This window comes from Cohnella cellulosilytica, assembly GCF_042431195.1.
Classification (GTDB): domain Bacteria; phylum Bacillota; class Bacilli; order Paenibacillales; family Paenibacillaceae; genus Cohnella; species Cohnella cellulosilytica.
In genome coordinates, this window is sequence record NZ_JBHMDN010000073.1 from 173,015 (window position 1) to 230,685 (window position 57,671).

40 protein-coding genes, 1 other RNA gene and 1 other annotated feature (1 of these 42 cut by a window edge) are annotated in these 57,671 nt (G+C 58.4%); of the genes, 28 read left to right on the forward strand and 13 right to left on the reverse strand.

What is annotated here, in order from left to right; translation table 11 throughout:
• From ACFFT4_RS32050 to ACFFT4_RS32085, 8 genes are all read right to left on the reverse strand, one after another.
• Positions 1-365, reverse strand: the beginning of a protein-coding gene (locus tag ACFFT4_RS32050; RefSeq protein WP_378053367.1) for an enolase C-terminal domain-like protein. Its footprint begins 838 nt before the window's first position; only the first 365 of its 1,203 coding nucleotides appear in the window; its start codon is at positions 363-365; its stop codon lies off the left edge, out of view.
• 24 nt (positions 366-389) lie between these two features.
• Positions 390-1,232 carry a carbohydrate ABC transporter permease gene (locus ACFFT4_RS32055; protein ID WP_378053369.1) on the reverse strand — a complete coding sequence of 281 codons (843 nt, stop codon included), beginning with the start codon at positions 1,230-1,232 and terminating at the stop codon, positions 390-392.
• Positions 1,219-2,091, reverse strand: coding sequence for a carbohydrate ABC transporter permease (locus tag ACFFT4_RS32060; protein ID WP_378053371.1), 873 nt, complete (start codon positions 2,089-2,091; stop codon positions 1,219-1,221). The genes ACFFT4_RS32055 and ACFFT4_RS32060 overlap by 14 nt, the downstream gene beginning before the upstream one ends.
• Positions 2,092-2,162: 71 nt before the next feature.
• Positions 2,163-3,485: an ABC transporter substrate-binding protein gene (locus tag ACFFT4_RS32065; RefSeq protein WP_378053373.1), complete on the reverse strand. Its 1,323-nt coding sequence runs from the start codon at positions 3,483-3,485 to the stop codon at positions 2,163-2,165.
• 138 nt (positions 3,486-3,623) lie between these two features.
• A complete protein-coding gene (locus tag ACFFT4_RS32070; protein WP_378053375.1) occupies positions 3,624-4,373 on the reverse strand; it encodes a FadR/GntR family transcriptional regulator in 750 nt (249 codons plus the stop codon).
• Between the two features lie 380 nt (positions 4,374-4,753).
• Positions 4,754-5,590: a carbohydrate ABC transporter permease gene (locus tag ACFFT4_RS32075; RefSeq protein ID WP_378053377.1), complete on the reverse strand. Its 837-nt coding sequence runs from the start codon at positions 5,588-5,590 to the stop codon at positions 4,754-4,756.
• Positions 5,587-6,525 carry a carbohydrate ABC transporter permease gene (locus ACFFT4_RS32080; RefSeq protein WP_378053379.1) on the reverse strand — a complete coding sequence of 313 codons (939 nt, stop codon included), beginning with the start codon at positions 6,523-6,525 and terminating at the stop codon, positions 5,587-5,589. The genes ACFFT4_RS32075 and ACFFT4_RS32080 overlap by 4 nt, the downstream gene beginning before the upstream one ends.
• Positions 6,526-6,684: 159 nt before the next feature.
• On the reverse strand, positions 6,685-8,019 hold the full coding sequence (locus ACFFT4_RS32085) for an ABC transporter substrate-binding protein (RefSeq protein WP_378053381.1): 1,335 nt from the start codon (positions 8,017-8,019) through the stop codon (positions 6,685-6,687).
• A 273-nt stretch (positions 8,020-8,292) separates the two neighbouring features.
• On the opposite strand from ACFFT4_RS32085, the gene ACFFT4_RS32090 reads away from it, so the two are divergent.
• The gene (locus ACFFT4_RS32090; protein ID WP_378053383.1) at positions 8,293-10,614 is read left to right on the forward strand and encodes a helix-turn-helix domain-containing protein; all 2,322 of its coding nucleotides are present in this window, start codon (positions 8,293-8,295) and stop codon (positions 10,612-10,614) included.
• 14 nt (positions 10,615-10,628) lie between these two features.
• Here the strand turns inward: ACFFT4_RS32090 and ACFFT4_RS32095 are convergent, their stop codons facing one another.
• Positions 10,629-12,689, reverse strand: a complete 2,061-nt coding sequence (locus ACFFT4_RS32095) for a transglycosylase domain-containing protein (protein WP_378053385.1) — start codon at positions 12,687-12,689, stop codon at positions 10,629-10,631.
• Positions 12,690-12,924: 235 nt separating this feature from the next.
• Between ACFFT4_RS32095 and speE the strand changes: the two genes are divergently transcribed.
• The 9 genes from speE to ACFFT4_RS32140 all read left to right on the forward strand — a co-directional run bounded on the left by speE (position 12,925) and on the right by ACFFT4_RS32140 (position 30,935).
• The gene (speE, locus tag ACFFT4_RS32100; RefSeq protein WP_378053466.1) at positions 12,925-13,752 is read left to right on the forward strand and encodes a polyamine aminopropyltransferase; all 828 of its coding nucleotides are present in this window, start codon (positions 12,925-12,927) and stop codon (positions 13,750-13,752) included.
• A 19-nt stretch (positions 13,753-13,771) separates the two neighbouring features.
• Positions 13,772-14,644, forward strand: a complete 873-nt coding sequence (gene speB, locus ACFFT4_RS32105; protein WP_378053387.1) for an agmatinase — start codon at positions 13,772-13,774, stop codon at positions 14,642-14,644.
• 242 nt (positions 14,645-14,886) lie between these two features.
• Positions 14,887-17,112: a methyl-accepting chemotaxis protein gene (locus ACFFT4_RS32110; protein WP_378053389.1), complete on the forward strand. Its 2,226-nt coding sequence runs from the start codon at positions 14,887-14,889 to the stop codon at positions 17,110-17,112.
• A gap of 182 nt (positions 17,113-17,294) precedes the next feature.
• Positions 17,295-18,335, forward strand: a complete 1,041-nt coding sequence (locus ACFFT4_RS32115) for an ABC transporter permease (protein WP_378053392.1) — start codon at positions 17,295-17,297, stop codon at positions 18,333-18,335.
• A 10-nt stretch (positions 18,336-18,345) separates the two neighbouring features.
• Positions 18,346-19,212, forward strand: coding sequence for a carbohydrate ABC transporter permease (locus tag ACFFT4_RS32120; protein ID WP_378053394.1), 867 nt, complete (start codon positions 18,346-18,348; stop codon positions 19,210-19,212).
• Positions 19,213-19,315: 103 nt separating this feature from the next.
• The gene (locus ACFFT4_RS32125; RefSeq protein WP_378053396.1) at positions 19,316-20,911 is read left to right on the forward strand and encodes an extracellular solute-binding protein; all 1,596 of its coding nucleotides are present in this window, start codon (positions 19,316-19,318) and stop codon (positions 20,909-20,911) included.
• A 155-nt stretch (positions 20,912-21,066) separates the two neighbouring features.
• Positions 21,067-22,683, forward strand: coding sequence for a response regulator (locus ACFFT4_RS32130; protein WP_378053398.1), 1,617 nt, complete (start codon positions 21,067-21,069; stop codon positions 22,681-22,683).
• Positions 22,680-24,479 (forward strand): sensor histidine kinase, encoded by a 1,800-nt coding sequence (locus ACFFT4_RS32135; RefSeq protein WP_378053400.1) that lies wholly within the window; start codon positions 22,680-22,682, stop codon positions 24,477-24,479. Before ACFFT4_RS32130 ends, ACFFT4_RS32135 begins: the two co-directional genes overlap by 4 nt.
• 21 nt (positions 24,480-24,500) lie before the next feature.
• Positions 24,501-30,935 (forward strand): S-layer homology domain-containing protein, encoded by a 6,435-nt coding sequence (locus ACFFT4_RS32140; protein ID WP_378053402.1) that lies wholly within the window; start codon positions 24,501-24,503, stop codon positions 30,933-30,935.
• Between the two features lie 875 nt (positions 30,936-31,810).
• On the opposite strand, the gene ACFFT4_RS32145 is transcribed toward ACFFT4_RS32140, so the two are convergent.
• Positions 31,811-33,373, reverse strand: coding sequence for a response regulator transcription factor (locus ACFFT4_RS32145; protein ID WP_378053404.1), 1,563 nt, complete (start codon positions 33,371-33,373; stop codon positions 31,811-31,813).
• Positions 33,348-35,159 carry a cache domain-containing sensor histidine kinase gene (locus tag ACFFT4_RS32150; RefSeq protein ID WP_378053406.1) on the reverse strand — a complete coding sequence of 604 codons (1,812 nt, stop codon included), beginning with the start codon at positions 35,157-35,159 and terminating at the stop codon, positions 33,348-33,350. Before ACFFT4_RS32150 ends, ACFFT4_RS32145 begins: the two co-directional genes overlap by 26 nt.
• 247 nt (positions 35,160-35,406) lie before the next feature.
• Here ACFFT4_RS32150 and ACFFT4_RS32155 point away from each other — a divergent pair, with 247 nt between their 5' ends.
• From ACFFT4_RS32155 to ACFFT4_RS32180, 6 genes are read left to right on the forward strand one after another with little or no spacing between them, the layout of a single operon-like run.
• Entirely contained in the window at positions 35,407-36,402 is a 996-nt protein-coding gene (locus tag ACFFT4_RS32155; RefSeq protein ID WP_378053408.1) for a carbohydrate ABC transporter permease, read from the forward strand.
• Between the two features lie 25 nt (positions 36,403-36,427).
• The gene (locus ACFFT4_RS32160) at positions 36,428-37,273 is read left to right on the forward strand and encodes a carbohydrate ABC transporter permease (RefSeq protein ID WP_378053410.1); all 846 of its coding nucleotides are present in this window, start codon (positions 36,428-36,430) and stop codon (positions 37,271-37,273) included.
• 46 nt (positions 37,274-37,319) lie between these two features.
• On the forward strand, positions 37,320-38,681 hold the full coding sequence (locus tag ACFFT4_RS32165) for an ABC transporter substrate-binding protein (RefSeq protein ID WP_378053412.1): 1,362 nt from the start codon (positions 37,320-37,322) through the stop codon (positions 38,679-38,681).
• A gap of 28 nt (positions 38,682-38,709) precedes the next feature.
• A complete protein-coding gene (locus tag ACFFT4_RS32170) occupies positions 38,710-40,095 on the forward strand; it encodes an FAD-dependent oxidoreductase (RefSeq protein ID WP_378053414.1) in 1,386 nt (461 codons plus the stop codon).
• A gap of 1 nt (position 40,096) precedes the next feature.
• Positions 40,097-41,191 (forward strand): NAD(P)-dependent alcohol dehydrogenase, encoded by a 1,095-nt coding sequence (locus ACFFT4_RS32175; RefSeq protein ID WP_378053416.1) that lies wholly within the window; start codon positions 40,097-40,099, stop codon positions 41,189-41,191.
• A 20-nt stretch (positions 41,192-41,211) separates the two neighbouring features.
• Positions 41,212-42,228: a zinc-dependent alcohol dehydrogenase family protein gene (locus ACFFT4_RS32180; protein WP_378053418.1), complete on the forward strand. Its 1,017-nt coding sequence runs from the start codon at positions 41,212-41,214 to the stop codon at positions 42,226-42,228.
• A gap of 16 nt (positions 42,229-42,244) precedes the next feature.
• Here the strand turns inward: ACFFT4_RS32180 and argS (ACFFT4_RS32185) are convergent, their stop codons facing one another.
• Positions 42,245-43,945: an arginine--tRNA ligase gene (argS, locus tag ACFFT4_RS32185; protein WP_378053420.1), complete on the reverse strand. Its 1,701-nt coding sequence runs from the start codon at positions 43,943-43,945 to the stop codon at positions 42,245-42,247.
• Positions 43,946-44,004: 59 nt separating this feature from the next.
• Positions 44,005-44,227: a binding site (T-box leader), on the reverse strand.
• 143 nt (positions 44,228-44,370) lie between these two features.
• Between argS (ACFFT4_RS32185) and ACFFT4_RS32190 the strand changes: the two genes are divergently transcribed.
• Positions 44,371-44,787, forward strand: a complete 417-nt coding sequence (locus ACFFT4_RS32190) for a YwiB family protein (RefSeq protein WP_378053422.1) — start codon at positions 44,371-44,373, stop codon at positions 44,785-44,787.
• A 5-nt stretch (positions 44,788-44,792) separates the two neighbouring features.
• On the forward strand, positions 44,793-46,469 hold the full coding sequence (argS, locus tag ACFFT4_RS32195; RefSeq protein ID WP_378053424.1) for an arginine--tRNA ligase: 1,677 nt from the start codon (positions 44,793-44,795) through the stop codon (positions 46,467-46,469).
• Between the two features lie 3 nt (positions 46,470-46,472).
• Here argS (ACFFT4_RS32195) and ACFFT4_RS32200 read toward each other — a convergent pair whose 3' ends face one another.
• Complete coding sequence (locus ACFFT4_RS32200; RefSeq protein WP_378053426.1) at positions 46,473-47,615, reverse strand: S8 family peptidase; 1,143 nt, start codon at positions 47,613-47,615, stop codon at positions 46,473-46,475.
• Between the two features lie 434 nt (positions 47,616-48,049).
• Here ACFFT4_RS32200 and rpoE point away from each other — a divergent pair, with 434 nt between their 5' ends.
• The 10 genes from rpoE (at position 48,050) to ffs (ending at position 57,578) form a co-directional block, all read left to right on the forward strand.
• Positions 48,050-48,628 carry a DNA-directed RNA polymerase subunit delta gene (gene rpoE / locus ACFFT4_RS32205; RefSeq protein ID WP_378053428.1) on the forward strand — a complete coding sequence of 193 codons (579 nt, stop codon included), beginning with the start codon at positions 48,050-48,052 and terminating at the stop codon, positions 48,626-48,628.
• A 273-nt stretch (positions 48,629-48,901) separates the two neighbouring features.
• Complete coding sequence (gene pyrG, locus ACFFT4_RS32210; protein ID WP_378053430.1) at positions 48,902-50,506, forward strand: CTP synthase; 1,605 nt, start codon at positions 48,902-48,904, stop codon at positions 50,504-50,506.
• A gap of 280 nt (positions 50,507-50,786) precedes the next feature.
• The gene (locus ACFFT4_RS32215) at positions 50,787-51,182 is read left to right on the forward strand and encodes a response regulator (protein WP_378053432.1); all 396 of its coding nucleotides are present in this window, start codon (positions 50,787-50,789) and stop codon (positions 51,180-51,182) included.
• Between the two features lie 137 nt (positions 51,183-51,319).
• Complete coding sequence (gene fba / locus ACFFT4_RS32220; RefSeq protein WP_378053434.1) at positions 51,320-52,174, forward strand: class II fructose-1,6-bisphosphate aldolase; 855 nt, start codon at positions 51,320-51,322, stop codon at positions 52,172-52,174.
• Positions 52,175-52,294: 120 nt separating this feature from the next.
• Positions 52,295-53,545: a UDP-N-acetylglucosamine 1-carboxyvinyltransferase gene (murA, locus tag ACFFT4_RS32225; protein WP_378053436.1), complete on the forward strand. Its 1,251-nt coding sequence runs from the start codon at positions 52,295-52,297 to the stop codon at positions 53,543-53,545.
• A gap of 89 nt (positions 53,546-53,634) precedes the next feature.
• Positions 53,635-54,945: a transcription termination factor Rho gene (gene rho / locus ACFFT4_RS32230; protein WP_378053468.1), complete on the forward strand. Its 1,311-nt coding sequence runs from the start codon at positions 53,635-53,637 to the stop codon at positions 54,943-54,945.
• Positions 54,946-54,967: 22 nt separating this feature from the next.
• Positions 54,968-56,218: a radical SAM family protein gene (locus ACFFT4_RS32235; RefSeq protein WP_378053438.1), complete on the forward strand. Its 1,251-nt coding sequence runs from the start codon at positions 54,968-54,970 to the stop codon at positions 56,216-56,218.
• A gap of 171 nt (positions 56,219-56,389) precedes the next feature.
• On the forward strand, positions 56,390-56,587 hold the full coding sequence (gene rpmE, locus ACFFT4_RS32240) for a 50S ribosomal protein L31 (RefSeq protein ID WP_378053440.1): 198 nt from the start codon (positions 56,390-56,392) through the stop codon (positions 56,585-56,587).
• Positions 56,588-56,840: 253 nt separating this feature from the next.
• Positions 56,841-57,233, forward strand: coding sequence for a hypothetical protein (locus ACFFT4_RS32245; RefSeq protein WP_378053442.1), 393 nt, complete (start codon positions 56,841-56,843; stop codon positions 57,231-57,233).
• 79 nt (positions 57,234-57,312) lie between these two features.
• Positions 57,313-57,578, forward strand: an RNA gene (gene ffs, locus ACFFT4_RS32250) — signal recognition particle sRNA large type.
• Positions 57,579-57,671: the final 93 nt, after the last annotated feature.

The following is a 57,671-nucleotide window of genomic DNA, read 5'->3' on the forward strand; positions in this document are numbered from 1 at the left end:
GCGCCTTCCCGAACTTTGCCCCCGAACAGCTCGTACAAGGGCATGCCGGCCATTTTCCCCTTGATATCCCACAAAGCCATATCGACGCCCGACAGCGCGTTGTTCAGCACGGGGCCGTTGCGCCAGTAGCCGCTGACGATCGAGGAGTGCCAAATATCGTTGATGCTGTTCACGTCTTTGCCGACGAGCAGCGGCTTCATATATTGTTCGATCGCATTCTGCACCGTCAGGTAACGCTGGGTGAACGTGGCGCAGCCTACGCCGTAAATTTCGGGATCGGTGGTTTCGACTTTTACGACGACCAGATTGATGCCTTCGGGTGCCGTTAGAATGGTCTTGATGTTGCGAATCTTCAGGTTCTCCATATCCAACTTCCTATCTGTGTATTTTTACTGTTTGACGGCGCCTGCGGTCAGGCTGCTGATGAAGTATTTCTGCATAAAGAGGAACAGCACGATAAGCGGCAAGCTGGAAATGATGGAAGCGGCCATCATATCGTTCCATACGACCTTGTAGAAGCCGTTTAACTGGCCGATCCCGACGGGCAGCGTCTTCATCGTCTCCGTCGTGACGAGAATAAAGGCGAACATGTACTCGTTCCAGCCCATCAGGAACGAATAGATCGCCGTTGCCGCGATGCCGGGCAGGGACAGCGGCAGAATAATTTGCACGAACGTGCGGACTTGGCTGCAGCCGTCGATCATGGCCGCCTCGTCGAGCTCCTTCGGAATGCCCTGGAAGAAGCCGAGCATCATCCAGGTGCACATCGGAAGCGCAAACGCGATGTAGACGACGATCAAGCCCCAGTGCGAATCGATCAGCCCGAATGTCTTCAATACTTTGTAGAACGGAATGAGCAGCATGATCGAAGGGAACATCTGCGTCACCAGCAGGAAGGAAAGGAACGTGCCCTTGCCGCGGAACTTGAACCGGGACGCGCCGTATCCGGCGAGCGCGGCGAACGCGATCGTAATGAAGGTGGACACGACTACGATAAACACGCTGTTCAGGAAGTAATCCAGGAAAGGATAGTCCTTCCAGATGCGCGTGAAGCTCTCGAACGTAGGGTTCTCGGGAATCCATTTCGGAGGCGAGATCATGACCTCTTCGTTCGATTTCAGGGCCGTCGAGACCATCCACAACGTAGGAATCAGCACCAGGCAAGAAACTGCGGTCAGGATGGCGTACATCCCCACGTTGAACAGGGAAAACCTGCGTTTACTCGTCTCCATTGCCGAACAACCTCCTATACCCGTATCCCATCAGCCAGCAGACGAAGAAGACCAGAATCGCCATCGCGGAAGCTTTGCCGAAGTTGAAAAACTCGAACGCTTGCTTAAAGATGTCGATGCTGACGACGTTGGTCGCATTGCCGGGCCCGCCTTGGGTCAGAATCCAGATCATCGTAAAATGCTTAAACCACCATACCGTATCCAAAATGAGCGTGACGACCATGACCGGCATCAGCGCGGGCAGAGTGACGTAGCGGAAGGAGGACGAACGCGTGCAGCCGTCGATTTTGGCGGCCTCGTAGATGTCTTCCGGAATGCTCTGCAGGCCGGCGAGCAACAGCATCATGACCATCGGGAAGCCTTTCCAGATGGAGACGACGATGACGGCTCCGAATGCGGTCTTCTCGTCGCCGAGCCACGATACCGGATCGTCGATGAGGCCCAAATTCAGCAATACGGCGTTAAACAAACCGTATAAGGGGTTAAAGAGCCATTTCCACAGCAAGCCGACTACGACTTCGGGGAAAAGCCACGGAAGGATCAGAATGACGCGAAATATCGTAATGCCTCTCAGCTTCATGTTCAGAATCAAGGCCAGGCCCGTACCGATAATGAAGTGGCCTACGACGACCCAGAACGTATAGTGCAGCGTAAGCAGAATTCGGCTCGTGAATTCGAAGTTCGAGAAAATATTGGCGTAATATTTGAAGCCGACGAAATCCCATTTCGTGATCAGGTTCGTGTCGAAGAAACTGATGTACGCCCCGTAGATCAGGGGATAAGTAATGAGGACCAGCAAAGTGACAACGGCGGGCAGGATAAACCAGATCCCCTTGAATCCGCTCTTCGAAGATAGCATAATTTCTCCCCCATCGTGATGAAGGCCCAAAGGGAGCACGAAGCTCCCTTCAGCGACCGACTATTGAACCGTTACTTGTTGGATTGAATGACTTCGTTGGCGCGGTCCGCGGCGCGCTTGGTCGCGGCGTCGGCGCTCTGGTTGGCGGCGATCATCGATTGATAAGCCTCGGCCACGATGTCCTGGAATTGCGAGTACTGATCGAACGCGGGAATCGTGAAGGCGTATTGCAGCGCGTCCACGAAGCCGGCATATTCCGGAGTCGCCAGCTCTTGGCGGTTGCCCACTTCGACTTTCGTCGGCAGTCTTCCGCTCAGCTCGTTCCAGGCGAGCGCATTTTCGTCCTCGACCATGAATTTCAAATAATCGGCGACGATGTCCTTGTGCTTGCTGGATTCGGCGATCGAATAGCCGAGCAGTCCGAACGTTGCCGTATGCTTCACCTTCGACGGTACCGGCACGCTGTACAGCTTGCCTTTCAGATCGGGGTTCTGGCTGACGATGTTGCCGAGGGCGTTCGGTCCGGTCAACATCATCGCCACTTTATTGGTGGCCATCAAGCTGGCCGCTTCCGGGAATCCGGTCTCCGTCACTCCCGGAGGAACGACGCCGTATTTATTGTTCAGATCGACGAAAAACTGGAACGCTTCCTTCGCTTCCGGAGTATCCAGATCGGTAACCCAGTTGCCGCTCTCGTCTTTTCTCAATTCCTCGACGCCGTACGAACGGAGGATGACGATGAAGCGGTCGGCGCCGGAGCCGTTGCGAGTGCCGACCATTCCGAAGCCCCATTGGTCCGTTTTGCCGTCTCCGTCCGTATCCTTCGTCAGCTTCTGGGCGGCTTCCAGGAAGTCGTCCCAGTTTTCGGGCGCCTTCAAGCCTTCCTGCTCGAACCAGTCTCCGCGGTAGACGAGAGCCATCGGAGCCGCGTTCCATGGCAGAAATTGCAGTTTGCCGTCCACGCTCGACTCTTCGATAATGTTAGGATAGAACTCTTTCAGGTACTCTTCGCCCAGCAGCGCGTTCAGGTCGGCCGTAATGCCCATTCCGTACGCGGTGCGCGCGAATTGCGGCGTCATGGTGAAGGCGTCCGGAAGATCGCCGGAGGTGGCCATTGCGGTAATCTTCTTATACAGATCGTTCATCGGAACGCCGATGAACTCGATGTTGACCTCCGGGTGGAGCTTCATGTAGCGCTCGGCCATTTCTTTCTCGGCGGGGCCGTCCGGATTTTCCGTCTGCGATACCGACATGATGCGGATCGTCGTTTGCTTGGCGCTTCCTTTGTCGTTGCCGGCCGCTTCCTTGCCGCCTTCGTTTTTGCCGCAGGCGGCAAGAACGAGAGACAATGCCAGAAGCAGGGAAATCCATTTGCTGACTTTGTTGGCTTTCATACTGCTGATGACCTCCTGAGTGGTATGCTTGTATATTGTTTGCTCCGCCAGGTCCGGGGACGGCGGGAACAAGAACAATCAAAGAGATAACATGATATATCAGATGTCCTACAAGTTGAAGCAAAAAAAAGAAAAGCTTTATTTTTTCTCTTTTTGATCGTTAAGCTTCTGTATCGTAACGGTGGTGACATTGCTGTTGCCTTCATGAACGAGACGTCTGACGGCTTCCATATCCCTCGATTTGATCGCTTCCAGCTGTTTGGAATGTCCGGACAGACTGTCTTCCATGTCCGCGATAACCCGGTTTAATTCCTTCAAATGATAGTAATAGACGTTTTTAATACGGTTCATGATGTGCACGAACAGCTCGTTTTTCGAAGCTTTAACAATCGCCAAGTGAAATTGATAGTCGGCGAGCGAATATTTGGAATAATCGTTCTGATACGCTTTCATATCGTTGAAAGCTTGTTCGATGGCGGCAATGTCGTTGTCGTCCGCGCGCAGCACGGCCAGCTCGATGCACTTGGTCTCCAGCAGCTCGCGGAATTCCATAATGTCCAAGAACTCCTTCTCGCTTAAGTTCATGATCGGAGCCGTCATATGGATGTCGAAGCTGGAGGCGCGATCGGAGACGAAGGAGCCCTTGCCGTGCCGGGTCGTGATGAGGCCGAGATCCCTGAGCTTCTGAACGGCGCTGCGGATGCTGACTCTGCTGATGTTGAACATGCTGCACAGTTCGTTCTCGGAAGGGATTTTCTGACCGGCCTTCCACGTCTCGCTGACGATCTTGTCTTTGATCTGCTCGAACACGTCGTCCACGATGTTTTTCTTCTCAATGGCCTGGAAGTCGGTTTGGATGTCCGTCACCCCTATCTCGTTAGATGTCATACAAGTGACGTCCCTAATGTTAGCACTTTCATTTTCGCGCGTCAATGCCGAATTCCGAAATAGGTGTATAGAAAAAACATGCTCTTTGCGGCTTCCATACAATTCCAGATCATTCCTGCCGATAAAAATAAAAAAACCGGAATGAGGGAAAGTCAATGCGTATCGAAACGAATTCATCCAGTTTCCAAATATCGCCGCGAGACGATGCGGCTAGAGGGCAAGAGACGCAAGCGGTCTCCGGGATCGGCGAAGGTCTTCGACGTTACGAGCTTCTGCAGCGGAACCTGGAAGTCTTCTCCAGCCTGCTGATCTCTTGAAAATAGGCCAAGCCAGGCCGCTTCGCGCGGTTTAGCTTGGCCGAATTTTTTGCTTGTGCCCCTCTACCCTTTGACGGCGCCTGCGGTCAGGCCGGACACCATATATTTCTGGAAAAAGAGGAACAGCAGCGAGATCGGCACAATCGACGTGACGCACACGGTCATGATGCTGGCCCAGTCGTACGACAGCTCTCCGATATAGCGGATGGAGATGCCGGCGTTCAGCGTGCGCAGCTCGTCCTTGTTGATCAGCGTGAGCGAGTACAGGAAGTCGTCCCACGAGAGAATGAACGAATAGATGCCAATGGAGAAAATGCCCGGCTTGGTCAGCGGCATGACGATCCGGAACAGGATGCCGAAGCGGCTGGCTCCGTCGATCTTCGCGGATTCTTCAAGCGCGACCGGAATGTTGTCGAAGAACACCTTGATCATCCAGATCGAGAACGGCAGGCTGGCCGTTGTCAAGGCGATGACGAGTCCCGATCTCGTATTCAGCAGGCCGTAGCCGTTATAGATCGTATAGAGCGCGATCAGCAGTGACACGACGGGCAGCATCTGGGTCGAGAGAATCGAGAACATGGCCAGCGATTTGAAACGGAATTCGAAGCGGGAGAAGCCATAGCCAGCGAACATCGCGGCGATCAGCGTAATGGCCGTCGAGCCGAAGCCGACGAGAAGGCTGTTGCGGTAGTAGGTTGTAAACACGTTATCCGCGAACAGCTTCTTATAGTGCGAGAGCACCGGCTGGGCCGGAATCCACTCCGGCGGGATGCGGAACAGCGCCGAGTTGTCCTTGAACGAAGTGAGCAGCATCCAGTAGAGCGGGAATACGAGAAACAGCAGGAACGCGGCGGCGCCCAGCAAGGGCAGCGCGGCTCCGAAAATTCGTCGTTGTCTCAATGTGCCGAGCCTCCTTTGCCTTCCCCGATGGCGAACAGTCTGTTATATCCCCAGGAGAACAGCAGCATGATGATCAGCCACAGCGCGCCGATCGCCGCTCCCTTGCCCAAATCCAGATCGATAAAGGCCGTCTTGTAGCTGAAAATGGCGAGCGTCGTCGTCGCGTCGACCGGTCCGCCGCTCGTCATGATCCAAAACAGCGGGAACATCTTAAAGTTCTCGATGCAGGCGATCAGCGTGACCGTCTTGATCGTGTTCTTCAGCATCGGCAGCGTAACATAGAGAAACTGCTGGCGCTTGGAGGCGCCGTCTATCGTCGCGGCTTCGTACATGTCGCCGGGAATGCCCTGCATGCCGGCCAATAGCATCGTTACCATGAACGGAAGCTGCTTCCACAGCGCGGCGAGCAGGACTGCCCACAGCGCGAGCTGCATGTCGGACAGCCATTGGAGCGGACGGTCGATCAAATGCAGCGTCTGCAAGATGTAGTTCAGAATGCCGTACTGCGGCTGTAACAGCCACATCCACAGCAGCGCCCCGATGATGGTCGGGACGACCCAAGGAATCAGAATAACGGTCCGGAGCGCTCTCCGGAACGGAATTTTCCCATTCAGAATAAGCGCCAAAGCCATGCCCAGAACAAACTGGATGGCGACGACAGAGAACACGTAGCGGAACGTCACTCCGACGGAATGGACGAAGTCGCCGTCGGCGAACAGCTGCCGGTAGTTGTCGAACGAATTCCAAACCTGATTTTTCATGCTCAGCAGCGATACCTGGAAGAAGCTCATATAGAGCGACTTGACGATCGGAATGCCGATTGTGGACAGCAGCAGAATGAAGGCGGGACAGATGATGACGGCCAGGAAGATCGCGTCTTTGGCCTTCTCGCTCGGACGGATGCCTCTTCGTTCCAATTGAACGGGTTTATGCACGGAATTCACTTCCTTGTAGCGGTTTGATTGCCGGACGCGGGCATGACGAAACAAGCATGGGGCTGCATCGCAAGCGAAGCGGATCCGCGGAAGGCGGGCTTCGGGTTGCTTATCGAGCAGCCCCATACGGGTGCGGGAGATTGTCCGTCGCAGGCCGGATTATTTTATGATTTGCTTCAGCTTCGCATCAAGCTCGGCCGCGACCTTCTCCGGGCTTTCGTTGGCGACGGCCACCTTCTGCACGGCCTCCGCGATTTCCAGATAAGCCTGTTCGAGTCCCGGATTGTTGGCCGGAAGCGGCTTGATCCTCGTCATCTGGTCGACGAGCGTCTTATCGAAGTCGGTGGAGTTGAACTCCGGCAGTACGCTGATCGACTTGCGCGCGCTCATGACGTCGCTATTCTGGTGATAGAGCGAAATCATTTCTTCGTCGGTCAGGAACTTGATGAACTCTGCCGCCATCTCCGGATGCTTCGAATCCTTGCTGACGACCAGGCCGTGCGCTTCGCCGATGGAGACGTTGTCGCCCGTTTTGTTAACCGGGATCATGGCCGCGCCCCATTTCTCGTCGAACGCTTCCCCCTGTCCGCTCAAGTTCTGGAACACCTTCCGTCCGTAATAGCCGTCCGAATACATGCCGAGCCGTCCGATGCTGAACAGGTTCCGTAAATCCTTCAGCTTGGCTCCTTGCGGAGACAGATTGTTTTTCACCAGAGTCTGATAATACGTCAGCGTCTCGATCACTTCCGGCGTGTTGACGTTGACTTGGCCGTCTTCCCCGAAGAGGGAGCCGTTAAAGCTGTAGATGTTGCGAAGGGCGATCATGCCGTTGATCGGCAGCTTCTCCGTCGCTTCTCCCAGCCCGTAGATTTGTTCGCCGCTGTCCGACTTGAGCTTGGAGATCTCCGCCGCGAATTGCAGCATTTCATCGTACGTCTCCGGAGCGCGATCGGGCAGTCCCGCCTTTTGGAACAACTCTTTGTTCCAATAAAGAATGTAAGGGGACGGCGCCCACGGAACGCCCATCAGCTTGCCGTTATAGCTGTAATCTTCCTTGTAGCTTGGAAATAGATCTTCGATGAATTCTTTGCCGAGCAGATCGTCCAGCGGGACGATGATGTCCGAAGCCGCGTAGGTCGGGAACGTAGCGGTAAAAGTCTGCATGATGTCCGGCGTGTTGCCGGAGGAAGCCATGACGAACGTCTGCTGCTTGATGTCCCCGAACGGAATGCCGATGTATTCGATCTTGACGTTCGGATGCAGCTCCGTGAATTTCTGCGCCATTTGCTCCAAGGCGTCCTTGGTCGCTTCTTCGCTGATGCTCCAGGATGCGAATTGAAGCGTAATCGGTTCGTTGCTGTCCGACGCGCTCGATGCGCTCGATGATGCGGCGGGAGACGAGGCGGCAGGAGCGTTGTCTTTGTCCGAACTGCACGCTGCGAGCGTTCCGAATGCCAGGGCCGCGGCCAGGGCCAGCGTTGTTTTTCTAACCATTTCTGAGTGACCTCCAGTTCAATATCGGAATAGGTTGGGCTTGCTGGATTTATCATAGAACGGCCGCTTGCGAAGGTAAATCGCGCATTCCTGACGTTCGTCGTCCGAACCGGCACAATCGGCTGTATCGACTTTATGACATCGATGTTCAATTCCTGATATCGGGCCCGAAATGAAGGCGGTTCGCAGTTCCCAAGCCGGCTGCGGCTGTGCCATAATCGAAGATGCGCCTTGGGCGAGATAACGAGACTGCCGGGAAAAGAGGGAATCAAGATGACCGCCAAGCGCTGGATACCGCGCAAACCGAACAAGCAATTCGTTCTCTATTTTCTTTCCTTTTTTCTGGTCATATTGCTGCCGGTCATTCTGCTCAGCCTGTCTTCTTATAAACTGATGTATTCTACCATTCTGAACGAAATTCGCCAAGGCACGTCCAATGCGATGAAGCAGACGGGCTTGTCGACGGACCGGCTGCTGCTGGACGTGACGACGCTGTCGGTGCAGCTCGGTCTGGACGGTAAAATTTATACGTCCTCCACGAATGTGGACGACCCTTATTTGATCAACGAAATTCGGGACCGGATCTCCACGCTTGCCGCCGAGAACGGATACGTGCAGGCGGTGCAAATTTATTTTCGCAAAAACAATCTCATTCTGTCCTCGAACGCCCCGAATCGGCATTACGAGAACCGGGAGAACGACGGTTGGGTTCGCGATTTCTCCGCCAGCGGCAAGGAGCAGTTATGGCTGCCGACCCGTTCGTTCGTCGATCAGGACGGCAACACGCAGCGTATTATGACGCTAGTCCGCAAAATTCCGGTTGCCTTTCCGAGCAATACGGGATATGTGGCGATTCATATTTTCGAGGATCGATTTTACGAGCTGTTGAAAATGGCGGGAGCCGATCGCGACAACCGCCTCTACCTGGCCGATTCGTCGGGAGACATTCTGTCGGCGTATCCCCGGCTTGCCGGGGAGGAGGACGAGAGAATGGCGGAGCAGGCGGCGGACTTGATCGCGGGCGAAGAAAGAGGGTCATGGGTCGGCAAATTCGGAGGGCGGGACGCGCTGATCTCCATCGGAGAGCCGCTAAGAAGCGGATGGACGATCGCCTCCGTCGATTCGCTCGACTATTTGGAGAAGAGGCTGGGGTATATCCGCAGAGTCATTATACTGACCGGCTTCGTGCTTGTGGCGCTCGGCTCGGTGATCTCCTTCTTCCTGTCGCGGACGATGTACAATCCGATCAAACGGCTGTTCGAGAAAGCCGAACGCGCGCAGAAAGAATTCGCTCTTCCCGTCTTGTCGGACAAGCCGGGCTCTCTAGTCGATGTCTCCGGCATGGTGGATCTGCTTATCCATCGGCACAAGGAGCTGGAAGCGGCTTACGAGATCGGCCATTCGGCGATGGTCGATCGTTTCCTCTATCAGCTGTTCTACAACCGGGCGAGCGGGGATATCGAACAGCGCGTGGACGACATGAGGCTGCCGATCACGCCGCAAGGCTTTATCGTCATGGTCGTCGAGCTTGACGGATATGCGACGCTCAGAGAGCGCTACAGCGCGCACGATCTGAACCTGCTTCGTTATGCGACGCATAACATTGTGCAGGAAATCGTAGCTTCCCGCTACGTGTGTCTGGGTACGGAAATCGCGGATAATCAGATCGCGGTATTGGCCAACATCGAGTCGGCGGCGGAATTCGATCGCGTCCGCTTGGCGGAGATGGCGGGAGAGATCATCCACGCCGTTCGCTCGTATTTGAATTTGTCGGCGACGATCGGGTTCGGACAGCCTGTCGACGGATTGGCGGAAGCGCATTTGTCGTTCCAACAGGCGTCCGGCGTCATTCGCAGGAAGCTGCTGACCGACGACCGCAAGGTGTTGTTCCATGAGAACGAAGAGCATGCCCAATCCTTTCAGTATTTTTATCCCGTCCAGTTGGAGAAGGCGCTTGTAAACAACATCAGAGCCGGAAACGAGGAGCAGACGAAGGTTTGTCTGGAACAGCTGAAGGCGGAGCTCAAAAGCAAGCCGGGTCTGTCTCACGAGAACGTCTATCGAGTTTACCATCGTCTGATCGACGAGGCGATTGATCTGGCCGTGGACGCGGGCCTGCCTTGGGAAAATGTTTTCGGAGAAGGCAACGTCTACCGGGAGCTGGCCAAGCGCGAGACGCTCGAAAGCATCCATCTCTGGCTGGAGAAGGTATTCCTGAATATGATCGTCCAGCTCGGAAATCATCTGCGCAGCCCGTCTAAGGTAGACGCTGCAGTGGCCCATATCGCGGAGCATTACCGGGAGGACATCTCCGTAGAACAGATCGCCGACGCCGTTCAGCTGAATCCGGCCTATCTCAGCCGTCTTTTCAAGCAGTCCACGGGCAAGACGGTGCTCGAGCATCTCACGCTCGTCCGTCTCGCCCGCAGCAAGTCGCTGCTGCGCGAGACGACGCTGAACCTGAGCGAGATTGCGCAGCGGATCGGATATAACAACGCGAATAGCTTTATCCGCTTTTTCCGCAAATACGAGGGCGTGACGCCGGGCGAATTCCGGAAGCTGGAAGGCCGGATCTCGAAGAGCGCAGAAGCTTGAAGCGGAGGCGGCGCTCAGGAGCGCCACCATTTGCGAAGCTTCTTCCACCAGTGGCGGTTCGGCTGTTCGGACCGGCGAGTCTCCGGTTCGACGACGGGCCCCAACGGGCCGCAGGCACGCGCGGGTTCGGTTCCTTGAAGGAACACTTCCACCGTGCCTTCACCGGGACAGGCGGGGGAAGCGAGCAGCCCGCTCGACGGATCGATGTAGGCATGAACGACGCCCTCCGGCATCGGGAAGCCTTTGGGCGGAGTGTCCGTCAGCGCTTCTTCCGTAAACTGGGCGAAGATCGGGGCGGCGCGATGGGCTTCGCCCGACGTAATCGAACGTCCGCGGTCGTAACCGACCCATACGGCGGTCGTCAGCTCCGGCGTATAGCCGACGAACCAGGCGTCCGAATCGGTTGTGCCCGACTTGCCGGCGACGGGGCGGTTCAGCATCTTCGACACGCGCCTTGCGGTGCCGCCCCGCTCGAACACGCTTTTCAGCAAATGCGTCGTCACGTACGCCAGCGCGGGTTCGAGGACCTGCTCCCGTCTCGGATGGCTCTCGTAGAGGATTTTGCCCCGGCGGTCCTGGACGAGCGTAATCGCGATCGGCTCGGCGCGAATGCCTCCGCCGGCGAACACCGAGAAAGCGTACGCCATCTCGAACGGGCTTACCGGGAACGTGCCGAGAGCGAGCGAAGGCACGGCCTTGAGCGGGGAGGCGATTCCCAGCTTGCGCGCCATCGCGATGACGTTCTCCGGGCCGGCCTGCATGATCGTGTGGACGGCATAGATGTTGTCGGAAGCCGCGATGGCCTGGCGCAGTCCGATCTCTTCGTGGAAATAACGGCCGTTGTAGTTGCTCGGCCGGTAAATCTGGCGGGCGCCGTCGAAGTAGAACAGCGTCGGCTCGCTGCGGAAGCGGGTAGCCGCCGTAATCGTCCGGTTCTCCAAGGCGGCCGCGTATACGATCGGCTTGAACGAGGACCCCGGCTGCCTTGAACTTGCGAACACCCGGTTGTATTGGTTGACGCGGAAATTGCGTCCGCCGACCATCGCTTTAATGTAGCCGTTGCGGGGGTCGACGGCGATCAGCGCCGTCTGCAGCTCTTCGGCTGCCCCCTTCAGCCCCTTTTTGACGGCGGCCTCGGCCGCCCGCTGCACGCGCAGATCCAGCGTCGTGCGGATCGTCAATCCTCCTTCGTTCATCAGCCTCTCGTCGATTCCGAGCCGTTCGACGGCGATCTTCTTGACGTATTCCGCGAAATAAGGCGCGGCGCGTTCCTCCTCCTCGGGAAGGGCTCTGACCTTGACGTTCTCCCGCGCGGCGCGTTCGGCCTGCAGCTTCGTAATCTGGCCGGTTTCGCGCATCGCCTGCAGCACCTTGCGCTGGCGGGCCCGGGAGCTCTTCGGATTCAGATGCGGAGAGTAGTAGCGGGGCCCCTTGGGAATGCCGGCGAGCAGAGCGCTCTCGGCAATGGTCAGCTCTTTGGCGGGTTTGTTGAAATAAAGCCGCGAGGCCGCCTCGGCTCCGTAAGCCCCGTGTCCGTAATAGATTTGGTTCAGGTACAGCTCCAAAATCTCGTCTTTGGAGAAGCTCTGCTCCAGCCGGCCGGCATACCAGGCTTCCTTAAGCTTGCGCGTCCACGTCCGTTCGTGCGACAAATACAGGTTGCGGGCCAGCTGCTGGGTCAGCGTGCTCGCCCCTTGCTCCTTGGCCATATGGCGCAAGTCGACCCAGGCCGCACGGGCGAGACCGCGCCAATCGACGCCCGCATGCTCGTAGAAGCGGCGATCCTCGACGGCCAGCGTAGCTTTGATCAGCCAGGGCGAGATGTCCGCCAGCTTCGCGGTCGGCCGGTTGACGCCGCCCTTAAGGCTGGCGATCGTCTGCCCGTTCGCGTCCAGAATGCGGGTGGACTGCATTGTGGCGCCTGCCGGAAGCGGAGCGTATTTGAGCAGCAGATAACCCGCGCAGGCCAGGGAGATAAGCGCGAGCAGCGTCATCCAGCCGATTCGGCGGCGCAGCTTGCTCCATTTGGCGGAGGCGCGTTCGGATTTGGCGTTCTTGTCGGTTCGACGATCCATCATGAGGCCTCCTTCGTACATTAGAGGAAATCGTTTCCTAGGTTAGTATGAGGAAGGAACGGGGAGGCTATTCCGCGGTTCGGCGCGGCGTCCGGAAATCCGATCGTTAAGGCAATATTAATTTCGCGCGGGTCTTATTGCTTTTTGGCGTCGATTTTATATAAAATACATCTAGTTTGATACAATAAGCGGGCAGCATTCCGCTCATAGAAAGTAGGGATGGCGCATGTCCTCCATGGAACTGTGGTACACGGAGAAGCAGACCGATAACTTCGGAATCACGATGAAAATCAAACGAACGATGGTCCACGAACGGACGGACTTCCAGGAACTCGCCATGATCGAGACGGAGGAATACGGCAGCATGCTTGTGCTCGACGGCATGGTCATGACGACGGAGAGGGACGAGTTCGTCTACCATGAGATGGTGGCGCACCCGGCGCTGTTCACGCATCCGAACCCGGAGAACGTGCTCGTGGTCGGGGGCGGCGACGGCGGCGTGATCCGCGAAGTGCTGAAGCATCCCGAAGTGAAAAAAGCGGTGCTCGTCGACATCGACGGCAAAGTCATCGAATATTCGAAGCAGTACTTGCCCTCCATCGCGGGCAAGCTGGACGACCCCCGCGTCGAAGTGATCGTTAACGACGGCTACATGCATATCCACGATCATAAGAATACGTACGACGTCATCATGGTCGATTCCACCGAGCCGGTAGGTCCGGCCGTCAACCTGTTTACGAAAGGCTTCTATCAGGGCATCCACGACGCGCTGAAGGAGGACGGCATCTTCGTGGCGCAGACGGACAACCCGTGGTTCAAGGCCGATCTGATCCGCAGCGTCAACCGCGACGTCAAGGAAGTGTTCGACATCGTGCGCGTATACACGGCGAACATTCCAACCTATCCGAGCGGGCTGTGGACGTTCACGATGGGCAGCAAGAAATACGATCCGCTGGCCGTCGACGAGAGCAAGCTGCCCGAGCTCGACACCAAATATTATTCGCCTCGGCTGCACAAGGCGGCGTTCGCGCTTCCGAAGTTTGTCGAGGATCTGACGAGATAAAAGGAGACCCGCTAACCCTATGCGTTTAAATCAAGCTTATTCCGGCAACGTGTTCATCTGCAGCTCCGACGACTACGCGGCTTCCCGGGCGGTCATCTACGGCATGCCGATGGACTACACCGTTTCCTTCCGCCCCGGCTCCCGCTTCGGTCCGGGACGAATTCGCGAGGCTTCGGTCGGTCTGGAGGAGTACAGCCCTTATCTGGATCGCAGCTTGTACGACCTGGCCTATTTCGACGCCGGAGATTTGCTGCTTCCGTTCGGCAACGCGGCGAAGAGCCTGGACATTATCGGAGATTACGTGCGCGGCGTTCTGGCCGACGGCAAAATTCCGGTCGGCCTCGGCGGCGAGCACCTCGTGAGCTGGCCGGTTATCCAGGAAACGTACAAGAAGTATCCGGACCTCGCCATTCTCCACTTCGACGCGCATACCGATCTGCGCGAAGACTACGAGGGCGAGCCGCTGTCCCACTCCACGCCGCTTCGCAAGGCGGCGGAGCTGATGGGTCCGTCCAACATTTATCAGTTCGGCATCCGTTCCGGGTCCAAGGAAGATTGGACGTACGCGCAGGAATCCGGCATCCATTTCCATCCGTTCGAGGTGGCCGAGCCGCTCAAGAAAGAGCTGCCTTCCTTGGCGGGCCGTCCGGTCTACGTGACGATCGACATCGACGTGCTCGACCCGTCCGCGGCTCCCGGCACGGGAACGACGGAAGCGGGCGGCATTACGTCCAAGGAGCTGCTGGAAGCGATCCACGCGATCGCGCGCTCCGGCGTTAACGTCGTCGGCTTCGACCTGGTCGAGGTGGCGCCGATCTACGATCCGACGGAGATGACGCCGATCGTCGCCTCCAAAATGATCCGCGAAATGCTGCTCGGCTTCGTGAAATAAACGGCCGTCACCGGCAAGTCCCCGGTTTATCGCTTCGGCGATGTCCGGGGGCTTTTTTTGTTGATATGTAACAAAACATATCACCTGGATAGACGGGAGACAAGTTGACTTTATACTATTTCGTTTGATGTTGTTTTTTATTCCGCGAAAGATCGGATTTGGAAGATGAAGACTTCTATCCATCTCTCTTTGTGTTATAATAGCTACCATAGATATAAGACTTAAGACATGGGGTGGAGCATATGTTCGGGTGGCTCGGCTGGAAGCAAGGTTTGCCTTTGTGGTGGTCCTATCGGCTCAATTCGCGGTTAAAGAAGGATGTTGAGGACATTTTCGAAGGAATTGCGGATACGCGGGTGCAAATTCTCGAAGACTGGACGAACGACATGTGGCTGCACCTGGAACGTCTGCGGGAGCAGATGGTTTCGACCAGGACGGCATCCGACGGGAAGAAGAAGGACGCGGAGCAAGGAGCGGAGGGCTGGAGCAGATTGTTCGAAGCCGTCTATGCCAGAGCGTCCGACGTCACGGAGCTGTTCGTTCTCGACCCCCAAGGAGTCGTCTCCCATTCGACCTATGCGCCCCATATCGGCCGGGATTTCGGCGGCAAGTCGCCCTTCGCGTCCGGCTGGTCGTACGCCAGGGACAATGGCGGCCGTCCTTGCCTGTTCGGACCTTACGGGGACCCGGCAACTCTGGAGATCGGTCCCAGATCGTCTTCGTTCCACGATAAAATGACGCTGATGTTCCTGCTGCCTGTCGTGAAAGACGGCGTCGACGCCGGCGCGCTCTGCGCAAGGGTGCCCAACGATGTGATCGGAGATTTGATTCAGAGAGAATCCGGGCATGTGTACCCGGACTCGGGAGACAACTATATTTTCATGGCGGAGCCCGTTCTGAACCGTCACATCGCGCCCGGGACGGCGCTGTCGCGCAGCCGGTTCGAGGACCGCACGTTCACGCACGGGGAGAATCTGAAGGACGGCGTTACGACGGATTGGGGCATTGTGACCGTCAAGGAGCACACCGAGCTGGAGCTGAGGTTTACGGACCCGGCAACGGGGGAGCTGCATCCCGGCGTCGTCAACACGATTCGCAACGGCAGCAATCTGTTCGTCGAGTTTCCCGGCTATTCCGACTATCGCCATATCCCGGTTATCGGCAAGGGCGTCACCTTCCGCCTGCCGCATTGTCCGGACAATTGGGGGATGATGTGCGAGGGGGATTTGGAGGAGGTCTACCGCATCCGGGGCATCGCTTTCCGTCAATTGCGCGCGCAGTCGGCGCTGGCCGGAGGCTTCGTCGTCGCGGCGGCCGCGCTGCTGCTCGTCGTTGCGGGACAGGCCTCCCCTCTCGTGACGGCGCTAAGCGCGATCGCTTGCAATCTGCTGCTCGGGCTGCTCTTCGTCTATACTTCGCACAAGCGCGCGGCGGCGAAAGTCGTCGAGCCGATCCGCAGAGTCGGACGCTTCATTCGCATTAACGCCGAAGGAAAAGGAGACCTCACGCAGCGCCTGGACACGAACGAGTTCGACAACGACGAGTCCCGCGAGCTGGCCAAATGGATCAACAATATGATCGACTCTCTCGAAGGCATTATGATAAAGGTCCGTCTGGCGGCCGGCGATGTGACGGTCAGCCAGCAAATGCTGAAGGAATCGACGGCCATGACGGCTTCCTCGACCGAGCGGGTCAGCGGGAAGGTTCACGATATGATTCGCAGTCTCCGGCATCAGCTCAAGGATATCGACGAAGCGAAGGTCGTTACGGACGAGATGCGCGCAACGCTGAGGGAGCTGGAGGAGCAGGCGTCCAGGCAGATCGCGGTCGCCCAGGGGGAAGTCGGACGGATCGGGGACAAAATGGCGGAGATTTCCGTGCGGGTCGCGGAGACGAACGAGACGATCCGCCTGTTCGCCGGTACGGCCAACGAGATTCGCGGGGTGCTGAACGTCATCCAGGAAATTTCCGCCCAGACGAATTTGCTGGCGTTGAACGCCTCCATCGAGGCCGCCCGGGTCGGCGAACACGGCCGAGGCTTTGCCGTCGTCGCCGGAGAGATCCGCAAGCTGGCCGATCTGACGAGGCAGTCGACCGAGGAAGTGCACGGGTTCGTGGAAAAAATCGCGCTGCATGCGCAGGACGCCTATTCGTCGATTCACGAAGGGACGATGGTGGTGCGGGAAGGAACGGAGCTGGTCGCCGCGGCTTCGGAGACGCTCGGGAACGCACAGGCGGACGATTCGCGCAAAACGCAGGTCGTCGACGAGGTCGTCGTTCTGATGGAGAAGGTGGCGGGGGTCAGCATCGAGAACCGTGCCATTTCGAGAGAGGTGGAAGGACAGATTCAGGAGCTGCTGACGGACATCGTAAGCGTGCGGCACACCTCTGGCAACGTCGAGGCGATTACGGGCTTCATGCAGCAGCTTGTCGGACAATTCCGCTTGCGCGAGGCGAAAAGAAGATAGAGAGAGTAGAAGGGGATCCTCCGATAGGAAGAGGCCGCGCGGGACACATAGTGCCCGACGCGGCCTTATTTGTTTTTCCGAAGCTCTGCCGCATACGTAGAAATTCCCTCCTTCTCAATCGGATTTTGCCTTATGGCCGAAAAGGGCGCTCCTTATAATTAAGAAACAAGGAGGGGAGAGAGATGAAACAACGGAAGATGGAAATCGCGGACGGCCTGGCGACGCTTAACAAGGCCCTTCCCTCCGGAGCGGCCGCGGAGAGCGCGCCGCTGCAAGGCGCGGAGGCAAATCTGACCGTTGCGATCACCACAGCTCGACGGAGAGGGCTCGGGAAGGAGCTGCGCAGGGACTGGTTTCTGTATGCGATTCTGGTGCCGTTCCTGGCGTGGTACGTGCTGTTCGTATTCAAGCCGATGTACGGGCTGCAGATCGCCTTTAAGGATTACAGCGTGTTCCAGGGCATCGTAGGCAGTCCGTGGGCGGGGCTGGATCATTTTGAGGCGTTCCTGCAAAGCGATTATTTTTTGCGAGTGTTGAAAAATACGCTGCTCATCAGCCTGTACAGTCTGGTGTTCGCCTTCCCGGCTCCGATCATTCTGGCGCTGCTGCTGAACGAGGTGAAGAGCGCCGGGTTCAAAAAGACGGTCCAGACGGTCACGTATTTGCCGCACTTTATCTCGATCGTCGTCGTCTGCGGCATCGTCGCCAACCTGCTCGCGCCCGGCAACGGGATCGTGAACATCCTGCTGGAGAAGCTCGGGATGGACAAGATTTATTTTCTCGCCGTGCCGGAATATTTTCGGACGATCTTCATTTCCATGGGCATCTGGCAGGAGATGGGGTTCTCGGCCATTATTTATATCGCCGCGCTGTCCGGCGTCAACAGCGACCTGTACGAGGCCGCGGTCGTGGACGGGGCGAATAAATGGAAGCGCGTGCTGCATGTGACGCTGCCGGGGATTATGCCGACGATCATGATTATGCTCATTTTGAAGGTTGGCAATCTGCTCGAGGTCGGCTACGAGGCGATCATTCTCCTCTATCAGCCGGTAACCTATGAAACGGCGGATGTGATCAGCACCTACGTATACCGGGAAGGCATCATGAACGGCCGTTACGACATGGCGACGGCGGTCGGGCTGTTCAATTCGGTCGTCGGGCTGCTGCTTATCGCGGTCGCCAACCGACTCAGCAAAAAATACGCCGGAAACGGTTTGTGGTAGGTGAACATTCATGCAGGAAAGCCGCGGCGAGAAGCTGTTTTTCCGCTTTAATTACATTCTTCTGACCGTTCTGATGCTCATCGTTCTGTTTCCGATTCTGTATGTGTTGTCCGCCTCGGTCAGTTCGCCGGACGCCGTCGTCTCCGGCCGGGTGCTGCTGTTCCCCGTCAATCCGACGCTGGACGCGTACAAGGCGGTCTTCCGCGAGCCGGCGATCTGGCTCGGTTACGCCAATACGATATTTTACACGGTCGTCGGCACGGCCGCCAGCATGGCGCTGACGGTCTGCGGTGCGTACAGTCTGTCCAAGCGCAGGCTGAGAGGCCGGACGTTTTTTAATCTGATGATCGCTTTTACGCTCGTGTTCAATTCGGGCATCATCCCGATCTATATGAACCTGCGCAGCCTGCACTTGCTGGATTCGCGAACTGCGATCATTCTCGGCTTCGCCCTCTCCACCTTTAACGTCATCATCCTGCGGACCTTTTTCCAGTCCGTGCCGGAAGAGCTGGAGGAAGCGGCCCATATCGACGGAGCGAGCGAAGCGACCATCATGTTTCGCATTATCCTCCCCTTGTCGAAGGCGGCGCTGGCGACGGTGACGCTGTTCTACGCGGTCTCCCGCTGGAACGGTTATTTCTGGGCGATGGTGCTGCTGCGCAGCGAGGACAAGGTGCCGCTGCAGGTGCTGCTGAACAGGCTGGTCGTGCAGATGAAGCCAAGCGACACGATGATGGCGACCGACAGCTCTTACCTGATCGCAGAAACCGTCATTTACGCCACCATCGTGGTGGCCGTGCTGCCGATGATGCTGTTTTATCCGTTCATACAGAAATACTTCGTGCAAGGCGTAATGATCGGTTCGATCAAAGGCTGAGCGAAAATGGTGCCGTCAGGCGGCTCCTTCCATAAAGAGCGGGCTGCCTGTTTGCATAAAAAAGTAGTAGAATACCAATAGCGTAAAGGGAGGATTCATCGGTATGAGAAACAAAAGATTGCTGCTTCTGGCATCAATTCTGGCGACCGGGCTGCTTGCGGGCTGCGCCGGAGGCAAGAACAACGGGGAGGCGTCGCCGCCGGCCCAAACCGAAGAAGGAGCGGGAACGCCCGCGGCGAGCACCGAGCCGGCCGCTTCGGAAAACGTCGAGCCGCGCGAGCTCAGCTTCTATTACTACAGCTCTGTATTTCAGGTAACCGGCGATCTGCCGATCTTCAAGGAAGCGGCGAAGAAAACCGGGGTTTCGCTGAAGAACGTCGCCCCGTCCGGCGGAGACGACGCGCAGGCCTGGAACCTTCTCCTGGCATCGGGCGAGCTTCCCGATATCGTGGCCTACCAGATCCCGGGCTTAAACAATATCGCGGCCCAGAGCGCGCTGACTCCCCTTGACGATCTGTTGGATGAAAACGCTCCCAACTTCAAGGCGTTCCTGGAGGAAAACAAAGCGATCAAAAGCGCCATTACGGCGGCCGACGGCAAGATCTATGTCGTTCCGTTCGTTAACGACGGCGAAGCTCAGGAAGGCTGGTTTATCCGCCAGGACTGGCTGGACAAACTCGGTCTTCAGGCGCCGACTACCGTACAGGAATATTACGAAGTGCTGAAGGCGTTCCGCGAGAAGGACCCGAACGGCAACAACAAGAAGGACGAAATCCCGTTCTTCTCCCGCAACGCCACGACCGGCTTCTCTTCCCTGTTCCCGCTGTGGGACGCCACGCTCTCCTTCAAGCTGAAGGACGGCAAAATCGTGTACGGCCCCAACGAGCCCGAATACAAAACGGCTCTGACCGAGACGGCGAAGTGGTACAAGGAAGGGCTGATCGACCAGGAAATCTTCACCCGCGGCAATACGGCCCGCGACGTGCTGTTCGGCAACGATACGGGCGGCTCGACCCACGACTGGTTCGCCAGCACCGCCAATTTCAACAATCAAATCCCGGCGACCGTTCCGAAATTCTCGCTGCGGCCGATCGCGCCGCCGGCCAGCATTTCCGGCAAGACGTTCGAAGTGACGAAGCGCGATCCGCTGGGCAACAACGCCGGCTGGGCGATTTCCGCGAAAGCGAAGGACCCGGCAGCGATACTCCGCTATATGGATTTCTGGTGGACGGAGGAAGGCCGTCGTCTGCTCAACTTCGGAATCGAAGGCGAGACGTACACGATGGTCGACGGCAAGCCGATTTTCACCGAGGAGGTGCTGTCGCAGCCGTCCGTAGTCGACTATCTGATCAAGACGACCGGCGCGCAGCTCAACATCGGCGCGCAGCAGGATTTTGCGTACGAAGAGCAGTGGACGAACAAAATCGCTCTCGAAGGCGTCAAAATGTATGTCGACAACAACTATTTTGCCGAGGATTATTTGCTGCCGAAGCTGAGCTTCACGCTGGACGAGGACAAACGCCTGAACGAGCTGTTCCCGAGCATCCAGACGTACGTCATGGAGACGTCGCAGAAATGGTTTATGGGCGGCGAGCCCGTGGAAGGCAATTACGACCGTTTCGTGCAGCAGCTGCAGACGCTGAAGCTGGACGAGGTGCTGAGCATCTACAACGCCGCTTACGAGCGGTTCCAACAGTAAGCAAGTCACCAAGAGAGGCCGTCTCATAAGTCAAGGCAACACAAATGATCGATAACAAGAATGGAGAGCTGTCCCCCATGCGTATGAATCGATCATTCTATGTAGTTGCCCTCTAACGACTTATGGGACAGCCCCACCCGAAGGGGGAGTCGTAAGTGTCGAAACAGCGTTACACCATGGTGGTAATCGACGATATCCGAACGGTTGTCAATGGCATTTCGCGCGACATGGACTGGGAAAGCCAAGGCATCGAGATTGCGGGAACGGCCTCCAGCGGCGAGGAAGGGCTGGCTCTTGTCAGAGCGACCCGGCCCGATATTATCGTGACGGATATCCGCATGCCCAAGCTGAGCGGCATCGAGATGATGCGCGAGCTGCAGCCGCAGCTGCCGCGGAGCAAGTTCATCTTCATCAGCGGATTTTCCGATTTCGACCATGCGCAGAACGCCCTTCGTCTCGGCGCTTTCGACTATATTTTGAAACCCTTCACCCCGCAGCAGCTGGCGGAAACGGTGCGCAAGGCGGCAGCGGAGATGGATGCCGAGCGCCGGCAGAGCGAGCTGCTCAGCGACATGGAGCAGAAGCTGCGCGAGAGCAGGCCGCTGCTGCGCCAGGAATATCTCAGCATGCTGGTCCATTTTCACGCGCCGAAGGAGACGCTGCGCAAGCGGTGGGAATTTCTGCAGATTGAAGTGGACCTGCAGCCGCTGGCCGTGATCGTGCTCGAGATCGACCGATTTATGCAAAAGACCGAGGACGTTCCCGTCAACGAAGCGGAGCTGCTGCGGTTCGCCCTGCAAAATATCGTCGAGGAAACGATGCTGAACATGGCGAAGGGCATCGTGTTCCGCGATTCCGTGCATCGCTTCGTGGCGATCGTCAATCCGGTCTGCGCAGGCGGTGCACTGGCGATCGCCGAGGCGTGCCGGGAAAATGTCGGGCGTTATTCCAGGAGCACCGTCTCGGCCGGCGTCAGCGCGGCCGTGGACGATTTAAGCGAGCTGCCGTCGGCCTATCGGCAGGCGGTGGAGGCGTTGACGTACACGTTCTATACCGGCGGGAACAGCGTGTTCTTCTGGGAGCATATCCGCCAGCGGCAGGAGACGATGCCGCGGCTGGACACGGAGCTGGAGAAGGAGCTGGTGTACGCCCTGCGCTCCGGCAATGCCGAGCACGCCGAGAAAGCGCTGGCGCTGCTGCTGGACGATGCCGGCCGGGGCGAGAAGCGGCCGTCGCCGGACAGCGCGAAGGCGCTGTGCGTGGAGCTGGCCGCCCTGATCCGCGACGCCGTGCCGGAGCTGACGGACGAGCACGAGCTCTGCGAGCTGACGCGGGCGCTGTCTTCGCCCCGGGCGGTGCTGAGCGAGCTTCGCGCAACGCTGCTGTCGCTATGCCGGCTCAGCTGCCTCCAGGTGCAATCGCGCCTGCAATCGAGCGCCCAGGAAATGATTCAAGCCGCGATCCGGCATATCCGCGACAACCTGCATCTCAATCTCATGGTCGGCGATTACGCCGCCCATGTTCATCTGAGCACCAGCTATTTCTCCAATCTGTTCAAGAAAGTGACGGGCACGTCCGTCGTCGCGTTCGTCATTCAGGAGAAGATGGAGCAAGCGAAGCTGCTGCTGACGGAGGATCGGCCGATCGCCGAAATCGCGGAGAGCCTCGGTTACGAGGAGCGCTCGTATTTCAGCGACGTGTTCAAGAAAACGACCGGACTGACCCCGACGGAATTCCGGGCGAAATACGGCCGGAAGCCGGGGCAAGCATGAAGAGGCCCGTTCTGCCTTCGCTGCTGCACGGCACCTCCTTCAAGACCAGACTATGGATCGGCATGGTCGCGATCGTGATCGTGGCGACCTTCCTGACGGGGTTGTCCTCGCAATATCTGGCTTCTCGGCTGCTGGAGCAGAAGACGGCCAAGCTCAGCCAGATGATGATCGACAAATCGGCGCAGGCGCTGGAGGAGAAGCTGAGGAAGGTGCGGTTGGCCGTGCTCACCTTTATGCTGAGCCCTCCCTTCGACAACATTCTGCGCGCCGAACCGGCCCGGGACGACAACTACTATTCCTACTTCGCCCTGAACAACGATCTGCAGGTGCCGATTGTGCAGATGCAGTTGATCGAGCCTTCCATCGATTCGGTGCTTGTCTCGACGCCGATTGGCGAGTTCTATTCGGTGACCGGCGCCAAACGAACGGAGACCGCCTTCGCGGACACCGAGCTGTACCGGACGATGAAAAAGAAAGCGCTGCCACTCTGGTATGCCGCCCACCGCGACCCGTTGTTCGACAGCGGCGTCGACGCGCTGAGCCTGCTGATCGAGCCGATCTCCGCCTATCGCGGCAAGGATGTGCGGGTTGTCGTCAACGTGCGCGAGTCGGCGATCAAGGAGTACGCGGAGACGAACGTCGTCGGCGACAGCGGCAGCATCGCCGTCATCGATGCGGCCGGCAATCCGGTGATGGACGCGGATTCGCCGTTTATGCTTCCGATGCGGGACGAGAAGTTCCGCGAGCAGGTCGACGCCGGGCGCAATCACTTCGAATACAGGTTCGAAGGCAAATCTTATTTGGTCAACTGGGCCAAGGTGACGTTTCCCGACAACTGGATGATTTTTTATTTTCAGCCCAAGGACGTGCTTCTTCAGGATATCCGCTACATTCGCTGGGCGACGATGGCGATTCTGTGCGCGCTTATACCGCTGGCGCTGGTCATGTCTAAGTGGATGACCGGGCGTCTCATCCGTCCTCTGTACCGGCTGCAGCGCCTGATGTCGCGCGCGGGCGACAGCGATCTGTCCGTGCGCTTCACCAGCGAGTATCGCGACGAAGTGGCGCAGGTGGGAGAGCGGTTCAACGGCATGCTGGAGAAAATCGAACTGCTGATCAAGGACGTCACGAACGCGGAAAAGCAAAAACGGAAGTCGGAGGTCAAGGCGCTGCAGGCGCAGATCGACCCGCATTTTCTGTACAATACGCTGAACACGATTTTGTGGAAATCGGAATCCCGCCGACAGGAGGACGTCAAGGAAATGATCGTCTCGCTCTCCCAATTGTTCCGTCTCGGTCTGAACAACGGGCGCGAGCTGACGACGGTGGCGAAGGAGATCGATCATGTAAGCCGTTATTTAAGCCTGCAGCAGCAGTGCTACGAAGATTTGTTCGCCTATGAGATCGAGGTGGAGGAAGGGCTGGAGGACGAGCCCTGTCTCAAAATATTGCTGCAGCCGCTGGCGGAAAACGCCATTCTGCACGGGTTCCGCAACGAGGATTATACCGGCCGTCTCCGGATCGCCGCGTTTCGCGAAGGACCGGCCGTCGTCTTCCGGGTGGAGGACAACGGCATGGGCTTCGATCGCGAAGCCGTTGCGGCGGCGCTGAATGCGGAGGGACGCACGGAAGACGGAGGCTACGCCCTGCGCAACGTCTATACCCGGCTGCGGCTGCAGTACGGAGAAGAGGCGGGAATGGAGCTGGAGAGCGAGCCGCATGCGCGAACGGCCGTCACGCTTCGTTTTCCGTCCGGGAGAGCCGGGGGAGTAAGAGAATCTCAGCAGGAATCATAACCGCCAAAGGAGTGCAAAGGGATGAAGAACCGAACGCTGAGCCTCGTGATTATCGTTGCTCTGTTGTTTTCAAGCTTCACGTTTGTGCCTGTTTCACCCGTATCGGCAAGCCCCGCGGAGCAAACGCTGCTGATGTCGGATTCGATGTTTATCCGCCAGAATAAAGGGGTTCAAACTTCGAACTTCCTGGCCATCGACGGGCGGACCAACGCCAGCGATATCAGAAGAATGTCGTTCGTCAAATTTAACCTGGCGGATTATCAAGACCATCCGGAAAGCATCGGAACGATTGCGTTGCGATATTACGTCAGCCTGATCGACAGGGGGAACGCCAACCAGAATCTTAATTTTTACGTGCTCCCGCAGGATCTTGAGGAGAAGTGGTCCAACAATATGACTTACGAGGAGGCGGATGCGGCCGGGCTGGTGTCGTATACGAACGGCGACAGCCCGGATGGCAGACAGCCGGTCGGTCCCGTTGGCAGCATTCAAACGACTGCCGATCTGAGCGTCGCCATCAAATCGCATCTGGAAGCCCATACGGAGGATGCCACGGTGATCATCAAGATCGACGTGAGATCGGGAGAGGACTTCGTCGCCACGTTGGGGAGGAATACGCCGACCGACGACCAGAAGCCCGCGCTTGTAATCGGCATGGCGGACGGATATGAGACCTTCGTGCCGGCGATTAACGAGATTAAAGACAGAATCGGCACTGCCGTGTCCGAGGATATCACGCTACCGGACAAAATAGGGGACGTGGATATCTCGTGGACAAGCAACAATCCGGAGGTGATGGACGACACCGGAATTATTGTGGCGCGTCCCGGATTTAACGAGCCCGACAAGCAGGCGAGCTACAGCGCAACGCTGTCTGCGGATGGCAAAGCGTTAACGGTGACGCATCGTTTCAAGGTATTGCATTTGGGCAGCTACGCGGGGAAAATAACGGACCGCGAAGACCGCCGAATGGAGGTGGAATTCAATACCGCCGTGAACACGCCGGAGGCGGAAGGATACCTCCTGGAGCTGCCGAATCGTTACCTGGACCCGCAGCGGGAGTACATCCTCCATACGCCGGACGAGGTGAAGGACGGGGTAGTGCGGTTCACCCCTTCGAAAAACGGCGACTACACGGTTGTTAACGTTTCCGGGCTTGCCGTAGGAGGGACGGTGCGATTTACAATAGAGGCTCCGGACGCCCTTATTAGCGCTTCCGATGAAATGCCGATCTTAAGAGGGATTGACGGAGAGCTCAGAAGGCTTGCGGATATTGCGGACGGCTTGATCGCGGTCGATACGCATGCGGTAACGGAGGATCTCAATCTGCCTGCCTCGCAAGACGATGTTTCGATCGCATGGTCCTCGTCGAACGCCGGCGTTATATCGAATGCCGGAATCGTGAACCGCCCTTATGCGGATCAGCGCGACGCGATCGTAGAGTTGAAGGCTGTACTCAACGGCGGAGGAAAAACCTATTCGCGGACTTATGTGTTAACCGTTCCGAAACGGACCGGCGCGAACGAGTTTGCCCCGCTGCAAGACCCGAACCGAATGACCGACGAAAGCTTTTTCGGCGTGTGGAACCCTGCGGGCGGAGGAAGCTGGTCGGTTCAGCCGATTCTGCAGTATGACAGATTCGGCGGTCTGAACGAGGTGTTGAACAGCGTCAAGGCGGGGGATTATCCGGGTGCGAAGGAAAATCTGCTTGTTTATTACCGGACGCGAACCGGAGTGGCGGAATACGTCAGCCCGGCCCACAGCAGCGCGAACGACATTGTGGCGGAGATGACGAAAGACAAGGTGATTTCGTTTACCGAGCTTGACACCGGCGTGGGACAAGCGACGGTGTCTACCGATTGGGACTACTATACCGTGCCCTTAAGCAAGCTGAACAGCGCGTATTTCCTGTTGGACAGCGATATGGACGGAAGCTCCGTTCAGGTGTACAGCAAGGAGAATCCCGGAGACAAGCCGCCGGTTCTGGAGGTGGTGGTTGACGGCACGACCAGGACGCTGACCGCCGTTGCCGATACGTATATCAGCGCCGGAGACAATAAAAATATCAACTATGGCGCGCAGCCCATCCTGAATGTCCGGGAGGCGGCGAGCGCTTCAGACATGCCGATCGGCGCTCTGACGGCGCGGACTTATTTCCGCTTCGCTACCGAAGAGATCGTCGGCGACGTGACCTCGATCAACCTGAAGTTTTATGCCCGCAGCACATCGGGAACCAAGAAGTTATATGTGATGCTCACCAACAACCAGAAGGAGTTTGACGAAAATGCGTTAACGTGGGCGGGACATTATCCGGAAGCGTTCAACTTTAAGGAAACCGGATATATATGGCTCGATCCCAACCAATTCATCAGCAAATGGGGCGTAGAGAACGAGTGGCCGAACTTTGTCAGCCGTCTGTACCAGCTGCCGTGGCTGATGTCGAGCTATGTGGACACCAATGACGAGATCTATGCCTATCGGGCGTTCGAGCTGCTTCTGTCGATGTACAAAGCGCGCAGCTCGTCCGTATACTCCCGAATCCTCGAAACCGGGTGGCGCACGAAAAACATCGACGATCTATTTTTCGGCGGATTGAACAGCGGCAGCATGACGCCGGAAGTGCTTACCGCGATGCTCAAATACATGTACGACAATGCCTTAAGCCTTAAGGACGCTACCCCGGACGCGGGCGCCAACTGGCAAAGCGCCATACGCGTAGGCTTCATGCGCATGTGCGCCTATACCCCGGAGATCGTGCCCGAAAGCTGGTGGGAGCATGGGAAGGCGCGGCTGCAGGACTTGTATTCCTCGGGTATTTTTAATGCTGACGGAAGCTATTTGGAATCGACCACGGGATACATGATCGGAGTCATCGACGAGCTGAAGCTGGCGATGGAGCTGATCACGACCCGGGACGACGAGGACGATCCGACTTATCAATTCCTGCTGGAGCAGTATCGGCGGCTTGCCAAATATTACTTTGACCTGACGATGAACGAAGGCCACCATGTGCCGTGGGGAGACGGTCCGTGGAACGACGTCAAGAAGTTCGCGCAGAACGAGAACGAATACGATCCGAATCCGTATTTCGAATATTTTGCGACCGACGGGCAATCGGGGATTGAACCGAATTACACCTCCATTGTATATCCCGGCAAAGCGGTCGCGATTATGCGGGACAACTGGCTTCCCGACGGTCTGTCCGCCTTCATTCAAGCGGATGGCGGAGGCAATCATTCCCATGCTGACGATCTGGCGCTCGATGTGTACGGATACGGCAGACGGCTGTTGGTGGAGATCGGCAATTCGTCGTACAGTCCGGGCTCGCTGATGGCCGCGAACCGGCTGAAAACCATTTCGCACAATACGATTGAAATTGACAATACGGATCAATACCGCAACGCCTACGACAACGTATCGCAAAAGCTTAATCTTGCCACAAACCGGCTGTTTGATTTTGTGGACGGGAATTCCAGTCAAATCTACAACAAAGCGTTTAATACGAGCATCGGCACAAACTTCGATGTGAACCGGAAGGTGCTGTTCCTGCACAATTCGTATTGGATCGTATCGGACTATATCACTCCGGCCGACAGCAATCCGCATACGTACAGGCAGGCATGGCATCCGGACGCCAACAACGGCTTGACGATAGATCCGGCGACCAAGGCGATGGTGACGCATTATGAACAGGGCGGAGCGGATATCGCCGTCGTACCGGCGGATCCCGAGACGCTCGATGCGCTGAAGGTTCAAAATTATATGAACAGTCCCGAAGCCGGGATTACGCTATCCGATTACCTGCAGTATGTCCGCGAGGATGTCGCGGGCCCGCAAACCTTCGACACCGTGCTGTATCCGTTCAAGACCGGAGAGAACGCGGACGTTGCGGTTGCGAGAATTCCGCTTGATACCGAGTCCATCACGGCGACGGCGCTGCAAATCGATATCGGACAGAACACCGGCTATTATTACTCCTCCAACGAGGCGCTGCCGTCCCGGCGCGACTTCGGCGATTACGCCACCGACGGACAGATGGCCTATGTGGAGAAGGATAGCAGCGGACATGCGACGACCGCCGCCCTGACGAAGGGAACGATGCTGAGCGACGGGGATATCGTGCTGGTGTCGAGCGGAGAGACACTGGGCGACTTCGGCGTCCAGTGGAACGCCGACAACACGTTGGCCTTGTATACTTCCGGCGCTCTTCCGGCCGACGGAGTAGAGATCTATGCGGCGCAGCCGGTTAACGGCGTCGTGCTCAACGGCCAAGCGATCGCGTTCACGTATTCAAATAACGTAGTATCGACCAACGGCGAGCCGACGGATTCGGCTCCGGTCGTAACCGCCGTGAGCCCGGCAGGCGGGCCTGAAGCCGGAGGCACGGAAGTGACGATTACCGGCAGCGGATTGTCCGTGACAACGGCGGTCTATTTCGGCGGCAATCCCGCGGCGAGCTTCACGGCGGTGTCGGATACGTCCGTAATCGCAGTCGCTCCGGCCGGCAGCGGAACGGTCGACATTACGGTCATGACTCCTTATGGAACCAGCGCGCCTTCTGCCGCCGACAGATTCACTTATGTCGACACGCAGACGGTGCCGGTCCTCCAATCGGCGACGGCAGGCGACGAGCGTGTAACGCTCGCCTGGAGCAGCGTGCCCGGAGCAACCGGATACAACATCTACAAGAGCACCGCGTCGGGTTCATACGATGCGGCGCATGCAACCGTGAGCGGTTCCGTATACGGCTACGATGCGACGGGATTGACCAACGGAACGACCTATTTCTTCGTGGTCAGCGCGAGCGTAGGAGGCAATGACAGCGGGTATTCGAACGAGGTCAGCGCCACGCCGCGAACCGTGCCCGGAGCGCCAACCGGCGTAACGGCGACGGCCGGCAACGGTCAAGCCGTAGTTCGCTTTACTCCGCCTGCGGACAACGGCGGAAGCGCCATCACCGAATATACGGTAACGTCCAGTCCGGAGGGGATTGCGGCGACGGGCACCGGTACGGCGTTTACCGTTACGGGGCTGACAAACGGGACTGCGTACACCTTCACGGTAACGGCGACGAACGCTGCGGGGACAGGGCCGGCTTCGGCGGACTCTAATCGGGTAACTCCGAGCAGACCTGCGGGAGGAAGCAGCGGCGGCGGATACACCGGCGGGAACGATACGCCTTCGGCACCGCCTGCAAGCGCCGATGCGGACCTGATTGTCGACGGCAAGACGGGAACCGCGGCCACGACAACGACTGTCGAAGAAGGCGGCCGGACCGTTACGACGGTTGCTCTGGACGACGCAAAGCTGGAGGAGATGCTTCGAGGGGCGGGAGACAATCCCGTAGTGACGCTTCTCGTCAACAACGAAACGGACGCAGCGGTCGGGCTTCTGAGCGGCCGGGCCGTCAAGAACATGGCGGAGAAGGGAGCCGTGCTGGAGCTGAAAACCGGCCGGGCCGCCTATTCGATCCCGGCCTCCCAAATCAATATTGACGCGATTGTGACGCAGTTCGGGGCACAGACGGAACTAAAGGATATTACCGTAAGCGTAAAAATATCCGAGCCGGACGCCGACACCGTGAAGCTGATTGAAGCGGCGGCGAACAAAAACAATGACCAGCTCGCGGTGCCGCCTATCGTCTTTGAGATCATCTGCGCAAGCGGAGGCAAGGCGGTGGAGATTTCCAAATTTAACGCCTATGTAGAAAGGACGATTGCGATACCCGAAGGCGTTGATCCGGCGAAGATTACGACAGGCGTCGTTCTGAATGCCGACGGAACGCTCTCTCACGTGCCTACGGCCATTACGTTGATTGACGGCAGATATTACGCCCGGATCAACAGTCTGACCAACAGCGCTTATGCTTTGATTCATAGCCAGAGAAGCTTTAAGGATATTGCGAGCCATTGGGCCAAGGAAACCGTCGAGGATATGGCCTCAAGACTGGTGATTAACGGCGTTAGCGAAGATAAGTTTGAACCGGACAGGGACATTACGAGAGCGGAGTTTGCCGCGATTGCGGTAAAAGCGCTTGGGCTGATGCGCCCCGGTATGGGGAAAGACCTGTTCAGCGATGTTCCAAAGGGCGCATGGTATTATGACGCCGTGACCATTGCCCATGAGTATGGCCTCATCTCCGGCTATGCCGACGGGAAATTCGGACCCAACGACAAAATAAGCCGCGAGCAGGCGATGGTCATCATCTCTAGGGCGATGGAATGGACCGGCTTGAAGGCGGAACTGCCAACGGACGATCAGGCGGGCCGCTTGCTTGAAGCTTATTCGGATGCGGGCCTGTCGGCAGATTATGCGAGAACGGGGATCGCCGCTTGTATCGACGCCGGAATAGTTTCGGGCAGGAACGGCAATCTGCTTGCGCCGAAAGACAATTTGACCAGGGCGGAAGCGGCGGCGATTGCGAGACGGCTTCTGGAGGTCTCGAACTTGATTTGAGCCAGAGCCAGTTCCGGTGGCAGTCGGTGATGGCGGTTAGCGAGCTGTCCCCTAAGTAGAGTTGAAGTTGCTTGAGAAGATCACTAGACAACGTAGGGGAATGTACCTTCTGGAGGCCTAATCGCGATCCGCCCACGTTTACGAATCTATCGGAGCCGCGATGGTGAGCGAATAAGTGTGTACGACGGGCTTAAACGATCTACCGGAGCCGGTGGTGAGCGAATAAGCGCGTGCGACGGGCTTAAACGATCTACCGGAGCCGATGGTGAGCGAATAAGGTGTGCGACGGGATGCGGGAATTCCTGCAGCGAAAGGAGGTACAGCGGGCAAAGACGAAGGATAAATTGCGTGAATGAAATGGCCGTGTTACGATTAGGATAGAAGCAGGAGTCGGAGGGCCATCCGACTCCCTGCACAACATTTTGGGTGGGAAACCTCCCAGAGTAAATCGGAGAAAATAATCCGCACCGTGGCGCTAGGGCGTGTATGCAAACCCGCTCAGAGGCATCTATCACCGCCTTTTCGCCCCCTGCTGCGTCACTTTTGCTTGACGTACCCCCGGTACGCCTTCTCAAAAGTTCCTTGCATGGAACGAAAATTCGGCAACATCTGCTATCCTCGGAGTATGCATACACGCCCTAACCTGGGCGGATTATTTTCGTTTATGCAGATAAGTGAGCAACGTCAGCATAAACCTGCCGAGCATAATCACTTCCGTTAACGAAAATTGCATTCGCATCACCCCCGCTCCGGAGGCGATACTTACCGGCTCAAGTCTGTTGTGCACGAATAGAGACTAATAAGAATGGCTTGTGCCGAGAGGAACTAGGTTCAAAATTCAATCAGCGTCTGCGGAAGTATAATCCGCAGGCGCTTTATTTGTTTTTCTGAAACTGGGCCGGCGTCGTTCCGGTAACCCGCTTGAAGATTTTTGCGAAATATTTGGGGTTGTCGAAGCCTACCCGTTCCCCGATCTCGTACCAGGGCAGCGAGCCCTCGCGGAGCAGCTCTTTCGCCTTGTCGACGCGGAGGTTGTGCAGGTAATGAACGAAGGGCTGGCCGGTGCTCTTGGAAAACAGAAAGCTGAAATAGTTGTCGCTCAGATTGACGTGGGCGGCGACTTCCTGCACCCGCAGCGGATTGCGGTAATTTTCCTTCATGTAGCGAATCGCTTGTTCGATCTCGCTCCTCCGGCCGTTTTGCGAACAATCCTCCAGAAGCTCCCGAGCCACCGTATGGAACCGCCAGCACCATTCCCGCAATTCCTCGTAGGTGTCCAACTGGTTAAGCTGCTCGAAGGGAGAGGACTGCTCCCAGAAGCCCTGCAGCGGATAGCCCCACTCCCCCAGCAGGAGAGCGACCGACGATTGCCATTGCAGCATCCTTTCCCGAACGAGCCGAGGGGAGATTCGCGTCGACGGAACCGCGGGGAACAGCTCCTCGAATCTTCGGACCGCGAGGTCGCCGTCCGTCTGCTCGAGCGCGGCCAAATAAGCCTTCAGCGTCGCGGTCGGAGCGAAGCGGGCGGAGTCCTCGGAGCTGTCGTCGCTCACCGCTTCCGGCGAGTACAGGTGCGCCGATCCGGGGCCGGAATAGAATCTTCCGGCCAGCGCCTCCTGCGCTTCGCGGTAAGCTTCGTTCCGCTCCTCTGTCCTGCCCCGGATCGCGCCGAGGCCGACCGACAGCCGGGCCCCCTCAGGCCCCAGCTTCCGCAGCGCGGCCGCGAGATCGTCCCGCCAGCGTGCAGCCAGCATTTCGTCGCTCTCCGCGTCCGCGGGTTCGACGGAGGGGGAGGCCGAAGCGACGAACACGGAGTCCGGCACGGCCGTATGCAAGATCGCTTCCCGCAAACCGGGCTCCGAAGCCGCGGCGAGCAAGCGCCCCGCCGCCCCGCCGTCGGAGTCGGGAGGCAGGCGAACGATCCCCACGGCGAACAGTCGGCCCTCCGGCACAAACTCGCGGTCTTCGCCGTCCGCTTGTGCGCCGGCCAGCCACTCCGGCAGACCAAGCGCGGAAGCCGATCCCGAATCGCTTCCCGGCCGCTTTGCCAGCTCGTCCGAAGCTCCCGCCTTGGCGTTTCTCGCCTGAAGCACCGACTCCAGAAGCTCCTCCGGACTCATCGTCAGCTTGTGCACGTAATCGATCACACCGAGCCGGATCGCTTCCCGGACCGCGCCGAAGTCCTCGCGCACGCTCAGAATCAGGATCGCCGTATCCGGAAGCTCCTTGCGCACCAGCCGAATCATCTCCAGGCCGTCCATGATCGGCATCTGAATGTCGGTGATCACCATATCGGGCTTCAGCCTGCGGATCAGCTCCAGGCCGGTTCGTCCGTCCGCGGCGTCGCCGACGACCTGGATGCCGTGCTCCTCCCAGGGAATCCCCGACAAAATTCCTTTGCGCACGAGCACTTCATCTTCCACGACGACGATTCTCATCGTCTTCCCTCCCCTCCGTCTCCGGCTCCGCATGCCGCTCCAGCGGCAGCCGGATTGATACGTACGTTCTGCCTTCCTCTTCCGCTCTCCGGATGACGACTCCGTAGCCATCGCCGTACATCATGCGCACTCGCTTGTGCACGTTCCGCAGCCCGACACTGGTGAAGCCGGCCGGCCGCTCGTCGTCGCCGATCCGCTCGGCGATGTCGCGCAGCCGCTCCTTGTTGACCTCCAGGCCGTTGTCCACGATTTCCAGCAGCAGCTCGCCGGGAGAGTCGACCCTTGCACGGATCAGCATCTCTCCCCGTCCTTCCTGGAAGGAGGCGTGCCGGTACACGTTCTCGACGAGCGGCTGAAGCGACAGCTTGGGAACCAGCGCGTCCAGCGTCTCTTCCTCGAGCTGCTCCGAGACGGAGACATGATCCCCGAACCGGTAGCGCTGAATCGTCATGAAGTAGCGGACATTGTCCATTTCCTCCCGCAGACTGATGCGGTCCTGCCCGCGATGGATGCTCATGTCGAGCAGATGCCCCAGAGACATCAGCATCTCGGTAATCGGCTTCGTGCCGGCCATGATCGACATCCAGCGGATCGTATTGAGCGTGTTGTGCAGAAAATGCGGATTGATCTGCGCCTGCAGCGCTTCCAGCTTGGCCTGCTCGTGGTGTCTCTCCAGCACGATCTCGCGGTCGATATGGCCCCGCAGGCGGTCGAGCATTTTATTGAAGGCTTGGCCGAGCAGCCCGGCTTCGTCTCTCGTCGCGATTTCCACGGTGACGTCGAGCCGTCCTTTTTCCACCTTCTTCATGACGTTCCTCAGTCGGCGCAGCGGACGGGTCAGCATGTTCGAGAGAAAGACGATAACGCCGAGAAACACGACCATGCTGATCGAGAAAATCGTGATGGAGACGTTGCGGATTCGGTCGATCTCGCGAAAGACGGCGCCGTGCGGCACGATCTGCACGATTTTCCAGCCCGTCATCGGCAGCGAGTACGTGCTCAGCACGTATTTGGCCCCGCCCGCCCGCGTGCTGACGGTGCCGTCCCCGGAGCTCTCGATGACGGGGCGCAGCGCCTCATACAACGGTAGAGCCTCCTCCGGAAGCGGGGTCAACGCCTGCTCGTCCGGTCCGACAAGCAGCCCGAAGCCGGGCGTCGCGGGATGGCCGGTCTGCAGAATGTCGAGGTACGATTGCGTCGGTTCGCTGATGACCAGCTGGCCGATTCCTCGATTGCTCTCGTCGCGAAAAACCATGGATACGGTCAGCAGCGTCTGCTTGTCCGGCGCGGCGTAGCTGGGATGATTCAATGTCCACACCATGTACCCGTTCTCCTCCAGCGTGTGCCGGAACCAGTCGCTTTCCTTCATCGCGTTCATCGCTTGCGGCGTTCGCCCCCAGTTGGTGTACAGCGAGCCGTAATTGTCGAAGACGGAAAAATAGAAGCTGTCGCTGGCGGTCGCCGTCGACATCTCCAGAAACTTTTTGTCCATCACATGAGTGTTGTCCAGCATGTCGCGCTCCGTGATCGGAGGGCGCAGCAGCGCGCGCCTTACGTTCTCGTCGATGACCAGGGAGGCGGTGGCGTGCATCATCGTCTGCAGCTTGCGTTCAATATTCAGGTTGATTTGATGAAGCCGCTCCTCGGCCGAGGATTCGACCTGGTGGCGCAGGACATTCTCGATTTCCTTATACGTATACAGGCTGGCCCCGAGAATCGGGACGAGCACGAACGCGACGAAAGCGGCGATCCATTTCGTTCGCAGGCTGGTGAAGGGCAAAGACACGGCTGCCGGCCTCCTTGGTCTGGGGATGCAACCTTCCGTTTGCAGCAAGTGTGCCCCGCTCGGCGTTTTTCGAATCCCAACGGCTGCGAAGCGGAACCGAACGAAAGTCGTTGCGACCCCCGATACAGCGCTTTCATCTCATCAGTATAGGCAGGCTTGGCCCGTCGTGTAAACGAATTGTCGGCGAATTCGGAGAATCGTCGCTCTTTTTCTGAAAATCGTAGCCCAATGCGGAAGAACGTCGTTGATGAAAATAGAATTGTATCCGTTTTCAGCGGGAATGGGTGTATCGGGCACCGGGCGGGAAGCGCTAACATGGGCGTTAGACTTCGGCAGTTGGAAAGGAGAGAGCGTTATTCGCACGCAAAAGCAATCCGATACGTTGGCCGGGTGGATGTTCATCCTGCCCGCCATTGCGGGCTTCGGAATATTGACGATCGTTCCGATCGTTTTGTCGCTGGTGATCAGCTTCACCGACTGGAACTTTCTCGATGGGTTAAAAGGGTTGCGATTTATCGGTCTGCGCAACTTCGTGGAAATGTGGTCGGACAAATGGTTCGTGGACAGTCTGCTGAACAACCTGCTGTTCGCCGCGGTCACCGTGCCCGCGACGATCGTGCTGTCGCTGCTGGCGGCGATCGGCCTGAACAAGGGCGTCTATCTGAAATCGCCGATCCGGCTCATGATCTTCATGCCCTACGTCTCCAACATCGTCGCCATCTCGATTGTCTGGGGGACGCTGTACAATCCGTCGATGGGGCCGATCAATGCGTTCCTCCGGAGCGTCGGCGTCACCGATCCGCCGGGCTGGCTGGCGAGCAGCGCCTGGGCGCTGCCCGCGATCATGATCATGACGATATGGGCCAACGTCGGCTACAACATGATTATTTATTTGGCGGGCTTGCAGGGAATCTCCAAGGATCTCTACGAGGCCGCGAAGATCGACGGGGCGGGGCCGGCGCGCAGCTTCTTCCGCATTACGCTGCCGATGCTGTCGCCGACTACCTTCTTCGTCATGATCACCAGCATCATTCATTCTTTCCAGGTGTTCATCGCGGTGTTCGTCATGACGAAGGGCGGCCCAGGCTCGTCCACGACGGTGCTGACGTATTATTCGTACCGCACGGGCTTCGATTTCTACAAAATGGGCTATTCGTCGGCCATGGCCTGGATTTTGTTCCTGATTATTTTCCTGATTACGTTCCTGCAGTGGCAGGGGCAGAAAAGATGGGTGCATTACTGACCCGAAGCTACGAGGAGGAAACCGTATGGAGTTGAAACTGGGGGGCAAGAGCCTGTCCCTGCCGAAGCTGGCGCTGACCGTGCTGCTCGCGGCGTTCGGTCTGCTGATGGTGCTGCCCTTCGTATGGATGCTGTCCACCTCGTTCAAAATTCCGATCGACGTGTTCAACTATCCGATCGAATGGATACCGAAGCGCTTCAATTGGAACAACTACGGACGCGTCTGGAACGGAACGCAGCCTTTCGATTTGTTTTATTATAATTCCGTGAAGGTGACGGCGATTACGGTCGTCGGCACCGTGCTGGTCTGCTCGGCGGCCGCTTACGGCTTCTCCCGGATCCGGTTCAAGGGCCGGGACGCGGTGTTCTTCGTCTTTCTGGCGACACTGATGATACCGGACCAGGTCACGCTAGTGCCGCGGTTTATCATCTTCAACTATCTGGGCATCTACGATACGCATTTTGCGCTCATCTTGCCGGGGATGTTCACGGCTTTCGGGGTGTTCCTGCTCCGGCAATTTTACGTCGGCATTCCGGAGGACTTCTCGGAGGCGGCCAGGATCGAGGGTGCGGGGCATTTCCAGACGTGGCTGCGCATCATCCTGCCGCTGTCGAAGCCCGCGCTCGTCTCTCTTGTCATTCTGAGCTTCACCTGGAACTGGAACGAGTTTGTTAACCCGCTCGTCTTCCTGGCGTCGAAGGAGCTGTACACGATTCCGCTCGGCTTGACCAATTTTATCGACGAATCGGGGACCGACTACACATTGATGATGGCCGCGGCGGTCAGCTCGATCCTGCCGGTCATCGCCCTCTTCCTGGCTTGTCAGAAGTGGTTTATCGAGGGGGTGGTGTCCAGCGGCGTAAAAGGTTAGCGGCAAAAGCAATATATACAATTCAGAATAAAAAGGGAGATGTCGCATGAAAAAGATTACGATCTCGTTGTTCGCGTTAACTTTGGCCCTGACTATGGTGCTGGCTGGCTGTTCCGGCGGCAAGAACGATTCCGCTCCGTCCGGCTCCTCGGAGACCGGAGCGGCCGGCAAAGTCGTCAAGCTCAAATTCTGGGGCGCCGTGCCGGAGGAGTCCGGGCCGAAGGAGGCCGTGGACAACTGGAACAAGGCCAACCCGGACATTCAGGTGGAATACGTCCGCTTCGTCAACGACGAGAGCGGCAATACGAAGCTGGAGACGGCACTGCTCGCGGGCGACCAGGTGGACCTGTTCATCAATTACCGGATGGACAAGCTGGCCAAGCGCATTGAGGCGGGGATGGTCGAACCGCTGGACGGCTATATCGAGCAAAGCGGCTTTGACCTCGCGGACAATTTCGGCGAGAACTCGATCACGAAATTCGGAGACAAAACTTATTATATTCCGGCCATTATTTTGAACGACTTCGTTTCGTTGAACAAAACCTTCCTGGACGAAGCCAATCTCCCGATTCCTCAAGAATGGACTTGGGACGAGTATATGGACTACGCGGCGAAGCTGACTCAAGGAGATGGGGCGGACAAGCGCTGGGGCTCCTATACCGACCTGCTGCAGCCGAAGATTTTCGAGTATTTGGACAAGGCGGTCAAGACCGAACTGGGCCCGGACGCTTTCTATAAGGAAGACGGCTCGAGCAATTTCGACGATCCGGCGTTCAAGCGTTATTTCGACATCATGTACAACCTGGAGAAAACGCTGAAGGCGCAGCCGCCGATCGCGGAAGCGAAGGCGACGAAGATGGAAGGCATCCAATTGTATCTCACGAACAAGGTCGCCATGCACTGGATCGGCACGGCGAGCTTGCGGAACATCAAAAACACGACCGATTATCCGCACGATTTCATTACGGCGTTCGCGCCGCCTCCGAAGCTGACGGACAACAGCAAGTATCTCGGCGGCGGAACCGGGTATCTGGATTTCACGACGATCAACGCCAAGTCGCAGAACAAAGACGCCGCGTGGAAGTTCATGCAGTGGTACGTGACGGAAGGCAACGAGCCGCTCATCGCCGGCGGGCGCGTGCCGGCCTGGAAGAAGGCGGACCAGGACAAGGTCGCTTCGCTGATTCTGGGCGAAAACCCGGAGAAGCTGTTCGACGTGGAATCGTTCAAGCAGGTCGTCTTCGCCGACGTCGAGTACGTCCGCGACACGAAGTTCGATCATCTGGCGGAAATCCAGAAGATCGTCGAGGAAGAGGGCGAGCGCGTCCTCATCGGGGAGAAGCCGACGGAGGATGCGGTGAAATCGATGAAGGAGCGGGCGGACAAGCTGCTGCTCGGCTCCCAATAAACGAATCGGGGAAAGGAAGACAACTTCTATGACGAATAACAGCATCGCTTATGCAACCGGAGTTCCGGTCGTCCTGGACACCGACGTGCTCGTCATCGGAGGAGGGCCCGCCGGCATCGCGGCGGCCCTTGCCTCCGCCAGAGCGGGAGCGCGGACGGCGCTGGTCGAGCGTTACGGCTTCCTGGGAGGCAACGCGACCGCGGGACTGGTCGGTCCCTTCATGACCTCTTACAGCGACGACGGACAGACGCAGCTCGTCAAAGGCGTGTTCGACGAGCTGGTGCGCCGGATGGAAACGTTCGGCGGAGCCGTTCACCCGGAGAAGGTTCGAACGGGCAGCCCGTATTCCGGCTTCTTCAGCAAAGGGCACGACCATGTGACCCCGTTCGATCCGGAGGCGGTGAAGCTGGCCGCCGCCGAGATGATGGAGGAAGCCGGGGTCCGGACCTTCATGCATACGTTTTTCGTGGACGCGATCGTAGAGGACGGCCGCGTGAACGGCGCGATTCTCGTGAACAAATCCGGTCTTCAGGCGGTACGGGCCAAGACGACGGTCGATTGCAGCGCCGATGCCGACGTGGCTTCCCGCGCGGGAGCCGAGCTGGAGACGGGCCGGAAATCGGACGGCCTGACCCAGCCGATGACGATGTTCTTCCGCGTTGCGGGCGTCGATGACGAAGAGATTCTGAAATACGTCGAAGAGCATCCCGAAGAACGGGACCTGCTGTTCGGCAGCTTGATCGAAGAGAAACGGGCTTCGGGCGAGTGGAAGGTGAATAAAAACCACTTGGGCATCTACCGGACGACCCAGGCCGGCGTGTGGCGAGTCAATACGAGCCGGGTGCAGGGGCTGAGCGGCACGAGCGCGGAGGATCTGGCGAAGGCCGAGCTGGAGGGCCGCAGGCAGGTGTTCGAGCTGTTGGCGTTCTTCCGCAAATACTTCCCGGGCTTCCGCAACGCGGTGCTGGTCGATACGGCGACGCAGATCGGAGTCCGCGAAACGAGGAGAATCGTCGGGGAATATATGCTGACCGCGGAGGACCTGATCAGCGGCCGTTCCTTCGACGATGTCGTCGCCCTGTACGGGTATCCGATCGATATTCACAGTCCGAACGAAGTGACGACCGAATTCAGCAAAGAATTTCATACCGCGAATATCTATCAGCTGCCGTACCGGATTCTTGTGCCCCGGAACACGGAAGGGCTGCTGGTTGCCGGACGCTGCGTATCCGCGACGCACGAGGCGCTCGGCGCGATCCGTGTCATGCCGTGCGCGTTCGCCCTCGGCCAGGCGGCGGGAGCCGCGGCCGCGCTGGCCGCCGCGCAGGGGACGGAGCCGCGCGGCGTGAATGTGCGGGAGCTGCAGCGAACGCTGCTGGCGCAAGACGTTGTGCTCCCGGAAGGCGTGGTCTGACATGAGGGATGCGACCGGAACCCGCGCGGTTCCCGTCGTTCCGCGGGAGATGGACGCCGCGGTGCTCCACCGGCCTTTCGAGGTTCGGCTGGAGCGCCGGCCGACGCCCGAACCGCGGGAGGACGAGGTGCTGATTCAAGTGAAGGCCGTGGGCGTCTGCGGCTCGGACGTCCACTATTACGAGCACGGAAAAATCGGGCGCTACGTCGTCGACCGCCCGCTTGTGCTCGGCCACGAATGCTCGGGCGTCGTCGCCGCGGTCGGAGCGGCCGTGACGCGCTTCGCGCCGGGCGACCGGGTCGCCGTCGAGCCGGGCATCGCCTGCGGCCGCTGCGCCAGCTGCAAATCCGGCAAATACAACCTGTGCCCGGACGTCCGTTTTCTAGCGACGCCCCCGATTGACGGGGCGTTCGCCCAGTTCATCGCGATCCGCGAGGATTTCGTCTTCCCGATCCCGGAGGGGCTCAGCTTCGAGCGAGCGGCAATGAACGAGCCGTTCTCGGTCGGCTTGCACGCCGTCCGCAGAGCGGGCGTGAAGACGGGAGACACGGTCGCGATCATGGGCATGGGGCCGGTCGGACTGCTGACGGTCGTCGCCGCCAAAGCCTGCGGAGCGTCGCGGGTGTTCGTGTCCGACGTCGAGCCGCTTCGCCTGGAGGCCGCGCTGAAGCTCGGCGCGGAGCTCGCGGTTCACGCCGGCCGGGAGGACGCGGCGGCTGCGATTCACGCGGCGACGGGCGGCGAAGGCGCCGACGTTGCGATCGAGACCGCCGGCAATCCGCAGGCGCTTCGGTCCGCGCTGCTGGCGACGAAGCGCGGCGGCGTCGCGGCGGTCGTCGGTCTGCCGCCGGAAGGGCGCGCGGAATTGAGCATCTCCGATCTCGTCGACAACGAGATCGATATTCGCGGCGTGTTCCGCTACGCCAACACGTATCCGCTCGGGTTGTCCCTGCTGGCCGATCCGGCGAAGAACATCGAGACGCTCTTCACGGACGCTTATTCGCTCGAAGAGACCGCCGCGGCTCTGGAGCGGGCGAGAACGAACAAAAGCGGCTCGCTGAAAGTGCTTGTCTATCCGAACGGGATTGGCGGATAATAAATTCGAGGTGAAGACGAATGAAGATGAAGGCTCTTGTCATCGAAAGTCCGCGCCAGGCGGTCGTCCGCGAGCTTCCGGTTCCGCGGGCCAAGCCGGGGGAAATCGTCGTTCGGGTGAAGCGGGCGGGAATATGCGGGACGGATATTCACATTTATAACGGGGAATATTTGTCCCCCTACCCGATCGTTCCGGGACACGAATTTTCGGGTATCGTCAGCGAGGTCGGGGAAGGGGTCGAGGGATTCCGGGAGGGAGACCGCGTCAGCGCCGATCCGAACCTGTCGTGCGGCCGCTGCCGGTTCTGCTTGTCCGGCCGCGCCAACCATTGCGAACGCTGGGCGGCGATCGGCGTGACGCTTCCCGGCGCGATGGCGGAGTATGTGGCCGTGCCCGCGGAGCTGGCGATGCGTCTGTCCGATCGGCTGAGCTTCGCGGAGGCGGCGCTGGTAGAGCCGGTCGCCTGCGTCGTGCAGGCGCTCCGGAGGCTCAAGCCCGGGACGGCCGACAGCGCGCTGCTGTTCGGAGCCGGGGCGATGGGGCAGCAGTGGGTTCAGGCTTTGGCGATGTCCGGCGTATCCGAGCTTGTGGTCGTCGATCTGGCGGAGGAGAAGCTGGAGATGGCGGCCAAGTGGGGGGCGACGAGAACCGTCCCCGGCGGCCGGGTTGCCGAAGAGCTTGAAGATCGCCGGGGCAAGAACGGCTTCGACATCGTCGTCGATACGACGGGCATTCCCCGCGTGATCGAGGACAGCTTCCAATATCTCGGCCCCTGCGGCCGCTACGTGCAGTTCGGCGTGACGACGGAGGAGGCGACGGTAGCGCTGCGGACGTTCGGGCTCTATCAGATGGAATGGACGCTGATCGGCTCCATGGCGCTGAACCATACGTTCGCTCCGGCACTCGCCTGGCTGGAGGCGGGCCGCCTCTCGGTGGGACATCTCGTCACGCGGGAGCTGAGCCTGGAGGGAGCCCTCGAGTTTTTCCGGGGCGACCGCCGTTCGTCGGATATGAAAGTACAGATTTCGTTCGAATGATACGCGCCAGCATGGGTTACATTTCGCGAGGGGCCCGGATTCCAAGCAGCTGAAGTCCGTCGCGCAGAACGCCGGCGACAGCCGCGGCCAGGCTCAATTTGGAGACGATCTCGGCCTCGTCGGCCCCTTCGCCCAATATTTTCCCGGAGTTGTAGAAACGGTTGAAGTCCTTGGCCAGGGCGAGCAGATACCTGGCGACCGCATACGGTTCGTTCAGGCGCACGGCTTCCCTGATCGCGCTCTCGTATCCGGTCAGCGTCTTGACGCACGCCCAGGCCGGCTCCGAGGACAGATGGGCTCCGTCGACGGCGCGGTCGACGCGGAGCTCCTCGTAGCTGCCTCTGCGCAGCAGGCTGCAGATCCGCGCGTGGGTGTACTGCAAATACGGCCCGGTCTCGCCGTCGAAGCTGACGGCCTCCTCCAAATTAAAGTCGACGGACAACTGGCGGTGATGCTTCAAGTCGCCGAAGACGATCGCTCCGACGCCCACAGCCTCGGCCACCTCATCCTTGTTCGGGAGGTCGGGGCTTTTCTCGTTGATGATGCGCAGGGCCCGCTCGGCCGCCTCGTTGAGCACTTCTTCCAGCATGACGACCTTGCCTTTGCGCGTCGACATCTTCTTGCCCGCGAACGTGATCAGTCCGAAAGGGACGTGATGGCAGTTCGCGGCCCATTCGTGTCCCATTTTGCGCAGCACGGCGAACACCTGTTGGAAATGCAGGCTCTGCTCGGCGCCGACGACGTACAAAATTTCGTCCGCCTTCAGCTCCTCTTTCCGATAGATAGCGGTGGCGAGATCGCGGACCGCGTAGATCGTCGAGCCGTCTTTTTTCAGCACAAGGCACGGCGGCATGCCTTCCTCCTCGAGCCGGACGATTCTGGCGCCCGCGTCCTCCTCCAGCAGGGACAGCTCCTCCAGCTTGCGCACGACGGGATCGACCTTGTCGTTGTAGAAGCTCTCGCCCGCATAGGAATCGAAAGCGACGCCAAGCCGTTCGTACACGCGCCGGAACTCCTTCAGGCTCTCGTCGACGAAATACTGCCACAGCTCGCGCATCGCGGCGTCGCCGCGCTCCAGCTTGGCGAACGCTTCCCGCGCCTCGTCCTCGAGCGCCGGCTCCAGCTCCGCCTGGCGGTGGAATTCCACGTACAGCCGCAAGCTTTCCTGAATCGGGGCCCGTTCCAGCGCTTGTCGGTCTCCCCACTTCAAATACGCGACGATCAGCTTGCCGAATTGCGTGCCCCAGTCCCCGATGTGGTTGACGTTGTACACGTCGTAGCCCATCGCCCGATACAGGCGGACCAAGGCGTTGCCGATCATCGTCGAGCGCAGGTGGCCGATGCCGAACGGCTTGGCGATATTCGGGGAAGACATGTCGACGACGACCCTTCTGCCGGCCCCGTCCGCGGAGCGTCCGTAGCCCTCGCTCAGCGCCCGCTCTACGAACTCGCTTCTCCAATGGGCCCCGCGGAAAACGAGGTTCAGATAACCGCCCGCCGATTCGGCCCGCAGGTCGTCGCGGTCGGCGTTGATTTGCCCGGCGAGCCGCTCGGCGATAACGGCCGGGGACTGCCTGAGCGTCTTGGCGAACGGGAAGCATGGCAGCGAGACGTCTCCCAGCTTCTGCTCGGGCGGAATTTCCAGCTTCGCGCGCAGCTCCCCGGGAGTCAGATCGACATACGGCGCCAAAATGACGGATGCATGGTGCAGCAGCATAACAGTTTCCTCCTCGTCTATGCGGAAAGCGCGCCGAAACGCAAAAAACCTCCATCTCGTAAAGAGACGGAGGTCGATTCCGCGGTACCACTCTTCTGGCCTTCCCGCATGGGGAGGCCGCTTCGTTAAAAGGTAACGGCTCAGCGCCGGACCTCCCTACTGCCGGGGCGGTTCAGGAGGTCGACTCCCGAGTGCGGTTCCTTCGGCTCCTGCGCCGGCTTTCACCGCCCCGGCTCGCTGCGATCAGGAAGGACGAAGTACTCTCTCGTTCATCGTCGTTTTCGCTATTTGTACCATTATAGCCAGATTCCTTCCGGATGACAATCCAAGGCAGACCGCAGAAAGCGCGAATATTCGATTTGAATTGACGAAGGGTTCTGTATATAGTAGTAAAAAGAGAATGAGACGTAGGAGAGAGCGAGCAAATGCCGGACAAGCGGAAGGTGCGGGTCGAGTTCCGAAGCTGGCAGCAGGACGGGAGCGTGCAGCGATCCGAGATGCCGGGCGAGCTGTTCCGTCTGAAGACGGGCTGGGCGCTGACCTATGCCGAGGAGCCCGACGAGAACGGGGTGGAGGCGAGCAATACGCTGTTCATCCATGAGAATGAGCTGCAGCTCAGACGGCGGGGCGCCATTTTCCTCGAACAGAGGTTTCGGCAGGGGGAGCTTGCCGCGGGTAAAATGGAGACGCCGTACGGCCTTCATGCCGTGCAGGCGCTCACGTCGACGCTGGCCAGCAAGCTGTCGGAATCCGGGGGCAGCGTGGAATGGACGTACGACTTGCTCATGCAAGATCAGAAGGTCGGAAGCTTCCGCATTCGGCTGGATATTCGGGAGGAATAAGCAGGATGGGCGTATTGGAACAATTGCAATTATCGGTTAAAGAGGCATTGGCGGACGCCACGCTGGCGGCGGGCCTGGTCGCGGACAAGAGCGAGCTGCCGGCGATCGTGCTGGAGGTGCCGAAGGACAAGGCGCACGGAGATTTGGCGACCAACCTGGCGATGCAGCTGACGAAGATCGCCAAGAAAAATCCGCGGCAGATCGCGGAGGAGATTATCGGCAAGCTGGAGGAAGGACGAGCCTTCATCCAGGGGGCGGAAATCGCCGGTCCGGGCTTTATCAATTTCCGTCTCGACAAGAGCTATCTGTACCCGGTCGTCGGCGAAGCGCTGTCCCTAGGGGAGAAATACGGCCACGCGAACGCCGGGCAAGGCAGGAAAGTCCAGGTCGAGTTCGTCAGCGCCAACCCGACGGGCAGCCTTCACCTCGGGCACGCCCGCGGAGCGGCCGTCGGCGACGCGCTCTGCAACGTGCTGGCGGCGGCCGGATGCGAGGTAACGCGCGAATATTACATCAACGATGCCGGCAACCAGGTGAACAATCTGGCCAAGTCGCTTGAAGCCCGCTATCGGCAAGCGCTTGGACAAGAGGCGGAAATGCCGGAGGACGGCTACTACGGCGAGGATATCGTCGGCTTCGCCAAGGAGCTGGCGCAGGAGGAAGGGGAGCGGCTGCTGGCGCTGTCCGACGAAGAGCGCTTCGCGTTCTTCCGCCGCTACGGGCTCGACAAGGAGCTGGCCAAGATCAAGCGCGATCTGGCGCGCTTCGGGGTCCGGTTCGACGAGTGGTACAGCGAGACCTCGCTCTACGAAACCGGAAAGGTGACGGAGGTGCTCGAAGCGCTGAGGGCGAAGGGGCACGTCTACGAGCAAGACGGCGCGGTCTGGCTTGCGTCCACGGCGTTCGGGGACGACAAGGATCGCGTGCTCGTGAAGAACGACGGCAGCTATACGTATTTAACGCCGGACGCGGCGTACCATAGGGATAAGTACAAGCGGGGCTACGACCAGCTGATCAACATCTGGGGAGCCGACCATCACGGCTATATTCCGCGCATGAAAGCGGCGATGGCCGCAATGGGCAACGATCCGGACAAGCTGACCGTGCTGATCGCCCAGATGGTCAGCCTGTTCCAGAACGGCGAGAAGGTGAAAATGTCCAAGCGCACGGGCAAGGCGATCACGATGGAGGATCTCATGGACGAGGTCGGAGTCGACGCGATTCGCTATTTCTTCTCGATGCGGAGCATGGATTCCCATCTGGATTTCGACATGGATTTGGCCGTGTCGAAATCCAACGAAAATCCCGTGTTTTACGTCCAGTACGCGCATGCGAGAATATGCAGCATTTTCCGTCAGGCCGAAGAGCAGGGAGTGGCGGTACGGCCGTGGCAGGAGGCCGACCTGGCCCGGCTGAGCGCCGAGCAGGAGCTTGACTTGCTGAGGAAGATCGGCGAGCTGCCGGAGACGATCGCGGAAGCGGCCCGGATTTACGCGCCTCATGCGATCATTCGCTACGTGTACGAGCTGGCCTCCCAGTTCCACAGCTACTACAAGGCGGAGCGGGTCATTACCGAGGATGCCGGGCAGAGCCAGGCCCGCCTGCAGCTGCTCGGAGCGATCCGCATCGCGATCGCGAACTCGCTTGCTCTTGTCGGCGTGTCCGCTCCCGATAAGATGTAACGTTCATAATCGCTCCGCGGCGTTCAAGATCCGCGTCACGCTAAGCTCCCCGGCCGACCGGGGGGCTTTCGCCTTTCTCAGGGGAACGGCGGAGCTTTTGACGATCGATTTGATCTGTCCCGGGGAAAGTCCCGGCTTGAGCGACAGGAGCAGGGCGATCGCCCCCGTCACATGCGACGTGGCCATCGACGTTCCGCTCATCTCGCGGTGCTTGCCTCTCAACCACGAGGACATGATCCGGTCGCCGGGAGCGTAGATGTCGATCAGCGGGCTGCGGTTCGTAAATTTGGCGACGCGTCCGGCCCGGTTCGTCGCGCCTACGGCGATCGTCTGGCCGAAGCCCGCCGGATAGTCGATGTCCCCGACTCGGCCTTCGTTGCCCGAAGAGGCGACGATCAGCACGCCCGAATGGTAGGCGCGGTTGACGGCGCTCAGCAGGGAGCGGCTTTTCGTGCGCATGCCGAAGCTCATGTTGACGACGTCCATATGGTTGCGGACGCACCAATCGATGCCCAGAACGATATCGGAGACGAAGGCGGTGCCGTTATGGTCGAAGGCCTTGACCGGATAGAGGAGCGATCTTGGAGCGACGCCGATCATGCCCTGGAGCTCGTTGGCCGCGGCGATGGTTCCGGCGATATGCGTGCCGTGGCCGTTGTCGTCCTGGGGCAGCGCCATCCGATTCAGCAGGTTGATGCCGCGCTCGAGCGAATGCCGCAGGTCCGGATGAGTGTAATCCACGCCGGTGTCGATGACGCCTATCCTCACCCGGTGGCCGGTCGTTCTTCCCCAGGCTTGCGGCGCCTGGATATGGCGTACGCCCCAAGGTATGCCCTTGTCGGTTACGATCGCCCCTTTGGGCAGCGCCCGGACTTCGATCGGCTCGTCGACCTCCCATACCGCCTTGTCCCCGAGCGAACGGGACAGCCGGAACGCTTTGTCCGCGGGACAAGAGACCGCCCGGATAAGCGGCAAAGGGCGAACGTCCCGATCCGGCTCTCCGCGGCGGGGCTCGCGCAGCCGATCGTTCAGCAGGAACCGTCCGTAATCGCGGTCGTCCAGAAAGCGGACGATATATCGGCGGCCAGCGGGGTTTGACGGGTCGGGGGGCTCGCGGAGTCCGCCCGCGGCTCGGCTTGCATCCAATGCGGCATCCCTCCCGGACGAATGTGCAGGCAAGACGCCGCAAGCGGCGCGCTTCTCTGCCATGTCCTCTACAGTATGAATGTCCGGCGCCGAAGGCCTGGGAAAGGGGCCTTTTTCGCAGGAAATAGGCGGTGTCCCGTGTCAATTTCGCACCCGCGACATAGGATGAAGGGAGAGTTTCCCGGCGAGACTCTTGGTCATGCCGGTTCCTCCGCCCGCGGAGCGGCCGGGAAGGATACAGTCGAAAAGCGAAGGCGCCGTCCGCCGGGGACACGCCTTCGCTTTTTCGCGCTTTATGACCCGGCGAATAGAGGGAAGGCGCAGGCTGCGTTTAAGCGCGACTTGCAATTTTATGAAAAATACGGTTTACTAAAGGATGAAAAATTTAACGTGAAGGTTTATACCGGTTCACATACAGAGAGGATGGAAGTCGCGTGAGCGCCGAATACGTGCTGAAAATCGACTCCGAGAAAATCCGCGAGATGCCGATGGTCGATCTGGCTTACGAGCTGTTGAAGACAGCGAATACTCCGTTCTACTATCGCGATCTGATGATGGAAATCGCCAAGATGCGCGGATTGTCCCAGGAGCAAATCACGGAAGTCATTGCCCAGCTGTACACGGAAATCAATATCGACGGCAGATTCGCTTGCGTAGGCGGCAACGTCTGGGGACTGAAGCGGTGGTATCCGGTCGAACGCTCCGACGAGCAGATGGGCGGAGCGAAGCGTCCTCGCATTATCAACGACGACGACGATGAGGACGACGAGGACCTGTTCGGCGAAGAAGAGGAAGTCGTAGCCGGAGACGACGACAACTACGATCTGTTCGACGAGGATCAGGAAGGCGTATTCGAGGAAGGCGAAGAAGCGGCCGAAGCCGACGACGAGGTCGTGCTCGAAGACGACGAGGAAGCGGAGATCGACGAGGAGATCGACCCGGCCGACGAGGACGACGATTTCGACGACGAGGAAGAGGACGCCGCGGAAGAAGAGGAAGAAGAAGAGGATTAAACGGCTGCCGGACAAGGACGGAGCGCCCCGCGCGAGCGGTTTCTCCGTCCTTGAATCGGAGCGGTCGATAGACTTGACACCGCCCATTCCAGAAGTTAAACTTATGCTTGGGCTTTAGAAGCGCGGTTTTCCATAGTGTTGGATTTTGAAAAGTGCCCCCATTTATTTGGGTGACACTTTTTTGTTTTTTTTCCGGATTGCAAGGGAAATTCGGTTTCGGGCAAAGCTAATTGAGAATGCCGCATCAGCAGGCAGCGGGAGGTTTCGTACAGGGTGACCAAATATATTTTCGTAACGGGAGGCGTCGTCTCTTCCCTCGGCAAGGGCATTACGGCCGCTTCGTTGGGCAGGCTGCTCAAAAATCGCGGGCTTAAGGTGACCATACAGAAGTTCGATCCGTACATCAACGTCGATCCGGGGACGATGAGTCCCTATCAGCACGGGGAAGTGTTCGTAACCGACGACGGAGCGGAGACGGATCTGGATCTGGGCCATTACGAGCGGTTTATCGATATTAATCTATCGAAGAACAGCAACGTGACGACGGGCAAAATTTATTCCACGGTAATCAGCAAAGAACGTCGCGGAGAATATCTCGGCGGCACGGTGCAGGTCATTCCGCACATTACGAACGAGATCAAGGACCGCGTCTTCCGCGCCGGCAAGGAAGCGGGCTCGGACGTCGTTATTACGGAGATTGGCGGCACGGTCGGAGATATCGAGAGCCTGCCGTTCCTCGAGGCGATTCGCCAAATCAAGAGCGACATCGGCCGGGACAACGTGATGTATATTCACGTGACGCTCATTCCATATATTAAAGCGGCGGGGGAAGTCAAGACGAAGCCGACCCAACATAGCGTAAAGGAATTGCGCAGCATCGGCATCCAGCCGAACGTCATCGTCTGCCGTACGGAGTATCCTCTGGCCGACGATCTGAAGCGCAAGATCGCTTCTCTGTGCGATATCGATTCGAACGCGGTCATCGAATGCCGCGACGCCGCAACCTTGTATGAAGTTCCGCTTAATCTTCAGGCCGAAGGCTTGGACGATTACGTCGTCAAGCATTTGAATCTGTCGACGGGAGCTCCGGATATGAGCGAGTGGGAAGCGCTCGTCGCCCGGGTCAAATCGCTTAAGAAGACGACGGAAATCGCGATCGTGGGCAAGTACGTCGCGCTTCACGACGCCTACCTGAGTATCGTGGAGTCGCTCGCCCACGCCGGGTTCGACGCCGATTCGGAAGTGAACATCCGCTGGGTCAACGCGGAGGAGATTGAGCCGGGCAACGTGGACGAGCTGTTGGGAGGCGTTCACGGCATTCTCGTGCCGGGCGGCTTCGGAGACAGAGGCATCGAGGGGAAAATTACCGCGATTCGCTATGCCCGCGAGAGCGGCACGCCGTTCTTCGGCATTTGTCTCGGCATGCAAGTGGCGGTGGTCGAGTATGCGCGTTATATGGCCGGATTGGACGGAGCGAACAGTTCGGAGATTCATCCGGCTACGCCTTATCCGGTGATCGATCTGCTTCCGGAGCAGAAGGATATCGAGGATCTCGGCGGCACGATGCGTCTCGGCCTCTATCCGTGCAAGCTGGCCCAGGGCAGCCTGGCGGCGCAATGCTACGGGGACGAGCTTGTCTACGAGAGGCATCGTCATCGGTACGAGTTCAACAACGAGTATCGCGAACGCATCGAAGCGGCGGGCATGCGCATCTCCGGCACTTCTCCGGACGGACGTCTCGTGGAGATGATCGAGCTGCCGGACCATCCTTGGTTCCTCGCGGCGCAGTTCCATCCGGAATTCACTTCGCGTCCGAACCGTCCGCAGCCGCTGTTCCGCGAATTCGTGAAGGCGGCCCTGCGCCGGTCCGAGGCTTGATTCGGAGCGGTCGTCCAAGCCAACAAAGTCTTATCGAACGATAATACACGGATGGATGTTCATGGGCATCTATCTCCTTCCGCTGCTCCGCGATCCTTTCAGGACCGCATGAGGCAATCGCGAGGAGATGGGTGCCTTCTTTCTTCTCTGTATAAGAAAGACGGGAAATTGTCAATAATCGATATTTGAGCCGTCGTACATATTTTTACATGGAAAGAGAAGGAATTCGTACTTCTGGTCACGAATAAGGCTACAACAGTGATTCGGGGGAGATGAACTCTTGGATAAGAAAAGATTGTTGATCGTCGATGATCAGGTCGGTATCCGTATTTTATTGTTGGAGGTGTTCGCTACCGAAGGTTACGAAACCTTCCAGGCGGCGAACGGGAGAACGGCTCTGGATATCGTTCGGACGAACCGACCCGATCTCGTGCTGCTCGATATGAAGATTCCCGGAATGGACGGACTCGAGATTCTGAAGCAGATCAAAGAATACGACCGGGAAATCAAAGTCATCATGATGACCGCTTACGGAGAACTGGACATGATCAAGGAAGCGACGGATTTGGGCGCGCTGATGCATTTTACGAAGCCGTTCGATATCGACGAGATGAGAATGGCCGTCAATATGCAGCTCGGGCACGGGTCGTCCTCGCACTTCGCTACGGGCTCTTGATTCGGCGGCGGGAGGCCGGCTCAGGCTAAACTTGGAAACATGAGTTCGGTTTACCTTGCAAAGTTATTTTGTGTTATAATAACGCAGTATGTAAGATGCGTGAGAATCGAATGAAACCGCAGGAGGAATTACACATTATGCCATTAGTTCCAATGACCGAATTTCTGCCACAGGCCAAGGCGGGCAAGTATGCCATCGGCCAATTCAACATGAACAACCTCGAGTTCGCCCAAGCGATCACGGATGCCGCGATCGCGGAAAATTCCCCGTTCATTTTCGGCGTCAGCGAAGGTGCCCTGAAGTATATGGGGATGGAATACACGGTTGCGATCGCCAAGGCGGCCGCCGAGAAATCCGGTCTGCCGATCGCGCTGCACCTGGACCACGGCAGCAGCTTCGACGTAGCGATGAAATGCATTCGCGCGGGCTTCTCGTCCGTCATGTTTGACGGCTCGCACCATACTTACGAAGACAACATCCGCTTGACCAAGGAAGTTGTGAAGGCCGCTCACGCGATGGGCGTATCCGTCGAAGGCGAGCTGGGTACGATCGGCGGCGTCGAGGACGATCTCAGCGTGGACGAAGCGGACGCCAAGCTGGCTAAACCGGAGGAAGCGATCCGTTTCTACGAAGAGACGGGCGTCGACTGCCTGGCTATCGCCGTCGGTACGGCTCACGGCATGTACAAAGGCGAAGTGAAAATCCACTTCGATATTATTAAAGAGGTCGTAGCCAAAATTCCGGTACCTGTCGTTCTTCACGGCGGCTCCGGCGTTCCGGACGACATGATTCGCGAAGCGATCCAATCCGGAGCGGGCAAGATCAACGTCAATACCGAGAACCAAGTCGCTTGCACGGCTGCCATTCGGGACGTCCTCGGAAAGAACGACAGCGTGATCGATCCCCGCAAATATCTGACTCCTGCCCGCGACGCCATGAAGGCCGTCGTACAAGAGAAGATCCGCTTGTTCGGAAGCAGCAACAAAGCTTAATCGATAATCGTATCCTATCATCGTATTTTTAATGCGGGAAAACGTCATGGGGGCGTTTTCCCGTTCCTTCATGTGCCGGTGCTTCCCATCGGCAACACCACGAGGAGGAAGACGGCATTCATGGATAAATTAATGGTCCGCGGAGGCCGGCCGCTCAGAGGGACGGTCGGAATCAGCGGCGCGAAGAACAGCGCCGTCGCCCTTATTCCCGCAGCGATATTGGCAGAATCCGAAGTCAGGCTGGACAACCTTCCCCAGCTCAGCGACGTCGCGGTCTATGCGGAGTTGCTGGAGCAATTGGGCGGCAAGGTGTCCTGGCAGGAAGACACGATGACGATCGATCCGTCCGGCATGAGTTCTGTACCCATGCCCAACGGGAGAGTCAAATTGTTAAGAGCATCTTACTATTTAATGGGGGCATTGTTAGGGAGATTCGGAGAAGCGACGATCGGTCTGCCGGGGGGCTGCAATTTCGAACCGCGCCCGATCGATCAGCATATTAAAGGTTTCGAGGCGCTCGGCGCCGAAGTGACAAATGATCACGGTTCGATCCGGATCAGGGCCAAAGAATTGAGAGGGGCCAAAATCTATCTCGACGTCGTGAGCGTCGGAGCTACGATCAACATTATGTTGGCGGCTTCGCGCGCCAAGGGGCTAACCTTGATCGAGAATGCGGCGAAAGAGCCGGAGATCATCGACGTGGCGACGCTGCTTAACGCCATGGGCGCGAAGATCAAAGGCGCGGGCACGGAGACGATTCGCATCGAGGGCGTGCAGGAGATGCACGGCTGCCGCCATTCGATCATACCCGACCGCATCCAAGCTGGAACATACATGATTGCCGCTGCGGCTACCCGGGGCGACGTCCTTATCGATAATATTATTCCGAAACATCTGGAAGCCATGACCGCCAAGCTGCAGGAAATGGGCGTGCACGTGTACGAAATGGACGAAGCGATCCGTGTCGTCGGACAATCCCTCTACGAGGCCGTGGACGTTAAAGCTCTCGTCTATCCCGGCTTCGCCACCGATCTTCAGTCGCCGATGACGAGCTTGCTCACGCAAGCCCGCGGGGTGAGCGTGCTGTCCGATTACGTATACAACAATCGCTTTAAGCACGTTCCCGAGCTGACGCGCATGGGCGCGCAAATTCGGGTCGAAGGCCGATCGGCCATCATCGAGGGCGGGCCCCTCAACGCCGCCAAAGTCAAAGCCGCCGATCTTCGCGCCGGCGCCGCGCTTGTCGTGGCCGCATTGACGGTCGAAGAAGGAACGACGGAGATTAGCGGAGTCGAATATATCGACCGGGGATACGAGCGTCTCGTCGCGCAGCTCAGCAATCTCGGAGCGGAAGTATGGAGAGACGGATAAGCCGCGAACGCCCGGGTGTGACAGTCCGGAATTCGCGATTCGCATAAACCTAAATACAAATTAAAGTAGGGATACCATTGACCGATCTAATGTTGGGCGATCTGGAAGGGCTTAAGCTGACCGAGCTTTACAAGCTTGCGAAGCAGCACCAGATCAATAATTACGCTCAGATGAAAAAGAAAGAATTGATTATCGCGATTTTGCGCGCGCAAGCGGAACGAAGCGGCCTGATGTTCATGGAAGGCGTGCTGGAGGTTCTGCCCGAGGGCTTCGGGTTCCTGAGGCCGATCAACTACTTGCCGAGTCCGGAGGACATTTACATTTCGGCCTCGCAGATCCGCAAATTCGATTTGCGCACGGGGGACCTGGTGTCCGGCAAATGTCGGGCTCCGAAGGAAAGCGAACGTTATTTCGGCCTTTTACAAGTGAACGCCGTTAACGGCATAGCTCCGGAGATCGCCGCGGAACGCCTGCATTTTCCCGCACTCACCCCGCTCTATCCGCAGAAGAAAATCAAGCTCGAAACGTCACCCACTCATCTGTCTACACGCATCATGGATCTCGTCGCTCCTGTAGGGTTGGGCCAGCGCGGGTTGATCGTCGCCCAGCCGAAGGCGGGGAAGACGCTGCTGCTTAAGGAAATCGCCAACAGCATCGCGACGAACCATCCGGACATCGACCTGTTCGTGCTGCTGATCGACGAGCGTCCCGAGGAAGTAACGGACATGCAGCGCTCGGTCAAGGGCGAAGTGATCGCTTCCACGTTCGACGAGGTGCCGGAAAACCATATCAAGGTCGCCGAATTGGTGTTGGAGCGCGCGCTTCGTCTGGTGGAGCACAAGCGGGACGTCGTCATTTTGCTCGACAGCATTACGCGTCTCGCCAGGGCGTACAACCTGGTCGTTCCGCCGTCGGGACGCACGCTGTCGGGAGGCATCGATCCGGCAGCGTTCCACAGACCGAAGCGGTTCTTCGGATCGGCTCGCAACATCGAGGAAGGCGGCAGCTTGACGATTCTGGCCACCGCGCTCGTCGAGACCGGATCGCGTATGGACGATATCATCTATGAAGAATTTAAAGGCACAGGCAATATGGAGCTGCATTTGGATCGCAAGCTTTCCGAACGGCGCATTTTCCCGGCGCTCGACATCCGTCGGTCCGGGACGAGGCGGGAGGAAATGCTGCTCGACAAGGAAGCGCTCGACAAGCTGTGGGCGATCCGCAAGAGCATGAACGATTCCATGGAATACGTAGAGGGCTTCCTGAAGAAGCTGGCCAATACAAAGACAAACCAAGAGTTTCTCGACATGCTGGACGTCAACGCGGCGCCGAGCGCGCCGAGCTCCTCGAGCCACTCTTCAAGCGCCGGCGGACGCCGCCCTCCTCGAAGCAGCAACTGAGTCTCGAAGGAGAGGTTAACCGATGCACCTGGTATATGCAGACGAACAAGGCAACGTATTCGATCATCCCGAGCTGTTCGGCGTGGCCCGCAGCGGCGACAGTCTCGTCGAGCTTCTCGAAGAAGAGCTTATCCCGCTGCCGGCGGGGGCGACTCTTGTCGGTCTTCCGCATACGCGGCCGATCGGCATGGATCCGGACAGCGGCAGGATGCAGCTTCTGCCGGGCCGTTATCAAGCGGTCGGGGCGCTGCTGCCGCAAGGCTTCACGCGATTTTACGTCCCCGGCTACTCGAAGACGGACAAATCGCAGAAATTCCCTCTGTTCGGCTATACCGCCGTCGTCTGGAAGGACGGAGGCTTCTATGCGGCGGCCGGGCGGAGCGACGATCCGGAGCCGTGGAATCCCGAGAATTGCGACCGCAACGAGCTGAAGCTGGAAGTCGACCGGCTGCTCGGGACTTACCCGGACAACCGTCTGTACAAGCATCTGTCCCACTGCGCGCTGGAGTATGAGTGCCTCACGGCATCCAATACGTTCCTGCAGCGGCTGGAGGGCGCCGTTCCCGTGTCGTTCTCGTGCAACGCCGGCTGCTACGGCTGCATCTCCGAACAGCCGGACGACAGCGGCTTCGTCGCGCCGCAGACGCGGCTGAAGTTCCGTCCCGAGATCGACGAAGTCGTCGAGATTATGCTGGAGCACTTGAAGACGCCGCAGTCGATCATCAGCTTCGGGCAAGGCTGCGAAGGGGAGCCTTCGACGCAGGCGAAGACGATTATCGAAGCGATCAAGCGCGTGCGCGAGAAGACGTCGCTCGGCTATATCAACATCAACACGAACGCGGGATTGTCCGACCATCTCCGCGCGATTACCGACGCCGGGCTCGACTTGATGCGGGTCAGCACGATCAGCGCGCTCGACGATCATTACAACGCGTATTACAAGCCCCGGGGCTATACGCTTAAGAACGTGGAGAAGTCGCTGAAGTACGCGGCGGACAAGGGCGTCTATACGTCGATCAACTACTTGATCTTCCCGGGCGTGACGGATCGCGAGGAAGAGATCGAAGCGATGATCGACTTCGTGCGGCGGACGGGGCTTAAGCTGATTCAGATGCGCAATCTGAACATCGACCCGGACGCTTACCTCGAGCTGATTCCGCCCGCGCAGGGCGAAATTTACGGCATGAAGACGCTGCTCGATATCTACAAGCAGGAGCTGCCGGACGTCGTCATCGGGTCGTACACGCATGTGCCTCCGGTTGTGTCGTTGTAATCCGAGGCTGCGAGCAGGCCGTTCGGCGCTTGCGGGACCTTGATCGGATAAACGGGGCAAACGCGGAGCAAAATGCACGGTTGTATTTTCGCGGGCTCGCGTGGTATACTCACTATTGTGTCTATTACTCTGGGTCCGACTGTTGATCCAGGGCGGAAAGAGGTGAAACCTGTGAAACCATCCATTCATCCGCAATATAACGTAGTTACGGCGACTTGCTCGTGCGGGAACACTTTCGAAACAGGTTCGATCAAGTCGAATCTGAAAGTCGAAGTTTGCTCGGCTTGCCATCCGTTCTACACGGGTAAACAGAAGTTTATCGATGCGGGCGGCCGCGTTGACAAGTTTAAGAAGAAATACGGTATCTAACCACGCAACCGCTAGCCAGCGCCGACAGGCGCGCTCGGTTGTCGTAATCGCAACCGCTAGCCAGCGCCGACAGGCGCGCTCGGTTGTCGTAATCGCAACCGCTAGCCAGTGTCGCCAGACGCGCTCGGTTGTCGTAGTCGCAACCGCTAGCCCGTGTCGCCAGATACGCTCGGTTATCGTTACGTGTAAAAAAAGGGCCGTATAGAGATAAGCCTCCTTTGAAATCCTACGGGATAAAAGGGAGGTTTTTTTCATGAAAAGGCAAGGGGTATGGATGCTGGCCGGGTTCTGCCTGCTGCTCGCGCTTACCGGCTGCGCAAGCAACGGAAAGACCAATACCGGCGTCAAAACGCAAAGCTACAAGCAGGACGGCTATCTCGGACAGACGAACACGCACCCCGGCCTGCCGGGGCACCATATCGTGACGGACTACGGAAACGACAACATCTCGATGCGGCAGGCGATTAAGAACGTGCCGGGAGTGGCCGATTCCACCGTTATTTTCAATGGTTCGGACGCTTACGTTACGATCAAGCTCGACTCCGGGCTAAGCCCCAGAGAGATCCCTACGGTCGAGCAGCAGGCGGCGACGGTGCTCCGGTTCAACTATCCCCGATACACGATTCACGTTCAATCGATGAAATAAAGCGAATGAACGCGCGTTTTTGCCGGGAACTGTTTCCTTCGGTTGCAATTCGCCTCGCAACTCGCTATACTTAGTTTTGCCGTGCTAGACGGGGAGGTAGCGGTGCCCTGTAACTCGCAATCCGCTCCAGCGAGGTTGAATTCCTGTTTGAGGTTTTGTGATGCAGGTTCCGGTAGGCGCGTTGCCGTGTTGACGGCGGGGTCCTCCGCGAGGGACGGCCATGAACCCGGTCAGGTCCGGAAGGAAGCAGCCGTAAGTGGTTTAGTTCTTGTGTTGGAGGGCAGCCTTGCTTGAGCGACTCGCTCCTATTCGGCTGGTTCACAATTATCGAGATCAGGTGCACGGTTCTGATTCGGTTTATTGCCTTCGTGAATACGAGCAAGCACCATGACGACGCAGTCATGGTGCTTTTTGTTATCCGCGGATATCGGTAGGGCG

Excerpts from the sequence above, each read along its gene's own strand:
- ACFFT4_RS32055 (WP_378053369.1), bottom strand. The coding sequence starts at position 1,232 with ATGGAGACGAGTAAACGCAGGTTTTCCCTGTTCAACGTGGGGATGTAC.
- ACFFT4_RS32060 (WP_378053371.1), bottom strand. The coding sequence starts at position 2,091 with ATGCTATCTTCGAAGAGCGGATTCAAGGGGATCTGGTTTATCCTGCCC.
- ACFFT4_RS32065 (WP_378053373.1), bottom strand. The coding sequence starts at position 3,485 with ATGAAAGCCAACAAAGTCAGCAAATGGATTTCCCTGCTTCTGGCATTG.
- ACFFT4_RS32070 (WP_378053375.1), bottom strand. The coding sequence starts at position 4,373 with ATGACATCTAACGAGATAGGGGTGACGGACATCCAAACCGACTTCCAG.
- ACFFT4_RS32085 (WP_378053381.1), bottom strand. The coding sequence starts at position 8,019 with ATGGTTAGAAAAACAACGCTGGCCCTGGCCGCGGCCCTGGCATTCGGA.
- ACFFT4_RS32090 (WP_378053383.1), top strand. The coding sequence starts at position 8,293 with ATGACCGCCAAGCGCTGGATACCGCGCAAACCGAACAAGCAATTCGTT.
- ACFFT4_RS32095 (WP_378053385.1), bottom strand. The coding sequence starts at position 12,689 with ATGGATCGTCGAACCGACAAGAACGCCAAATCCGAACGCGCCTCCGCC.
- speE (WP_378053466.1), top strand. The coding sequence starts at position 12,925 with ATGGAACTGTGGTACACGGAGAAGCAGACCGATAACTTCGGAATCACG.
- speB (WP_378053387.1), top strand. The coding sequence starts at position 13,772 with ATGCGTTTAAATCAAGCTTATTCCGGCAACGTGTTCATCTGCAGCTCC.
- ACFFT4_RS32110 (WP_378053389.1), top strand. The coding sequence starts at position 14,887 with ATGTTCGGGTGGCTCGGCTGGAAGCAAGGTTTGCCTTTGTGGTGGTCC.
- ACFFT4_RS32115 (WP_378053392.1), top strand. The coding sequence starts at position 17,295 with ATGAAACAACGGAAGATGGAAATCGCGGACGGCCTGGCGACGCTTAAC.
- ACFFT4_RS32120 (WP_378053394.1), top strand. The coding sequence starts at position 18,346 with ATGCAGGAAAGCCGCGGCGAGAAGCTGTTTTTCCGCTTTAATTACATT.
- ACFFT4_RS32125 (WP_378053396.1), top strand. The coding sequence starts at position 19,316 with ATGAGAAACAAAAGATTGCTGCTTCTGGCATCAATTCTGGCGACCGGG.
- ACFFT4_RS32135 (WP_378053400.1), top strand. The coding sequence starts at position 22,680 with ATGAAGAGGCCCGTTCTGCCTTCGCTGCTGCACGGCACCTCCTTCAAG.
- ACFFT4_RS32140 (WP_378053402.1), top strand. The coding sequence starts at position 24,501 with ATGAAGAACCGAACGCTGAGCCTCGTGATTATCGTTGCTCTGTTGTTT.
- ACFFT4_RS32145 (WP_378053404.1), bottom strand. The coding sequence starts at position 33,373 with ATGAGAATCGTCGTCGTGGAAGATGAAGTGCTCGTGCGCAAAGGAATT.
- ACFFT4_RS32155 (WP_378053408.1), top strand. The coding sequence starts at position 35,407 with ATGAAAATAGAATTGTATCCGTTTTCAGCGGGAATGGGTGTATCGGGC.
- ACFFT4_RS32160 (WP_378053410.1), top strand. The coding sequence starts at position 36,428 with ATGGAGTTGAAACTGGGGGGCAAGAGCCTGTCCCTGCCGAAGCTGGCG.
- ACFFT4_RS32165 (WP_378053412.1), top strand. The coding sequence starts at position 37,320 with ATGAAAAAGATTACGATCTCGTTGTTCGCGTTAACTTTGGCCCTGACT.
- ACFFT4_RS32170 (WP_378053414.1), top strand. The coding sequence starts at position 38,710 with ATGACGAATAACAGCATCGCTTATGCAACCGGAGTTCCGGTCGTCCTG.
- ACFFT4_RS32175 (WP_378053416.1), top strand. The coding sequence starts at position 40,097 with ATGAGGGATGCGACCGGAACCCGCGCGGTTCCCGTCGTTCCGCGGGAG.
- ACFFT4_RS32180 (WP_378053418.1), top strand. The coding sequence starts at position 41,212 with ATGAAGATGAAGGCTCTTGTCATCGAAAGTCCGCGCCAGGCGGTCGTC.
- argS (WP_378053420.1), bottom strand. The coding sequence starts at position 43,945 with ATGCTGCTGCACCATGCATCCGTCATTTTGGCGCCGTATGTCGATCTG.
- ACFFT4_RS32190 (WP_378053422.1), top strand. The coding sequence starts at position 44,371 with ATGCCGGACAAGCGGAAGGTGCGGGTCGAGTTCCGAAGCTGGCAGCAG.
- argS (WP_378053424.1), top strand. The coding sequence starts at position 44,793 with ATGGGCGTATTGGAACAATTGCAATTATCGGTTAAAGAGGCATTGGCG.
- fba (WP_378053434.1), top strand. The coding sequence starts at position 51,320 with ATGCCATTAGTTCCAATGACCGAATTTCTGCCACAGGCCAAGGCGGGC.
- murA (WP_378053436.1), top strand. The coding sequence starts at position 52,295 with ATGGATAAATTAATGGTCCGCGGAGGCCGGCCGCTCAGAGGGACGGTC.
- rho (WP_378053468.1), top strand. The coding sequence starts at position 53,635 with ATGTTGGGCGATCTGGAAGGGCTTAAGCTGACCGAGCTTTACAAGCTT.
- ACFFT4_RS32235 (WP_378053438.1), top strand. The coding sequence starts at position 54,968 with ATGCACCTGGTATATGCAGACGAACAAGGCAACGTATTCGATCATCCC.
- ACFFT4_RS32245 (WP_378053442.1), top strand. The coding sequence starts at position 56,841 with ATGAAAAGGCAAGGGGTATGGATGCTGGCCGGGTTCTGCCTGCTGCTC.